The 51,273-nt window shown below is 61.6% G+C and carries 42 protein-coding genes and 1 pseudogene; 9 read left to right on the top strand and 34 right to left on the bottom strand.

Going from position 1 to position 51,273, the window contains the following annotated elements; all coding sequences use genetic code 11:
• The first annotated feature begins 35 nt into the window (after positions 1-35).
• The gene (locus ACYCTF_RS04900; protein ID WP_461284583.1) at positions 36-1,211 is read left to right on the top strand and encodes an acetate/propionate family kinase; all 1,176 of its coding nucleotides are present in this window, start codon (positions 36-38) and stop codon (positions 1,209-1,211) included.
• A 19-nt stretch (positions 1,212-1,230) separates the two neighbouring features.
• Here the strand turns inward: ACYCTF_RS04900 and ACYCTF_RS04895 are convergent, their stop codons facing one another.
• Complete coding sequence (locus ACYCTF_RS04895) at positions 1,231-3,615, bottom strand: phosphoketolase family protein (protein ID WP_461283933.1); 2,385 nt, start codon at positions 3,613-3,615, stop codon at positions 1,231-1,233.
• 831 nt (positions 3,616-4,446) lie between these two features.
• On the opposite strand from ACYCTF_RS04895, the gene ACYCTF_RS04890 reads away from it, so the two are divergent.
• The 6 genes from ACYCTF_RS04890 to ACYCTF_RS04865 all read left to right on the top strand — a co-directional run bounded on the left by ACYCTF_RS04890 (position 4,447) and on the right by ACYCTF_RS04865 (position 10,249).
• Positions 4,447-5,877 carry a hypothetical protein gene (locus tag ACYCTF_RS04890; protein ID WP_461283929.1) on the top strand — a complete coding sequence of 477 codons (1,431 nt, stop codon included), beginning with the start codon at positions 4,447-4,449 and terminating at the stop codon, positions 5,875-5,877.
• On the top strand, positions 5,874-6,527 hold the full coding sequence (locus tag ACYCTF_RS04885; RefSeq protein WP_461283928.1) for a VWA domain-containing protein: 654 nt from the start codon (positions 5,874-5,876) through the stop codon (positions 6,525-6,527). Before ACYCTF_RS04890 ends, ACYCTF_RS04885 begins: the two co-directional genes overlap by 4 nt.
• 420 nt (positions 6,528-6,947) lie before the next feature.
• Positions 6,948-7,970 carry a helix-turn-helix transcriptional regulator gene (locus ACYCTF_RS04880; protein ID WP_461283927.1) on the top strand — a complete coding sequence of 341 codons (1,023 nt, stop codon included), beginning with the start codon at positions 6,948-6,950 and terminating at the stop codon, positions 7,968-7,970.
• 340 nt (positions 7,971-8,310) lie between these two features.
• Positions 8,311-8,745 carry a hypothetical protein gene (locus tag ACYCTF_RS04875; RefSeq protein ID WP_461283926.1) on the top strand — a complete coding sequence of 145 codons (435 nt, stop codon included), beginning with the start codon at positions 8,311-8,313 and terminating at the stop codon, positions 8,743-8,745.
• A gap of 272 nt (positions 8,746-9,017) precedes the next feature.
• The gene (locus tag ACYCTF_RS04870; protein WP_461283925.1) at positions 9,018-9,536 is read left to right on the top strand and encodes a C39 family peptidase; all 519 of its coding nucleotides are present in this window, start codon (positions 9,018-9,020) and stop codon (positions 9,534-9,536) included.
• A 122-nt stretch (positions 9,537-9,658) separates the two neighbouring features.
• Entirely contained in the window at positions 9,659-10,249 is a 591-nt protein-coding gene (locus tag ACYCTF_RS04865; protein ID WP_461284582.1) for an outer membrane beta-barrel protein, read from the top strand.
• Between the two features lie 363 nt (positions 10,250-10,612).
• Here ACYCTF_RS04865 and pgsA read toward each other — a convergent pair whose 3' ends face one another.
• The 25 genes and pseudogenes from pgsA to alaC all read right to left on the bottom strand — a co-directional run bounded on the left by pgsA (position 10,613) and on the right by alaC (position 42,047).
• The gene (gene pgsA, locus ACYCTF_RS04860) at positions 10,613-11,200 is read right to left on the bottom strand and encodes a CDP-diacylglycerol--glycerol-3-phosphate 3-phosphatidyltransferase (protein ID WP_461283932.1); all 588 of its coding nucleotides are present in this window, start codon (positions 11,198-11,200) and stop codon (positions 10,613-10,615) included.
• Positions 11,197-12,999 (bottom strand): excinuclease ABC subunit UvrC, encoded by a 1,803-nt coding sequence (gene uvrC, locus ACYCTF_RS04855; protein ID WP_461283923.1) that lies wholly within the window; start codon positions 12,997-12,999, stop codon positions 11,197-11,199. Before uvrC ends, pgsA begins: the two co-directional genes overlap by 4 nt.
• Complete coding sequence (locus tag ACYCTF_RS04850) at positions 12,996-13,667, bottom strand: uracil-DNA glycosylase (RefSeq protein WP_461283922.1); 672 nt, start codon at positions 13,665-13,667, stop codon at positions 12,996-12,998. Before ACYCTF_RS04850 ends, uvrC begins: the two co-directional genes overlap by 4 nt.
• Positions 13,664-14,695: a beta-N-acetylhexosaminidase gene (gene nagZ, locus ACYCTF_RS04845; protein WP_461283921.1), complete on the bottom strand. Its 1,032-nt coding sequence runs from the start codon at positions 14,693-14,695 to the stop codon at positions 13,664-13,666. The genes ACYCTF_RS04850 and nagZ overlap by 4 nt, the downstream gene beginning before the upstream one ends.
• 9 nt (positions 14,696-14,704) lie before the next feature.
• A complete protein-coding gene (locus ACYCTF_RS04840) occupies positions 14,705-15,190 on the bottom strand; it encodes a L,D-transpeptidase family protein (RefSeq protein WP_461283920.1) in 486 nt (161 codons plus the stop codon).
• Positions 15,191-16,510 (bottom strand): 23S rRNA (uracil(1939)-C(5))-methyltransferase RlmD, encoded by a 1,320-nt coding sequence (rlmD, locus tag ACYCTF_RS04835; RefSeq protein ID WP_461283919.1) that lies wholly within the window; start codon positions 16,508-16,510, stop codon positions 15,191-15,193. It lies immediately after the preceding gene.
• Positions 16,507-17,283 carry a 3'-5' exonuclease gene (locus tag ACYCTF_RS04830; protein WP_461284581.1) on the bottom strand — a complete coding sequence of 259 codons (777 nt, stop codon included), beginning with the start codon at positions 17,281-17,283 and terminating at the stop codon, positions 16,507-16,509. Before ACYCTF_RS04830 ends, rlmD begins: the two co-directional genes overlap by 4 nt.
• Positions 17,280-18,173, bottom strand: a complete 894-nt coding sequence (gene cysM / locus ACYCTF_RS04825; RefSeq protein WP_461283917.1) for a cysteine synthase CysM — start codon at positions 18,171-18,173, stop codon at positions 17,280-17,282. The genes ACYCTF_RS04830 and cysM overlap by 4 nt, the downstream gene beginning before the upstream one ends.
• 126 nt (positions 18,174-18,299) lie before the next feature.
• Positions 18,300-19,766, bottom strand: a complete 1,467-nt coding sequence (gene recJ, locus ACYCTF_RS04820) for a single-stranded-DNA-specific exonuclease RecJ (protein ID WP_461283931.1) — start codon at positions 19,764-19,766, stop codon at positions 18,300-18,302.
• 395 nt (positions 19,767-20,161) lie between these two features.
• Entirely contained in the window at positions 20,162-20,785 is a 624-nt protein-coding gene (locus ACYCTF_RS04815; RefSeq protein ID WP_461283916.1) for a DUF4396 domain-containing protein, read from the bottom strand.
• Positions 20,786-21,523: 738 nt separating this feature from the next.
• Positions 21,524-24,655 carry an efflux RND transporter permease subunit gene (locus ACYCTF_RS04810; RefSeq protein ID WP_461283915.1) on the bottom strand — a complete coding sequence of 1,044 codons (3,132 nt, stop codon included), beginning with the start codon at positions 24,653-24,655 and terminating at the stop codon, positions 21,524-21,526.
• Complete coding sequence (locus tag ACYCTF_RS04805) at positions 24,655-25,557, bottom strand: efflux RND transporter periplasmic adaptor subunit (RefSeq protein ID WP_461283914.1); 903 nt, start codon at positions 25,555-25,557, stop codon at positions 24,655-24,657. Before ACYCTF_RS04805 ends, ACYCTF_RS04810 begins: the two co-directional genes overlap by 1 nt.
• Entirely contained in the window at positions 25,554-26,816 is a 1,263-nt protein-coding gene (locus ACYCTF_RS04800; protein ID WP_461283913.1) for a TolC family protein, read from the bottom strand. Before ACYCTF_RS04800 ends, ACYCTF_RS04805 begins: the two co-directional genes overlap by 4 nt.
• A 49-nt stretch (positions 26,817-26,865) precedes the next feature.
• Positions 26,866-27,198, bottom strand: coding sequence for a hypothetical protein (locus ACYCTF_RS04795; RefSeq protein ID WP_461283912.1), 333 nt, complete (start codon positions 27,196-27,198; stop codon positions 26,866-26,868).
• A 257-nt stretch (positions 27,199-27,455) separates the two neighbouring features.
• A pseudogene (locus ACYCTF_RS04790) lies at positions 27,456-28,999 on the bottom strand (IS3 family transposase).
• 454 nt (positions 29,000-29,453) lie between these two features.
• Positions 29,454-30,977: a single-stranded-DNA-specific exonuclease RecJ gene (locus tag ACYCTF_RS04785; protein WP_461284584.1), complete on the bottom strand. Its 1,524-nt coding sequence runs from the start codon at positions 30,975-30,977 to the stop codon at positions 29,454-29,456.
• A 242-nt stretch (positions 30,978-31,219) separates the two neighbouring features.
• Entirely contained in the window at positions 31,220-31,693 is a 474-nt protein-coding gene (locus tag ACYCTF_RS04780; RefSeq protein WP_461283910.1) for a hypothetical protein, read from the bottom strand.
• Complete coding sequence (locus ACYCTF_RS04775) at positions 31,680-33,836, bottom strand: integrase (protein WP_461284580.1); 2,157 nt, start codon at positions 33,834-33,836, stop codon at positions 31,680-31,682. Before ACYCTF_RS04775 ends, ACYCTF_RS04780 begins: the two co-directional genes overlap by 14 nt.
• Before the next feature lie 4 nt (positions 33,837-33,840).
• Positions 33,841-35,820 (bottom strand): hypothetical protein, encoded by a 1,980-nt coding sequence (locus tag ACYCTF_RS04770; RefSeq protein WP_461284579.1) that lies wholly within the window; start codon positions 35,818-35,820, stop codon positions 33,841-33,843.
• A gap of 4 nt (positions 35,821-35,824) precedes the next feature.
• The gene (locus tag ACYCTF_RS04765) at positions 35,825-37,057 is read right to left on the bottom strand and encodes a tyrosine-type recombinase/integrase (RefSeq protein WP_461283720.1); all 1,233 of its coding nucleotides are present in this window, start codon (positions 37,055-37,057) and stop codon (positions 35,825-35,827) included.
• Between the two features lie 166 nt (positions 37,058-37,223).
• The gene (locus ACYCTF_RS04760) at positions 37,224-37,451 is read right to left on the bottom strand and encodes a hypothetical protein (protein ID WP_461283719.1); all 228 of its coding nucleotides are present in this window, start codon (positions 37,449-37,451) and stop codon (positions 37,224-37,226) included.
• On the bottom strand, positions 37,448-38,434 hold the full coding sequence (locus ACYCTF_RS04755) for a hypothetical protein (protein WP_461283718.1): 987 nt from the start codon (positions 38,432-38,434) through the stop codon (positions 37,448-37,450). Before ACYCTF_RS04755 ends, ACYCTF_RS04760 begins: the two co-directional genes overlap by 4 nt.
• 26 nt (positions 38,435-38,460) lie before the next feature.
• Positions 38,461-39,531 carry a threonine synthase gene (thrC, locus tag ACYCTF_RS04750; RefSeq protein WP_461283717.1) on the bottom strand — a complete coding sequence of 357 codons (1,071 nt, stop codon included), beginning with the start codon at positions 39,529-39,531 and terminating at the stop codon, positions 38,461-38,463.
• 9 nt (positions 39,532-39,540) lie between these two features.
• On the bottom strand, positions 39,541-40,851 hold the full coding sequence (locus tag ACYCTF_RS04745; RefSeq protein WP_461284578.1) for a homoserine dehydrogenase: 1,311 nt from the start codon (positions 40,849-40,851) through the stop codon (positions 39,541-39,543).
• Positions 40,848-42,047 carry an alanine transaminase gene (gene alaC, locus ACYCTF_RS04740; RefSeq protein WP_461283715.1) on the bottom strand — a complete coding sequence of 400 codons (1,200 nt, stop codon included), beginning with the start codon at positions 42,045-42,047 and terminating at the stop codon, positions 40,848-40,850. The genes ACYCTF_RS04745 and alaC overlap by 4 nt, the downstream gene beginning before the upstream one ends.
• A gap of 143 nt (positions 42,048-42,190) precedes the next feature.
• On the opposite strand from alaC, the gene ACYCTF_RS04735 reads away from it, so the two are divergent.
• The gene (locus tag ACYCTF_RS04735) at positions 42,191-42,577 is read left to right on the top strand and encodes an Mth938-like domain-containing protein (protein ID WP_461283714.1); all 387 of its coding nucleotides are present in this window, start codon (positions 42,191-42,193) and stop codon (positions 42,575-42,577) included.
• A gap of 15 nt (positions 42,578-42,592) precedes the next feature.
• On the opposite strand, the gene rpoS is transcribed toward ACYCTF_RS04735, so the two are convergent.
• The 8 genes from rpoS to ACYCTF_RS04695 are packed head-to-tail and all read right to left on the bottom strand — an operon-like array spanning position 42,593 to position 48,719.
• A complete protein-coding gene (rpoS, locus tag ACYCTF_RS04730; protein ID WP_461283713.1) occupies positions 42,593-43,579 on the bottom strand; it encodes an RNA polymerase sigma factor RpoS in 987 nt (328 codons plus the stop codon).
• Between the two features lie 24 nt (positions 43,580-43,603).
• Entirely contained in the window at positions 43,604-44,398 is a 795-nt protein-coding gene (locus tag ACYCTF_RS04725) for a peptidoglycan DD-metalloendopeptidase family protein (protein WP_461283712.1), read from the bottom strand.
• Positions 44,399-45,052 carry a protein-L-isoaspartate(D-aspartate) O-methyltransferase gene (locus ACYCTF_RS04720; RefSeq protein WP_461283723.1) on the bottom strand — a complete coding sequence of 218 codons (654 nt, stop codon included), beginning with the start codon at positions 45,050-45,052 and terminating at the stop codon, positions 44,399-44,401.
• A gap of 5 nt (positions 45,053-45,057) precedes the next feature.
• On the bottom strand, positions 45,058-45,810 hold the full coding sequence (gene surE / locus ACYCTF_RS04715; protein ID WP_461284577.1) for a 5'/3'-nucleotidase SurE: 753 nt from the start codon (positions 45,808-45,810) through the stop codon (positions 45,058-45,060).
• Positions 45,811-45,813: 3 nt separating this feature from the next.
• Positions 45,814-46,818: a S49 family peptidase gene (locus ACYCTF_RS04710; RefSeq protein WP_461283710.1), complete on the bottom strand. Its 1,005-nt coding sequence runs from the start codon at positions 46,816-46,818 to the stop codon at positions 45,814-45,816.
• Entirely contained in the window at positions 46,815-47,153 is a 339-nt protein-coding gene (locus tag ACYCTF_RS04705; RefSeq protein WP_461283709.1) for a Rieske (2Fe-2S) protein, read from the bottom strand. The genes ACYCTF_RS04710 and ACYCTF_RS04705 overlap by 4 nt, the downstream gene beginning before the upstream one ends.
• Complete coding sequence (locus ACYCTF_RS04700; protein WP_461283708.1) at positions 47,141-47,791, bottom strand: HAD family hydrolase; 651 nt, start codon at positions 47,789-47,791, stop codon at positions 47,141-47,143. Before ACYCTF_RS04700 ends, ACYCTF_RS04705 begins: the two co-directional genes overlap by 13 nt.
• Positions 47,784-48,719, bottom strand: coding sequence for an RluA family pseudouridine synthase (locus ACYCTF_RS04695; RefSeq protein WP_461283707.1), 936 nt, complete (start codon positions 48,717-48,719; stop codon positions 47,784-47,786). Before ACYCTF_RS04695 ends, ACYCTF_RS04700 begins: the two co-directional genes overlap by 8 nt.
• A 335-nt stretch (positions 48,720-49,054) precedes the next feature.
• On the opposite strand from ACYCTF_RS04695, the gene ACYCTF_RS04690 reads away from it, so the two are divergent.
• Positions 49,055-51,273 (top strand): Rne/Rng family ribonuclease (locus ACYCTF_RS04690; protein WP_461284576.1); only part of this gene is annotated, 2,219 nt, incomplete at its 3' end.

Below are 51,273 nucleotides of genomic sequence, written 5' to 3'. Positions count from 1 at the left end.
GCGCCTCGGCACACACTTAGACGGGAGCCATAGCTATGCCCACACCGGCTTTGATCCTCTGCATCAACAGCGGATCCTCGTCTCTGAAGTTTGCGCTCTATGTCATGGACAATCCAAGGGAAGAAGTTCTTGCTCGCGGCGCAGTGGAAAACCTCGGTGGGCCTGAGTGTCATATTGACTTCCAGATGGGCGCGGAGACCGTACGCACACAGACCGACAAGGCCTTAGATCACCACGCTGCTATCGGCGCCATGTTCGAGCTGCTCGCCTCGTATCGGATCGAGACACCGCAGGCGGTCGGTCACCGGCTGGTCTCCGGAGGACCCCTTCACCTTCGACATGCGCGTATTGATCCACAGTTTCTGCATGATCTGCGCGAGGCCATTCCGTTTGCGCCACTGCACATCCCTGCCGCCATCGATGCCATAGAGTCCGTCGACCACCACTACCCGCAGCTGCTCCAAATCGCCTGCATGGACACGGCCTTCCATGCTGCCCTTCCGGAGGTTGCCGCGCGGCTTGCGCTACCGCGCTATCTATGGGACGAAGGGGTGCGCAAATACGGTTTCCATGGTTTGTCCTATGAATACATCATGAGCGTCTTGCCGCCCTCCGCCCAAAAGGGACGAGTCATCATCGCTCACCTGGGCAACGGTGCGAGTATGGCGGCTGTGGTCGGCGGGAGGCCCGTCGACACAACAATGGGGCTGACGCCCGCCGGTGGTTTCATGATGGGCACCCGCAGCGGCGACCTCGATCCTGGCGTCCTGTTCTATCTCCTTGCCCACATGGGCCACACGCCCAAGACCATCGAGGACCTTATCAACCACCACGCAGGTTTATGCGGCGTATCCGACGGGATTGCCGACATGCAGACCCTGCTCCAAGAGCGCCCCACAAATCCCCACGCTAGCCAGGCGGTCGACATGTTCTGCTATCAGGCACGTAAGACGATTGGCGCCCTGACGGCAGCTATGGACGGCGTCGATACCCTAATCTTTACTGGTGGTATCGGCGAGCACGCGGCACCGGTACGTGCCGCCATTATAGAAGGGCTGACGCATCTTGGCATGCTTCTCGATGCCGACGCCAATATCCGCAACGCGCGTACAATCTCCGCGCCCGGCAGCCCAGTCACAGTAGGCGTCATCTCGACGCATGAAGACCTCATGATCGCCCGCCACAGCCACCAGCTCCTGCAGGATTTTTAAGCACAATCGCCTTGACGCCCTAGAAAGGCCATGTCCAGTTCGCGGTCTCAGCTCTATCTACACCTTCGTCCATCGCGTATTGGAGATGTTCGAGGATATGATCTTTCATGCGCTCCTTCACGTGCGCGCCCGCCGCTATGAGCCGCGGCACCCGATCGATCACATCGATAACAAGGTTGAACCGGTCCACTTGGTTGTTAATCGCGAGTTGCATAGGCGTGTTGATACTACCTTTCTCCTTATAGCCGCGAACGTGAATGTTAACCTCGTTGATTCGCCGGTAGGTGAGCTTGTGAATCAGTTGCGGGTAGCCATGAAAATTAAATATCACCGGCTTATCACGTGTAAACAGGCTATCGAAATCCCGATCGGAAAGGCCATGCTCATGCTCGGTGTTGGGTTGCAGTTTAAAGAGGTCCACCACGTTGACAAAGCGAATGCGCAGATCTGGAAACGCCCCGCGAAGAATCGCCGTGGCGCCCAGCGCTTCGGCAGTAACGACGTCCCCAGCGCTTGCAATCACTACATCCGGCTCTCCCCCAGCATCAGTCGATGCCCACGGCCATATGCCGATACCTTTGGCACAGTGAAGGGCCGCCGCATCTATATCGAGAAACTGCAGGTGGGGCTCTTTATCAGCAACAACAACGTTGACGTAGTCCGTGCTCTCCAGGCACTCGCGAACCACATGCAGAAGGCAGTTGGCGTCGGGCGGCAAATAGATGCGCGTTACGATCGCCTGTTTATTGGTGATGACATCGAGAAAGCCAGGATCCTGGTGTGTAAAGCCATTGTGATCTTGGCGCCATACCGTTGAACTGAGAAGGATATTGAGAGATGACACGGGGGCGCGCCAGTGTACCTCGGTCTTACACTTCTCTAACCACTTGGCATGCTGGTTGACCATCGAATCGATGATATGCGCGAAAGCCTCGTAGGTACTGAAAAAACCATGGCGCCCGGTGAGCAAATAGCCTTCGAGCCAGCCCTCCAGCGTGTGCTCGCTTAGCATCTCCATCACATACCCGTCGGGAGACAACTCGCCGCCATCGGAATCTTCGGGCAGCGTGTCGGCCATCCACACCTTCTTCGAGACCTCATAAATGGCCTGCAGACGATTCGAGGCATTCTCGTCTGGACTGAAGACCCGAAACCGCCCGCGATTGTCGCGCATCACGTCGCGGAGAAATTGCCCGAGCACATAGGTGCTCTCGAGCTGGACGTGGCCCGGATCAGTAACCGGCACGGCATATCCCCGTACATTGGGAAGACTCAATGGTATGCGTAAAAGACCACCGTTCGCATGCGGATTAGCGCTAATGCGGCGGGTGCCCCGGGGTGCTAGCGCTCGCAGCCGCGGCACCAGCCGCCCTTGCGCATCAAATAGGTCTTGGGGCTTATAGCTCCTCATCCACGTCTCGAGAACGGCAAGGTGCTGCGGATTATTGGCGACGTCCAGGATGGGCACTTGGTGTGCGCGCCAGAAGCCCTCGATCTTGTGGCCGTCAAGATCCTTAGGCGCAGTCCAGCCCTTGGGAGTACGCAAGATAATCATCGGCCAGCGGGGTCGCGTAAGCGGCCCCCCGGCGCGTGCCTGCGCTTGAACCGCATGAATCGTGTCTACGCAGGCATCAAGCGTCTGTGCCATCACCTGATGCATGGCTACGGGATCACTGCCCTCGACAAGGTAAGGCGTGTATCCGTAACCGCGGAATAGATCCAGCAGCTCCTCCGTGGAGATTCTCGCAAGAATGGTGGGGTTGGCGATCTTGTAGCCATTAAGATGCAATATTGGCAAAACCGCGCCATCCCGTCCCGAATTGAGGAACTTGTTGCTATGCCACGATGTGGCCATAGCGCCGGTCTCCGCCTCGCCATCACCTATCATGGGGACCACTAGCAGATCGGGGTTGTCAAAGACAGCGCCAAAGGCGTGTGACAGGCTATAGCCGAGTTCGCCGCCTTCATGGATCGATCCCGGCGTCTCTGGCGTGCAATGGCTGCCCACGCCGCCCGGATGGGAAAAAAGCCTAAAAAAGCGCGTCATGCCCTGCTCGTCCAGACTGCGGTCCGGATACACATCGGTGTACGTTTCTTCCAAATAGGCGTTTGCCAAAGTCGCCGGCGCGCCGTGCCCCGGGCCGCTGATGTAGGCGACGTTCAAGTCACGATCGCGGATCAACCGATTAAGATGCACCCACACGAAATTCTGCCCAGGATCGGACCCCCAGTGGCCAAGCAATCGGCGCTTAATATGTTGGGCCTGCAGTGGCGCACGCAACAGGGGATTATCTCGCAGATACAACATGCCTACGCAGAGATAGTTGGCGGCGGCCCAGTAATCATTGATGTCCCTCATTTCATCCGCCGTAAGCGCTGATTTCTTCTTATCCTTTATTTTCAACTCTGTCTTTTTTTCGGCCGCAAGCGTCACGATAACCTCCTTCGATTCGCGTGCGACCACCACATAGAGAGCATCGCACTATCTTCCCTTTAAAGCGTCTGTCTGCTGAGCTAATGAAGTCGATCCTGGGACCCTGCGCCGGGGCTCCCATCGATGCGTCTCTGCGCTCAGCCTCTCTCGGTTACAGCAACACATGTGATTGGCAACGAATACCCATCGCCCTTAACCATGAAGTGTAGGCAAGGCCGCGGCCTCTGCCGAGGCCGTGCGCCTCCGACCTATGTCGCGCCCCACCCCAGGATGCGCCGCCTCATTCAGAGAGGCCGCGGCAGGCAACCGAGGTTCCCCCTTTCCCCTCATAACCTCAAGGCCCACGCGACCCTTGCTGTCGCCTACTCACGCTCCTCAGGCTCCTGTCACTCTGGCGCGCACTCTGGCAGAGACGACTTGGCCACGAACCGCCCCTTCCATCGTTACACCTATAGCGCCATCGTTCTTTTACTTCGCTTCGAGCCCTGCGTCTTTTGGAAAACCACAACTTATGTGGGTGGAGGGGGCCCGAAAACGGCGCCCTCATGAGCCATAACGCGCCCGAAGAACGGCTATTGCGGCTTGCGAGAAGACAGCTAGGTGTCCATCTGCGCCATCCGACCGCAATATGATTATATTTCAGACTTTTATATCACTGCATTCGTCTAGGATCTCCAATATCAATGTTCCGTATATCTTCCGGGACAGCGACTTTGTCAGGCCGCTATGGTCGAGCCTGCTCTTGACCATCTATAAAGGGGGAATTACAAGAGCCCGCCTCTTAAGCGCGAGGGAGACCCAATGTCTATCGTATCCCATTACGGGAACCTGCATCCGTGGATGACAAGTGGCGCCGCCGTCCTCATGCTCGTCTGTCTTTATCTGGCGCGTGGACCCGTAGAGGCCGCGGTAACGCTGTCGACTCGCGCCTTAAGCCGCCCCTTTCGTCTTGGAAGTCGGGCTCTGCGCAAAGCCGCGGCCGAGCTCCGAGAACGGAACAGGATCGTCCTTATGGCCCAAGGGAAGGAAGATGTAGGCCAGCGTATAGAACGCGAATTTGAGCGCGTAGACGCCGTCCTGAAACGAGATCTGCAGGGTTTCCCCGTCCTTCAGCGTAAACTCTTGGACGAGATCACCGTCATCGAAGAGGACTACCAGCAGTCGCGCGAAATCCCTCCCGTGCCTCCGGAATGGGTGCGCGCGGTGACGCCACTCCTCAAGATGAAACCAGGTCCGGATCGCGTCGTGGAAGAGGTCATTGAGAGCCTGAAATCCACAGTCGCAAAGGGCCAGGAACGCGCGCTTGGCGAATACCGCAACGCAGTCTTGGAACGCCATAAAAAGCTGTCCCAAACACTCCCCTTCTGGCGTTCGGTCGACACCACGCTCAAATCCGTCGATAAGCGCCTCGCGCACCTCACAGAGCGCGCTGGCGCCATCGATGCTTACATGGACCGATACGAGCAGATAGTCAAGAAAACGGATACCATCCAGAGCACGCTATCGTCGTCGGCCTTCGTACAGCTATTCGTGTCACTCTTCGTCCTTTGTGTCGCGCTCGGCGGAACTGTGATCAATTTCCATCTGATTGCTTTGCCGATGTCGGAGATGGTGGGCGGGGGAAGTTATATCGGCAGTTTCCGGACTGCCGACGTGGCCGCGCTCGTGATCATTCTGATTGAGGCGACCATGGGGCTTTTCTTCATGGAGTCTTTGCGCATCACGCACCTTTTTCCCCGCATCGCGCACATGCATGAACGCATGCGGCGACGATTCATGGTCGCGGCGCTCAGCCTCCTTCTCATCATGGCCGGTATAGAGGCGGCGCTTGCGCTCCTGCGCGAACAGCTTGCGGTCGATAATGAGGCCCTTGCGGCGTCGCTCACGGCCCACGCCCAGATAAGCGTCCTGTCTATCAATTCATGGATACCCACCGCGGGCCAGATGGTACTAGGTTTCATCCTACCCTTCGCTTTGGCCTTCGTCGCGATCCCGCTCGAGTCCTTCATCTATTCCGCGCGTACCGTGGGTGGCATGGCGCTGGTGGGTCTGTTGCATCTTGGAAGTCTTGCGCTGCATGTGGCCGGGCGCCTTGTGCGCTACCTGGGTGTCGCCGTAAACGCCCTCTATGACATCGTCATCTTTTTGCCGCTCGCGATCGAGAGTACGTGGCACGCTGCCCTGGAGCGCCAGCGCACGGAAACTCTTGCGCACCCGGAGTCGCGCGGATGAAGTACCTCTTGCCGCCCCTGCTTCTGGCCTTGTTCCTGTCGGGATGTGCGGCGGGCCCCCATGGTCGCGCCGTTTACGTGCTAGTCGACACCTCGGGATCCTATATCCAGGCGGTCCCGAAGGCTGCACGCATCATCCGTTACCTCCTGGGGACCTTGGAGCCAGGCGACACCATCGCAGTGGCTCGCATCACGAGCCTCAGTTTCACGAACAAGGATCGAGTGGCCGCGGTGACTCTATCCCGCCGCCCAGCCCAGGCCGATGCCGAAAAACAGGCGATGGCGGCCCGCATATCGGCCTTCGTGAAGGCCATGGCGACGCGCCGCGGCACGCCCTACACCGACATCAGCGGCGCGCTCCTCGAGGCGGCGCATTTCCTGCGAGGCACCCCTGCGGCACGCAAAGAGATCATTGTCGTCTCCGACATGCGTCAAGACCTTCCGCCGGGCGCCGTGCGACATGTGCGCCTGCCCCTGAATGGGGTCTCGGTGTTCGCGGTCAATGTCATAAAATCCCGCGGCGAAAACATGAACCCGGCACGCTATCTCGCGCGGATGCGCACGTGGGATGCACAGGTAGCGAAAGGCGGCGGGCGCTTTGTCATCGTGCATCAATTGAGCCGCCTACCTGCGCTCCTGCGGGCATCTTGACGGGCATAACCCGCGCAACCGATAGGGCGCAAGGCCCCGGGGGGCGATACCGTTCCCGGTATCAGGGCAAAAAGGCTGAAGCGAGCGGGTGGCGCAGGATCGACGGATGGCAAGAACTTGCGTCTTGTGAAAAAGCCTCTCTCCATCCAGGCCGACCGGGAACGCGGATTTCTGCTCCGTCCTATCGCCGGCCGACCGCTCGCTGTCTCGCGCTACGATCCGCAGGTCGGATAGCCTGCCTCCCATAGGCGGGTAACCGCCCCTACGACCACGCTACTGATCCGCCTTCGGAAATTTGACGCCCACTTGACCTTCCCATTTTTCGGTGGGAGAGTATAAGGGCGCCAAGGCGCTTCTTGGTCTTTCGGGCCGCGCTGCCACAGGGATGGTAACGGCACACAGGCTAGGGTCGATAAGGCAATGTCGGGCACTGTCAGGGTATTGTCGGAGCGTGACTATCGCGAGGTCCTGCAGACGATAGATGTGATCTATTCCGCGTCGGATCATAGCTCCATGTTCCGCGCCTTATGTGGCCAGTTACGCAAATTCGTCGGCATCTATAGCGCAATTTTCATTCCCATCGATCCCCGCACGAATGCCCTTCTCTTCGGAAACTATGAGATCTATGACAATAACGAAGAGGCGATGCTCGCCTATCTCACGCACTACGCGCCGCTCGACCCCTACAGCATGAGCGGCTGGCTCCAGAACCGGGTCAACGAGACGGCGCGCAACACCGACCTTGATCCCGACCTGGACCGAACTGAATTCGCGTGCGATTTCTTGATGCCACTTGCATCTGTCTTTTACGTCCTCGGCGGGACCCTGCAGGTTCAGGGCGACCGCCTCGGCATACTCGCCCTCCATCGTCAGCGGCACGACCACAATTTCACCAATCGCGACAAGGCCTTTGTCGATGCCCTGTTTCCGTTGATCGCGCGATTCCTGCACAGTCGCCAGCTCCTGGGCAAGGAGACACTCTTTAGCGAGACCCGTGGCGCTATTTTGGTCGATGAACGCGGACATCCGCGGTACATGAACGATATGGCACGCAACGCCTTGGGGGGCCGGTCGGTTACGCGTATACCAGACCCGGGATTCCGATCGGAGGCTGCGCATTTTCACAATGGGATCGACCGTTATCGCGTTCGCACCCTACCGGTCGGCGGCAAGATCAAGGGGCGTTTCATCATACTCGACCCCGAGAACCCGCGGGATGTGCTGAGCGCGAAGCTCACCGTATTCGGCCTCAGCGTTCGCGAAAGAGAGGTTGCGGGACTGGTGATTCAAGGTCTCTCGAACCGCGACATCGCCCTACGGCTTTTCATAAGCGAACTGACCGTCAAAGACCACTTGAAAAACATCTTCGGCAAGATGCTTATCCGACGTCGAAGTGAGCTGGCCAATAAGATCCTTGGACTGTCCCAAGCCGCACGCGCCTAGCGCAGCCGGCGATAACACGCACCACCGACCCGACGGAACGGCTTCGCCGCTTGGCAGCGCTTAACCGCAAAGCGCCGCGCGGGAGCTAAAGACCCCCACGGCATTCCCCGCCCCACTGGACCGCGTCGCGTTTTGCCGCCCCTTTGACTCGCGCTGCGATCATAACGCACGCCCTCTCTCGCAGGCCCTGTCACGACATGTGCGGGCGCAAACTCCCCCCAAAATCCCCACTTTTGAGGGATGGCTGCAAAACGGTCTTTGGCAATACTTAAATGAAGGATAAAAACGAAAAGATGTCATTGCGGAAATTCTGAACAACTTCAACATAAGGGGGGTCATTATGAAAACAAAAACGCTCGCACTCTTGGGGGTCTTCGGGCTGGCCGGAGTGGCGCCCATGGCGTTCGCGCGCTTCGCGGCCATGCAGGGTAATACGGTCGCGGGCCGTGACCTACAGGCAGCCGTGCCGCTCACGAAAGCCGAGCAGCGGCTTTTGACCGCGGCCTCCACGCAGGTTCCGGGACTCGAGAGAGAGATCGCCGGCTCGCGAACTCAGTGCATGGTCCACCACGGTATGACGTATTGCCATACCTACACGCTTGGTGGAGAAATGGTGGCGGACGGGCTGATGTTCGGAGCTGCGGGCTGGGCGATCGGCTATTTTGCGGCAGGACCGAGCTACCCCCTCTACTGGACCATGTGGACTGTCGGTGGCGCAGCGACTGGCATGCTTCTAGGGGCAAACGACTACTATTCGTTGCCGAAGAAGGCCTGACGGGCCAGTTCTTGGGTACGCCAGCCGCTCACGGGGGCCTATGGCCACGGGGGTGGCGTCGAGGAGCATCGGCCGCACAAGGCCTAGACCCTCCTCACGCCCGCCCCGCGCACCAGCCCCCAGGTACACCTGTCACGCGCACCCGATCGACCCAGGTCTGCCTTACAGGCATCACCGTTCGTGTCGTCATAGCGGCCGCCGCAGCGCTCTCCGGGTGTGCACCACTCAGCCGCCTCCTTGGCCCCCCGCGGGGTCTGTCGCAAGCGGCGGTCGTGCTCAATGTCCCGTTTCACAAGCAGCGCTCGGAGAACGACTGCGGCCTCGCCGCGGCCGCCATGATCACCTCGTATTATCACCTCCCGATCGGGATGCGCGCCGAGAGGGCCCTGGCCAACCAAGCGCACACAACCGGCGGGCTCACGGGGGCGGTGCTCGCCCATGCGCTGCGACACGCCGGATACTTCGTCGCGATCTTTAGCGGAACGCCAGGCCACGGGGTCACTGGCATCGACCACCACATCGATCGTGGCCGGCCTCTCATCGTCATGTTCCGGCATAACAAGGCGCCCGTGGGCCATTACGTGGTGATCGTAGGTTACGACCCCGCCCGGCATCTGTTCGTGATCCTGGATCCCGCGCGAGGCCGTATGGCGGCGACCTCGCACGGTCTCCTCACGCGATGGGATGCCACCGGCAGATTTACCCTGCTTGCGGTACCTGAACGCCAGCTTCAAGATAAACAAAATATACCCCTAATGCCGCCTTCACCCTCTCCGAGCGGTAGACGCTAAATCCCTACTTTCGAGGGATTGAGCAGTGTTGTCCATACGGCATACTCATGCCCATAAACAATCCATAACAAAGCATATGTCAACCATTGTACAAAAAATAAAACGGGAGGATGTCCATGCGTATGGTAACAGGGGTTTTGTGCGCAAGCTTAGCTTGCGCGATCATGCCAGTCTATGCGAGCGGGGGATATTTAGGGGTCGGAGCTGGTATAGGCTCCAGCGTCGATGCAACTACCAACGCGCAGGCCTATGCCGGTCTGTATACCAACGGGACGTACACTAAGAGTCGGCTTGCGTTCAACGTGTTTGCTGGCTACCAGTTCAATAGGTATGTGGCGGCGGAGCTGGAATACATCAACTTCGGCTCTTATTCGCTGACGCGGACGGCGCCTTGGGGCGGCTATACTGAAACTGACACGATCGGCGCGGCTTCGGTGGCGGCTGTCGGCACGTGGCCCATCACTCCCATGTTCTCGGCCTTTGGAAAATTCGGCTTTGCAGCTTCCATGGATAAGGCGACCGAGTACAGCTACAATTCGCGCACGACGACTGCCATCAACATCATGTTTGGAGCCGGCGGCGCAGTCAACCTCACCAAGCATTTCGCCCTACGCCTGGAATACGATCAGTACGACGGTATTGGTAAAAGCGGCTACGAATACACAGCCGGCCCATTCACCCAGGTCGCGGCGAGCGCGCTCTACATGTTCTAGGGTAAAACTCCTCACCAGACCTATCTGGTGTTCATTGGCGGGAGGGCTCGGCATCCTTCCCGCCTTTTTCCCCTACCTACTTCCAAACCGGGACCGATGCGGCTGCCATACGGCCAGAGACCCGGGTGAAGCCAGTGTGCCGTCCATTACCCCTTTTGAAGAGAGGCGCACGGTCGGCGACCGGGTAAGAACGGCCCTGGGTCTCCGGCGCCGCACGACCGACTCTGCGGAGACTACGCCGCGCGCCGACGTCAATCACGGCGACGAGGCGAGCTACCGGGGCCCCGCTGGGCCGACAGACCGGCGACACCACGCTCCGAGGCTCTGACCGTAGGCGGTGTGCGAGCGGAAAACCCGTCCTCTTTAGCGATCCCCGCCCTCCTCCTTCGTGAGTTCCGGCCACGCTGCCTTCATGTAGACACCCATCGACCAAAGCGTAAGAAGGGCTGCCACATAGAGAAGAAGTTCGCCTGCCCGGAACGCCGAGAGACCGAGGACGGGTCGCTCGTAGAGTAAAAGCAAGATGGCCGCCATCTGTACCCCCGTCTTGAATTTGCCAACCAAAGACACGGCCACACTCTTGCGCTTCCCGATCTCGGCCATCCATTCGCGCAGTGCCGACACCGCGATCTCGCGGCCGATAATGACGAGCACCACGACCGAGAAGAGTGGCGCACTAAACAGCGCAGGATGGTGGGCCGGGTTCGCCACGATCATGATCAAAGCGGCGGCCACCATGAGCTTGTCCGCCACGGGGTCGAGAAAGGCCCCGAACGCCGACGACTGATTCCAGCGCCTCGCAAGGTAGCCATCTAACCAGTCGGTAAGGGCCGCCAACAAAAAGAATCCGGCAGTCGCGGCATTCGCCCATGGGACCGACAAAAAATACACCAGCACAAAGACCGGTATGAGTCCTATCCTAAGGAGCGTCAGGATGTTGGGGGCGTTTATGGGCACGGCTCGCCTTTGGGATGAAAGATGTCATAGATACGCCGCGCGAGTTCCTTACTGATCCCGGGCAGCCGCTCCAGGTCGGCAAGTTCAGCCTGCGCCACGAAGCGGGCACCGCCCAGAGCCCTGACCAAAGTCTGGCGGCGCTTGGGGCCCACTCCCGGGATTGTGTCGAGTTCGGACGTGAGCCGCGCCTTACCGCGCCGTCCACGGTGGCCAGTTATGGCGAACCGGTGCGCCTCATCCCGCACCGAGGCCAAAAGCAGCAAAGCCTCGGGCGCGTCGCCGAGCGTAAAGGGGCGCGGGCGCTCCGGCTCGTAGAATTCCTCGTCCCCGAATCGGCGATCCGGGCCTTTTGCGATACCCAGGACACGTCCTAGCCGCCCCAGGCTCTGTAAAGCCTCCTGCGCGCGCGCCACTTGCCCGGCCCCACCGTCGATCAATACGAGGTCGGGCAACGGGGCCTTGGCGTAGCGACGCAGGACTGCCTGGCCGATCGCCGCATAGTCGTCGCCCGCAGCTACGCCTTCGATGTGAAACCGGCGATAATCGCTCTTGATCGGCCCTTCCGGCCCGAAAACCACGCACGACGCCACGGGCAGCTCTCCCTGGGTATGACTGATGTCGAAACATTCTACCCGAGTCGCGCCGAGAAGCCCGAGGGCGGTCGTCATCGCCTGCCAACGCGCGCCATGGCTTGCCCGTTCCGCGAGCCTGCGGCGCAGGGCGTCGGCCGCATTGGTCCGCGCAAGCGCCACCCACTGACGCGGGATCCCGCGCGATGGGACGGCGATCGTCACCGCATGCCCTGAATCAGCGCGCAAGGCCTCGGCCAGTATGTCGCGCCCCGGGATGGAAATCTCGAGATAGATACGCGCAGGCGGCGAGTGTCCGAGATAATACTGGGGCAGAAGGGCCGCCAAGGCCTCCTCGACGGGCATAGCCTCGGGCAGGCGCGGAAAGAGCGTCTTGCTACCAAGCTGGCGGCCACCGCGTATCAGCAGGATCGTGACGGCGAGCACGCCGCCCTCGGCGGCGACTGCCAGGACATCGGCATCGCCTTTGTCGTTATCGACATACTGGCGCTCTTGGGCCGAACTCAAGAGGCTGATACGGTCCCGTAGGCGCGCGGCCAGCTCATAATCGAGACGCTCCGCCGCTTCCGCCATCTGGCGTTTCAGATCGCCGAGCAAGGTCTTGTTACGCCCTTCAAGAAAAAGAAGGGTGTGCTCCACGTCGCGCGCATAGGTCTCCTTAGTCACGAGCCCGACGCAGGGGCCCGAACACCGATGGATCTGGTATTGAAGGCAAGGGCGCGTGCGATTGCGGAATACCGTATCGTCGCATTGACGGACCGGAAAGACGCGCTGCAGGAGACTTAAGGTTTCCCGCACCGCGTTGGCGCTGGGATAGGGTCCGAAATACCGCCCCGGCTCGCGGCGCGCGCCGCGATGAAACCCGAGCCGCGGAAAATCTCCGCCCCCGCCCAAAAAGATAAGAGGATAGCTTTTATCATCTCTTAACAATATGTTATAGCGTGGTCTTAAAGTTTTTATGAGGTTGTTTTCGAGCAGCAACGCCTCGGTCTCGGTATGCGTGACTGTGACCTCAATGTGACGCACCGCCGCCATGAGGGACGCGATCCGCGGGGCCCTGGCCGGGCGCAGATAGCTGCTCACGCGCTTGCGCAGGCTTACGGCCTTGCCGACATAAAGCACAACCCCGTTCTCATCTAACATGCGGTAGACACCGGGACGCTCGCCCAGCCCCTGCACAAGCTCGCGTAGATGATCGCTCATGACACCTCGCGCAAGGCGGCGCTCATGACCGCCATGAACATCTCCTCAGTCAGGCGCTTTGTCTGGGTGTTGTAGCGGCTGCAGTGGTAAGAATCCCAAAGCACTTGGCGACCGATCACATGGCGTGCGCCGTGCGCGAACTTATGGCGCGCAAGCGGCACCGCGAAGCCCCGCAACACCGCCTCGTGGGCGATACGTCCCAAGGCCATGATAACGCTGCCATCCGCTATGCCGGCAAGCTCTGCGTTCAGATAAGGCGCACAGGTTCGGATCTCGTCCGCCGTTGGCCGATTGGCGGGCGGGACGCATTTGACGGCATTGGTGATCCGGCAACCGGCAAGGACCAGACCATCCCCGACCGCCACCGATTGCCGCTTATTAGCAAGCCCCAGGCGATGCAGGGTCTCGTAGAGCAGGATACCCGCGTAGTCCCCGGTAAACGGGCGGCCCGTGGCGTTGGCCCCGTGCAGTCCCGGCGCCAGGCCCACGATAATCAGTCGCGCGCGTTGATCGCCGAACGCAGGCACCGGCCGACAAGAATAGTCGGGGTGGCGCGCCTTGATCTCATCACGGAAGGCGGCAAGGCGCGGACAGCGCCGACAGCGGGAGAGGGACACGCCACGCACCGACTCCTCCGCCAGCGCCCCGCGTGGCGCACGCTTGGTCATGCGCCGCCCGGATGCCAGCGCGCCAAGAGTTCCCGGGCGGCGCGATAGTCGACATTGCAAGAAAGCTCCTCGGCGCTCCATGCGGGGCGGCCATGGAGACGGGTCATACGCGCCTGCGAGAGGGGGTTGCTATAGCCGGCGAGGCTGTCGAGTAGGCCATCCAGCCCCTCTGGATCATTACAAGCCAACACGATGTCACAGCCAGCCGCGAGCGCCTTGTGGGCGCGCGCGCCCAAGTCGCCCGCGCCGTGGGCCCCGACCATACTGAGATCGTCACTGAAGATAACGCCGCTGAAGCGCTGCCCCTTGCGCAATACGTCCTGCAGCCAGATCCGCGAGAAGCCGGCCGGCTCCCGATCGACCTGCGGATACTGCACGTGCGCCGGCATTACGGCAGCGAGCACGGTCGGGCAGAGCCGTGAAAACGGCACGAGATCGGCCGATCGCAGCGCCGAGAGCGGCCGATCGTCAACCGGCAGCTCCTTGTGCGAATCCCCAACAACCCCGCCGTGGCCGGGAAAGTGTTTGCCGCAGGCCGCCATACCCGCGTGCGTCATACCCAGCACATATTGTCGCGCGAGCTCCGCCACCACCAGTGGGTCCTCGGCGAAGGCGCGGTCGCCGATCACGTCACACACTCCGCGCCCGAGGTCCAAGACCGGCGCGAAGCTCATGTCGACACCATGGGCCAGCAACTCGGCAGCCATGACATAGCCCGCCGCATGCGCCACCTTACGCCCCTCCGCGCGGTCCTCAGCATATACCTCCCCTATCCGTCCGCAGGCCGGGAGTTTCGTGAACCCGTCCCGGAAGCGCTGGACGCGCCCGCCTTCGTGGTCGACCGTGATGATGAGCGGCGGGTCGCGCAGAGCTCGGATGTCAGCGTTCAGCGCGCGCAGTTGCGCGGGATTCTCGTAATTACGGGAAAACAGGATGACCCCGCCGATGAGCGGGTGGACAAGCCGTCGGCGTTCGTCCTGCGACAGACGGGTTCCCGCCAAATCCATCATGACCGGACCTAGGGACATAGCGTCTCCTTACGCGATGATGTGCACGCGAGTGCCGGCTGGCACCCGTTCGAAGAGCTCCAGGACGTCGTCATTGCGCATCTTGACGCAGCCGTGCGAAGAGGGCACGCCCATCGGGTCCTCGTCGGGCGCCCCGTGGATATAGATATAGCGCCGCATGGTATCGACATCCCCTAGCCGATTCTGCCCGATAATAAGCCCGCTCAGCCACAGGATACGCGTGAGCACCCAGTCCCTTTGCGGGTGCAACTGCCGCAAGGCCGGACCGTAGATCTCGCCGGTCGGTCTGCGACCCACGAACACCGCCCCGCGCGGGGCGCCCACCCCGATCTTGGCGCGCACGAGGTGCAGGCCACGCGGGGTCTGGTAACTCCCATAGCGCTCCCCCACCCCGTTCTTGGCGGTCGCCACCGCCGTCTCCCACACCGGGCGGGCTCCTTCGCGTTCAAAGAGGCGCAGGTACTGACGCGCGACGTCGACCTCGATGTGAGCCATCTAGGACTCCCTTGTGAGCAAGGCCATCGCTTCAATATGGTGCGTGTGCGGAAACATGTCCACGACCCCGGCGCGCGCCAGGCGATAGCCGCCACACTGGACGAGCCACTGCACATCGCGCGCCAAGGTCGCTGGATTGCACGACACATACACGAGCCGCGGGACCTTGAGCCCGGCCAGCACCTGCACAGCCGCCAGAGCCCCCGTACGCGGCGGGTCGAGCAGGGCTGCATCAAATCGCCGTTCTCCGAGAATGTCCGCAAGCACGGTCCCATCCAGGTCGGCAGTCGCATATTCGATGTTGTCGAGTCCGTTTTGACGGGCGTTGATGCGTCCTTTGTCCACGAGCGTCGCGGCCCCCTCCACCGCGAAGACGGAGGCGGCGCGGCGCGCGATCGGGAGGGTGAAATTGCCGAGACCGCAATAGAGATCCAAGACCCGACTCTCACCGTTCAAGGTGAGCCAATCCACAGCCTGCGCCACCATGGCCTTGTTGGTCTCGCCATTTACTTGTATGAAATCGGTCGGGCCAAAGGCAAGCTCGACGTCGAACGCAGGGAGCGCATAGCTCAAGCGAGCAGGACGCCCGCCGACCCACTGCACCGACTCGGGCCCCGCGGCCTGGGCATACATCGCGAAACCGTGCGCGTCCCCAAAGGCCGCGAGTGCCCGCACGTCCTCATCGGTCAGATCCTGCAGATGGCGAAACACGAGCGCCGCGGCCTCATCACCGGCGGCGAATTCGACCTGCGGTAGGGCCTCAGGACACGACAGACCTTCCATGAGCCTCTTCAGATCGATAAGCCTTTGCCCGATGCGCGCATCGAGCGTATGACAGAGCGACAAGGGTGCGATATAGGAGTGCCGGCGCTCGCGAAATCCGACCAGAAGGCCGCCCTTTTTGTCCACGACCCGCGCCCCGAGCCGCGCCTTGCGGCGATAGCCGAAGATCGGGCCCGCGACCGGGGCCGCCCAATCCGCGCACTCCACGCGGGCGATGTGGGTGAAGGCCTCACGTACCACCCCCTCCTTGGCCGCCAACTGCGCAACGGGGTCGAGATGTTGGAGCCGGCACCCACCGCACACCCCGAAGTGCGCGCAGCGCGGCGTCACGCGCTGCGGCGAGGACACCAGAATCTCCTGCGCTACGCCGGTATCGAAGCGGCGCTTGCGGTTCACGTAACGGAAGCGTACCTCTTCGCCTGGCAGCGCCCCGTCCACGAATACCACCTTACCGTCGCAATGGCCGACACCACAGCCATCATGGTTCAGGGAGGCGATGACGCACATCGCCTCAAGCGGCATACGTCGCGCACTCATGAGCCGCAGGACTCCCAGACACTTACAAAGTCCGCGAGATGGACCTGGCCGGCACCGGCCAGGACGGTCTTCAAGCGCACCTCCTCCGCCTTATGTGCCTCGGGCGTCAGATGCCCCCGCATGAGTTCGAGCCGCAGAAAGACCAGATAGGTGTTCAGAACGTCGGTCTCGCAATAGGCGCGAATCCCTTCGATCTCGCCGCGCAGATAACGGTCCCACACCAGCGCGCCGTCTTGTCCCTGCTTGCCGGGAAATCCGAGAAATATAGCGATATCGTCCAGACGGGCGACCGCGCGCGCCTGATAGCCCGAGAGCACGTCCATGAGATCGGTATGCCGGGCGTGATAGCGACTCAAATAATTATTCCAACGGAATGCCGGATCCCCATCGCCCATTTCCCAATATCGAGTACACGGAATCTTGTGCAAAAGCGCGCGATACTGGAGGACGGGGAGGTCGAATCCGCCCCCATTCCAGGAGACGAGCGTCGGTGAAAAGCGCTCAATCCCCTCAAAAAACCGGCCGAGGATCTCGGCCTCCGAGGACTGCGGATCGCCGAGCGACCACACGCGACATTCGTCGTTACGGCGCAACAACACCGAGATCGCCACCACCTTGTGCAGATAGTGACGTAGGAACTCCTGCCCGGACTCCTCGCGCCGCTTATGTATCATCACGCGCGCCACGTCCTCATCGGAGAGATCCAGGCCATAGAGGCGTCGGCCCGCCGCCACATCCGGGATGGTTTCTATGTCGAAGACGAGAACGTTCATGCGGCCGGGAACACGCCCGTGGAAAGATAGCGATCGCCACGGTCACAAACGATGCTGACTATGGTGGCATTTGTCAGATCATGTGCCAGCGCAAGCGCCGCAGCCACCGCACCGCCCGAGGATATCCCGCAAAAGACCCCCTCTTCGCGCGCCAGACGCCGCGTGATCTCCTCGGCCTCCTTTTGATCGACGTCGATCACCCGATCGACGCGTTGCGCGTCGTAGATCTTGGGAAGGTAGGCCGCGGGCCAGCGCCGAATGCCAGGAATCGATGAACCCGCCGTTGGTTGCACGCCGACGATTACGATCCCCGGGTTGCGCTCCTTTAGATAGCGCGATGTGCCCATGATGGTCCCTGTGGTCCCCATAGCGCTCACGAAATGGGTAACGGTTCCCTCGGTATCGCGCCAGATCTCGGGGCCCGTGGTGCGGTAGTGGGCATCGGGATTGTCGGGATTCGAAAACTGATCGAGTATGCGCCCCTCGCCGCGCGCCTCCATGGCGCGCGCGGTATCGATTGCACCTTCCATGCTACCTGTCCGCGAAGTGAGGATCAGGCGCGCCCCGAAGGCGCGCATGAGTCCCTGGCGCTCGACGCTCATGTTTTCCGGCATGACCAAGATCATGCGATAGCCTTTGACGGCCGCGGCCATGGCCAGAGCGATGCCGGTATTTCCGCTGGTCGCCTCGATCAAGGTGTCGCCCGGATGGATGGTCCCGCGCTGTTCCGCCGCCTCGATCATATTGAGCGCCGGCCGATCCTTGACCGAGCCTGCCGGATTATTGCCTTCGAGCTTCAAGAGCAGCCGGTTCCCGCGCTCGGTGCCCAGGCGCTGCAGGGCGACCAGCGGCGTGTTCCCGACGCATTCGGCAAGGGTTTTGATGTTCACGCGAAATCCTATTGTAGCCTGTCTTTGAAGGTCACCGCTCGCGTCCGCCCCGGGGCGCCCGCGGCTGCTGCGACCGCAGGCGCGCGGCCTGTCCGAGCCTGTGGTCGCCCGAGAAGTGTAACCCAGTTACGGGTCCTGCAACACGGCGGACCAATCCTCGATATACAGGCAGAGCACCTCACGGGCCTGGAAGTCGTCCACCCCCAGCCGATAACGCGCGGATATGAGGCTGCCTGCCGTAGGCAGGTCCGTGCAGCGGAACGCCAGCGCCTTCAAGGGCTCAGCGCGGCCTGTGACCGACAGCGCGAGACGCAGGTGCGCGTCTTTCAGGATCGCGGCGCTCACGACCTCAAACTGGCCCTCGAAAAGCGGCTCGGGAAAGCCGTTGCCCCAGGGTCCGCCCTCACGCACCGCCTGCGCAAGCGCAAGCGTCAGCTCCGCCGCCGTAAGGACGCCGTCCGTGCGCCCGTCGACGAAGGGCCCGCGTCCGATGCGTCGCTCAACTTCCTCGGCGAAGGCACGGGCGAATCGAGCGTAATCGGCGCGGCTTATGGTCAGTCCCGCGGCGGCGGCATGTCCGCCGAACTGGAGAATGAGATCAGGGAAACGCTCGCCGACCGCCGCCAGGGTATCGCGCAGATTGAGGGTCGGCACGCTGCGCCCCGAACCGCGCAAGAGATCGTCCTCCGCCGGCGCGAAAACAACCACTGGCCGTTTGTACTTGTCCTTCAGGCGTCCGGCGAGGATGCCCACGATCCCCGGATGCCAATGGGGTTCCATGAGACAGAGGCCGGCCTCGAGCGCATCGGTCTCCACCGCGCCCGCAAGCTGCTCCAGGGCCTCGGCCTGCATCTGCGCCTCTCGTTCGCGACGCTCGCGGTTCAAGGCGTCGAGTTCCTGGGCAATCGCCAAGGCCTCTTTTCTGTCGTCCGTGAGCAGACACCGCACACCCACGCTCATGTCGGAGAGCCGCCCGGCGGCGTTCAGCCGGGGGCCCACCTGAAAACCGAGATCCTGCGCGTAGATTTTCCCGGCTCGTTTACCGCTCACGAGCAGCAGGGCCTCCACGCCGGCACAGGCGCGTCCAGCGTTCATGCGCCGCAGACCTTCGCGCACCAGGATGCGATTGTTGGCGTCGAGCGGCACGCAATCGGCCACCGTGCCTAGCGCGACCAGATCGAGAAGGTCCCCAAGCCCGACCTGGGCCGCGCCGAGACGCCGACGCAAGGCGATCAGGAGATAAAGCACCACCCCCACACCCGCAAGCGCCTTGCTCGGAAAGACGTCCCCCGGCTGATTCGGATTGACGATAGCGGCGGCCTCCGGCAGCACCGGGCCCGGCAGATGGTGGTCGGTGACGATCAGACGCAAGCCCAAGGCCTTCGCGGCCTGTGCACCTTCGAGGCTATTGATCCCATTGTCGACCGTCATGATCCAGCGGGGTTCAAGGGCCGCGGCGCGCGCCACGATCGCAGGACTCAATCCATAGCCTTCGCGGGAGCGGTCCGGGATCAGATAATGGACATCGCGCGCACCGAGCCTGCGCAAGCCGCGCACGGCCAACGCGGTCCCGGTCGCCCCATCGGCATCAATACGAACACGATTCGTTCTCTAGTACGTAGTTTGTTGCTGTACTAATGGGCTCTGGCATAGGCAATCACTGTCCTATGTGTTCATGAACACCTGAAAGGGATATGGACCAGACTCCAAAACGGTTATGTCCGTAAACTGCTGTAAATAGCTGACGAGCTCAGGCGGTTTGTGCCACCGCCCCGATCCGGGTAATTGGCGTTATCGAGACGTAATTTAACCGGGAGATCAAGGCAGTGGCAGATTATGAGGTTAACGTAGGTCGGGATGTATGTTGACACGGCTGCTGAATGAGCCAGAAGGTCTGGCGAGGCTCGTGGAGGTGGTCTTGAATCAAGCCGTGCAGTGGCAACGCATCGGGCTTCTTTGCCAACAACGCCCATTTGTCGCTGATGTGCTTACATAGCATGCTTGATGCCCTTTCGGACAAGCCACCAGTTGGCTGGGTAGGCTGTGATAAAGCCCACCACCATACCGATCTGCATCATAAACCAGAATACAGGATTGTCGGGTTGTGGCGCGTGAACGAATAGGATCTTTTGTACGACCGCCATCCAGCCAAACAGCCCAATTTCGAAGGCGATCAGTGACAGGGTGTCGGCCTTGATGGCGCGGATCAAGGCGCGTTTCCGGTCTGTCTCGCCCATCTCGCGTATGGGCAGATACTGAAAAAAGACGCCAAGTACATAGGCCGCTGCGAAATCCAGTAGGTAGGAGGTGAAAAGGGAAGATCCGGCAATCACCATTCCGGACAGAAATATCAGGTAGTCAGAAATGATATCGCCCAGCGTGCACCCACCGCCACAATGTGTCACGGACACGAAGACACCTTGCCACAAGGATTTTTTGGAATGTTTATTCGATGTCTTGTGGTCGCCGGCTGTTGTCGCCCGACCGAATTTCCAGTAAGCCCACCAGGCTAGTGGCCCCATGTAAAGCCCTGTCACAGGCCATGTCACTTCCATGATCGTCATACGCTGACGGTGACCGTTCAGGATGTCGACCAGGATGGCGACCGCCACGATCAGTCCTGACGCGACTGAAAGCCAAGCGCACGCAACAAGCCGGAGTGATCGAGTTTCAGGCATAAAGATTCCTTCCGCGTAGAAAGCTTGCGTCTAAAGCTGCAGAAGCCGGCCCAGCATATAGCGAAGGCGCATCCCGGCGATTCTATGAATGCGCTGAGACTTACGTCAAGGGGCGTTGGGTGGCCTCTCAAGAGACATCGGGGACAGGAAGCCCAGGACGAAGTTCGTTGTATAGTGCGCACCATATCCGCTGTGCTGTATTGAAGTGAGAGCAGGAAAGTGAGGCGTACGAGATTGGTTCATGGACCTAGCGCGGGAGCTAGCCGATTCAAAAAATAGAGCTGGTCGAGCAGGCTCGGCACCCTCGATAATCGTTGCTTAAAATGGGGATCAGTAAAGACTGACGTTGCGACGCAGAAGGCATGAATAATGTTTCAAGACGGCATAACGTCGGCACCCCGGTTGCGGAAACCTTCCCAACAGGGGCTTGCTAGCCGTCGGCTCCGGCGGCGGCACCTTGACCCTAGTCGGCGAACGGGGGGGCGCGGGTCGCCCGACTCGGATCGCTCATAATGGGAGTTGTGTTTTTGATCTCGCCGCTCACAAGTAGAATAGGCAGGGGTTTCCCATTGGCCAAATGGTCGCGGTGCGATCCGTCTGTAGGGGTGCGCATCGCCCCGGTGTCCCTCCCATCCCGGGGCGGAGCCATTTTGACCTTGATAGGTTTGCGCGTCATTGCTCGGCGGCCCGCATGCGAGTCTGGTCACGCCGGCGCAGGGCGCGGTAGACGCTCGGAATGACGATGAGGTTAAGCAGCGTCGAGGTGACGAGACCGCCAAGCACGACATAGGCGAGCGGGCGCTCGAGCTCCTTGCCGACCGGCGATCCCCACAGGAGTGGCAACAACGCCAGGGCGGGCGTGATCGCGGTCATGAGGATGGGTACCAGTCGGTTGAGCGTGCCTTCCCTTACCACCTCATCTAGAGTGCGCCCCTCGATTTCGAGATCCTTGTAGTGGCTTATGAGGATGATCCCGTTACGCGCGGTGATGCCAAAGAGCGCGATGAATCCGATCATGGCGGCGGTACTGAGCGTAGATCCCGTCAAAAGCAGCGCCGCCACCCCCCCGACCATGGCCAACGGCAGATTGACGAGCACGAGCAAGGCGTCGCGCAGCGAGCCGAAGGCCTTCTGGAGGAGCAGCGCCGAGACGATGATCGCGAGGAGGCCGAGCCGCCACAGCGTGGTGTTGGCTCGTTGTTGGCTGCGGAAGGTGCCGCCGTAGCGCACGAAATAGGTCCGCGGCAGAGGGACTGTCCCTACGCGTTTTTTGACCTCGCGGACGACCGTGGACAGGGCTCTTCCGGTCACATCGAAGGTAAGCAGCAGGACGCGGTGCCCGTGCGCTCGCCGGATCTCGAAGGGCACTGGGTGTACCCGGATCGAGGCCAGTTCGGCGAGCGGTACGATGGCATGCGCGCCGAGCGCCGGCGCGCGCATGGGCAGGCTGCGCAGGGTGCGTGCCGAACGTCTGGCGCCATGGGCTACGCGCAGCGTGATCGCAAACCGCCGCTGTCCATGCAGGACGTGACCCATAGACGTGTCGTTCAGGTAGAGATTGACGTCGCGCAGCAGTCGTCCCGCGGACACGCCGTAGTGCGCGTCGCGTCCGCGCCGCGGCGTGACCACAATCTGGGGGACACGAATTTGCTGCTCGAGATGCAGGTCGACAACACCGGGTATGGGCGCGATCGCCCGACTGGCGGCCTTGCCGATCTGGTAGAGGCGGCGCAGGCGCGGTCCGTAGATCTTCACGGCCACGTCCGCCGGCACGCCCGATTCCACATCGTCGATGCGATGGGCGATGAATTCGCCGAGATTGAAGGCGACCCCGGGGATGGTGGCGAGCTTCTTACGGATCTCGCCCAGCAGGACGTGCGGCGATTGCGGGCCGCGATGAAAGTCGATGCGCAGATCGAACTCGGAGTTGTTCGGGGTAAGCGCTCCGGGCGTGAGCGTCCCGGCGCCCGCGCGCTGATCGACGGATACGACTTCTGGGAAGGCCGCGAGGTCCCGTCGCACGACGGCGCCCAGACGCATCGATTCGCGCCAGGGAGTTCCGGGCAGGGCAGTCATGACTAGGATGTAATTCCCTTCATGGAAAGGCGGTAAAAATGAGCGTCCGAGGTGCGCGAAGCCCGCGCCGGCCGCTACTACCGCCACGAGCGCGAGAATCACGATGGTGCGCGTCCGCGGCAGGATACGCTCCAGGAGGCGCAGGTAATGGCGCTTAAGGAAGCGGACAAGGCCTGTTTCGCGCTCGGCGCCGGACGCCCTTTCGCCGTGGCCGCTAAAGAGCAGAGAACACAGGGCCGGGATCAGGGTTACGGACACGACCAGCGAGGCGAGCATGGTGGCCAGGTAGGATATGCCAAGCGGTGAAAAGATGCGTCCCGGGATGCCGTGCATGAAAAAGACCGGTAGGAAGACCAAAATGACGATAGCAGTCGCGTAGACAATGGAATTCAGTACCTCGCGGATGGCGTGAAGAATGACAGTGTCGGTTCCGAGCACCGCTTCGCCGATCCGGCTGTGGCGGGCGATGCGTAGGCGGCGGACAATGTTTTCCACGGTGATGATACCGTTGTCGACGACCTCCCCTATGGCCACGGCAAGCCCACCAAGCGTCATGGCGTTTACGCCGGCATGAAAGAAGTAGAGGATCAGGGCCCCGAGCGCGAACGAGGCCGGCAGGGCGACGAAGGTCGCCAGCGAGGCGCGCCAGTTCGCCAGGAACACGAGCAGCACGAGAATGACGATGAGCGCACCCTGCCACAAGGCCGTCCAGAGGTTGTGGGTGGCGGCCTTGATGAAAGTCGATTGCCGGAAGATGTGGGTATTGAGGGTCACGCCCGGCGGCAGCGCCCGACGAACCGCCCGCAGGGTGTGCAGTACGTGGCGAGTGGTCGTGATGGTGCTCGCGCCGTAGGCCTTGTAGACGGTCCCCACCACCGCGGGCGCCTGGCCCAGGGCGGCGGCGCCCAGCCGTATGGCGTGCCAGCGACGGATCCGGGCGACCTGGGCCAAGGTTATGGGCAGGCCATCGCGGTTGGCGACAAGGGTATGCCGCAGACGCGCAAGCGCATCGCTCTCGTGGAGCCGACCCGCCGCCGACACGATCAATTGCTGACCCGGTGTCTCCACCATGCCGCCGGGAAGGTCGCGGCTCACGCCGCGCACGGCGCGCGCCACCTCGCCTACGCTGACCCGGTAGGCCTGCATCGCGGTGGGATCGAGGTCGATCTGGTATTGCGTGACGGCCCCGCCAATGTCCGCTACGTCGGCCACCCCGCCTACGGAAAGTAGCCGAGGGCGGACCACCCAATCGGCCAGGGTGCGCAGTTCTTGGGCTGGCAGGACCGAGCTTGTGAGTGAGTACTTGACGAGCCATCCGATGGCCGATGTGAGCGGAAAGATCTCCGGCCCGTGGATGCCTGCGGGCAGCCGCGACTGCAGGGCTTGGAGTCGTTCGGCGATCAACTGGCGGTCATGGTAGATGTTGGTGCCAGCGTGAAAGACTACCGTTACGAGCGATACCCCAAGCGTGGTCTTCGAGCGGACCACGCGTATGCCCATCGTGCCGCTGACTGCGGTCTCGATCGGATAGGTGACGAGCGCCTCCATGTCGCGCGGCGCCATGCCGGGCAATGTGGTGCCTATGACCACGCGCGGCGTGGCGAAGGCCGGGAAGACATTTATAGGCATGCTGCGCCAGGCAAGCAGCGCCAAGCCGACGAGGATCATGAAGACTCCGATGACAAGCGCGCGGCTGCGCAGCGAGAGGGCAATCAGGAAATTGAACATTAGCTATCCGCCTTGAGTTTGCCGCCGGTCATCCACAGCGCGAAGAGTTCCCCGTTGCCTTGGGTGACGACGCGCGCGCCGACTTTAAGTCCCGAGGTCCCGCAATAGCCGTGTTCGCGTAGGCCGAGGGTCACGGGGGTGTAACGGAAGCGGCCGTGACCTATTGCCACGAACACCGCATGGCGGCCGTTGACGTCCACCACGGCCTCTGAAGGCACAGCTACGGTCTGCGCGGTCGCGACCGTAATGCGCGCGCGGGCAAAGAGCGCGGGTTTTAGCGTTACCTGCGGATGCGCAAGCGCAATCCAGATCGTCTCCGCGCCGCGTCGCGGGTTGACGCGTGGCGCCACCATGACTACGTGGCCCCGCAGGGGTGTGGTGACGCCGAGCGCCTGGATGCGGGCCTCCTGTCCGCGGTGGACGGCCCCAATGTCCTGCTGGTAGACGTAGGCCTTGAGCCAGAGCCGGTGAGGTTCTATCAGTCGGTAGAGGAGCGTCCCAGGGGCCACGGCCTCGCCCAGGACCGCGGGCCTTGTCGCGACGACCCCATCCATGGGTGCGCGGACGATCACGCTCGGCGGCGGGCTTCCGACCAGCAGGGATTGCACGCGGGCAAGCGCCGCACCGCGCCGCACCCTGTCTCCCACGGTGACGTATAGGGCGGTTACGCGCCCGCGTATGCGCGGGGTGACGACCGCCTCGGCATTCGGGGGCAATGTGAAATCGCCATAGAATGTGCGACGTGCATGAAGTGTGCGCATGCGGGCGTGGACGAGCTTGAGGCCGAGCGCCTGTCTCTTCGCAGACGACAAGTGGACGACAGGCGAGCGCTGGGCCAGGGCCGGAATGGCGGTGAGGGTGAGCGCCAGGACAATGGCCGCAGTAACAGGGGTCTTGATCATGATTTCTCCTTAGGGCCGCCCAGGGCGATACGCAGAGTTGTGCGCGCGTCGGCTACGGCGCTGCGGGTCTTCAGCCAGGCCGCAGTCAGGGTGAGCTGGTCTGTGCATACCGCAAGGGTACTTGCGGTATGCACCTGGCCAAGCCTCAGGCCTTGTAGCGCCAGCGCCGCCGCGTGCCGCGCCTGCTCGCGCAGACGCGCAAGGCGTTGCTCGCGCGCCTGCAGCCGTTGCAGTCTGAAGAGGTCGCGGGTGATGGCGTGGCGGATGCGCCAGCGCAGTGCTCGCAGGCGCGCCTGCGCCTGAACGACCTGCGCCGCAGCCGCAGACCGGTTGCCCTGGTTGCGATTCCAGAACGGCAAGGGCAGCGAGGCGCTCAATTCGACTGAGCGGTCGATGGGTTGGGGAGGGACTCCGCGCAGGACCTGCCGGTCAAGCCCCACGCCAGCGCCTACGGTCATCCATCCGAGTCGCCGCGCGCGTTGATAGCGGTGCACGGATTGCCGGTAGTGGCGATCGATCTCGGCCAACCGCAAATCCGGACGATGGGCTAGGGCCGTGGCCATGGCATCGGCCGCCGTCGGTGGGCGCCAGCGCGAAGGCCCAGGAACGGACCAGGGCTTTTGTGGTTGATAGCCGATGAGAGCCATGAGCGCGGCTTTGGCATCGTGGCGCCGCGTGCGCCAGGTCTCGCGCAATAGCCGCGCCTGGGCGCCGAGGAGTCGAACCCCGCTTGCACCCACGGGAGATATCTGGGCGGCCCGGAGCCGCGCCGCGACAAGACGCATCAACACCTGTTCACTGGTGATCAGGTTTGTGGTCTCAGTCACCGCGCGGGTAGCGCTTTTCCAACGTGTGTAAGCGTGCGCTACAAGCCCGCGAACCCGCCAGACACGGGTCCAGTAGCGGGCGTAGGCCTCACGCACATCCAATCGGCCAACGGCCGCGTGCCGCGCAATGCGCGAAGTCAAAGGGACGGCTTGCGTCAGTAGGACACGGGTGCTGAATTCTCCGGGGCTGCCGACCGGATTGCCAGTGCCCCCGGAGATGTTCAATCGCGGATTAGGCCATAGACGATCCTGTCGGGCCAATCCGCGCGCGATCGCGATACCCTGACGGGCGGCCGCGAGAGACAGGTTATGTTGTATAGCGAGGCTTTCAACCGTCGCGAGACTCAGGGCCTGAGCCGCGATGGGAGCCAAGCCGATTGCCGAGATGAAGGCGAGCGCTGCCGCGCGCGCCAAAGAAAAAGGGATGCGCATAAGGCCTTCTCATGGGATTCAGGGGGCACCGGGCTACGGCGCCGGGAATCTACAAGGTGAAGGCGAGGGCGGGTGGGGCGTTGGGTTGCGCGGGCCTGCGGCGACGTCGCTGCAAGAGCGGCACCGCAGTCGAGGCTGGCCTCGAAAATCTGACCAGGACCATCTCTATCGCGAGGAATACCGCAAGGACCATAGGCAGGGGCGCCGGCGTACCGACGATTTTACTGATGGTCTGCGGCCCTATGGCGTTGTGGACCACAGCGCAGGCCTTGCCGTCATGAGACCGGTGATGACCCTGCGGCGTCATGCACGCCCAGAGCGCCACTAGCCAGAAGACCAGGATCAAGGGGGTTATGACGTTTTTGAGCGAGCGGACTCTCACGCCCCAGATGATCGCAGGCCGGCGCATCGCCCGTCAAGGGTCAGCCTTGTCCAATATGAAATGAGTCTGAAGGAGGGACTGTGTTTCTAATAGGAAATGAGTCTGAAGCCGGATCGAGTTCCGTTCATGATAGGGAGATGCAAACCCTTATGAACCTCGATAACCTGACCTCCATTGATCAGCTGACGGAGTTTTTGTCCGGCACCCAGACGGTGGCCTTTTCGGTGTTTGTCAACATACCTGTCGCACGGAGTCGATTAAGCAGCCTCCTGTTTTGAATCAGGACTTTCGCGTTCCGGATTAAGCCAGACCTCGGTTGGGAGATCCCAGTTGCGGAGGGTCCGTGACCACCGTTCTGGGTGTTGAGAACGGGCCTCTTCATAGACCTGTTTGCGCCGTTCAATGACCTGTAAAGCCTCGCCCGTATGACGTTGGGCGGGGGTCACGAACTGAATACCGCTGTGCTGGTGGTTTTCGTTATACCAGCGGACGAAGCGCAGGACCCAGGCTTGCGCGGCGTGTAAGTCAGCAAAGGGCTGCGTGGGGTAGTCCGGACAGTATTTGGCGGTGCGAAATAAAGCCTCGGCATAAGGATTATCGTCACTCACCCGGGGGCGGCTAAAGGACGGCACGATCCCTAAGCCCTGGAGGGCCGCCAACATCGTCGATCCCTTCATAGCGCCGCCGTTGTCGGAGTGCAGCACGAGGGGTCGTCCTGAGAGGCCCTCAGCAAGACTGGCACGGCGGATCAAGTGACTGGCATGCTCTGCGGACTCAGTCGTGTGGACCTCATGGGCTACAATCTTGCGGCTATACACATCCAGCACCATGTACCAGTAATGGTAGAGACCCTTCACGGCGGAAGGTAACCAGGTTATATCCCAGCACCACACCTGATTGGGGCCTGTGGCCCGGTGACTGGTGGGACGATGGCGACGCACCGGCGCTCGGGCCCGCCCCCGATGGTGTTGCAGGTCGGCGGCCTTCAAGAGGCGGTAGAAGGTGGATTCCGAGGCCACATAGCGCCCTTGATCGGCCAATTTGGGCACAATCTGCGAGGGCGGAAGGCTCGCAAACGCAGGCCTGTTGGCGATCTCTAAGACCTCCGCCCGCTCAGCTTCTGAGAGACAGCGGGATGAGGGCGGACGGAGGGCCGTGGGCCTGCGGTCACCCCGTACGAGATCGGCGCCCTCGGTCCGCCAGCGCTCGACGGTGCGCACGTTTAACCCCAGGAGATGGGCTGCTGGCCTACGCCGGGCGCCGTTCTCTACGGCCTCGTCTATCAAAGCGACAATGTGTTCGCGATCGGGGAGCGAGATCATGCGTCCTCGTCCCCCCAGATCGCCTGCGCTTTTTTTCGGAGGACCAGCAATGCCGCGGCTTCCGCCAGCGCCTTCTCTTTCCGATTCAGTTCGCGCTCGAGTTCATGAATGCGCTTCTTGTCGGTGCGGTTCTCAGGACGCTCTACTAAGGCGCCATTGGCATCCCGGCAGGCGATAGTCCAGGCCGCGATCTGTTCTACAAATAACCCTTTGCGCCGAGCGTATTCCGCACGTTCGGCCTCACTGAGGGTCGCGGTCTCTAAGACCACCGCAAATTTCTCCGCAGACGACCAAGATCGGCTGCGTGTGTCTGTTTTCGGCATCACGACTCCTGGTGTGGCGTTAAGCTCTTTACGCCAACTGCTCAGTGTACTCTTCCCAATACCTGTGTCTCGAGCGAGCGCCGCCAGAGACACCCCGTTGGGGTCCATAAGCTTGCGACAGACGGCCTCTTTTCTTTCTTGCGAGTAAGCGGTCATAGAGTTCTCTTTTTGCCGTCCCCTGTGGTTGGACTTCTAGAAAAAACCGTACGACAACTATGTTGACACAGGGGGCTGGTTGATCCGCCGTCGCAGTGTCGCCGTCTGCAGCCGCCCAGCGCCAGGGTCTGAACGTGAAACCCATGAGAGCGACAAGTTGCATCTCGGTCTCGGTGGTCTGCGCCAGGCGGTAGCGCGGCGTCGTGTTTCTTGACCAGTCGGACCGAAAGCCTCGGCCCCCTCCCCGATACCAACGCTGAAACTCCACCACCATCAGCGTCGTCTGCGCCGCGTCCTCAGCCAGTTCGTGGCAGGTGGCCCAGTTGACTTGCCGTCCGCCGGAAGCAGGCACAGGATTGTGATAGGTTCATCAGTTCGGATGGCAAACGAACTTGGCAGCCGAGCTTGAGCCGACAGGTCAAATAGAATGGATTGCAGGGCCATCAGCACACTCCTATGCGACGACGGCCGCATGCCGGACGCGTAATTGCAGGCGCGTCTCGTCCCGGAAGGTATTGGTATCCAGTTCAAAAGCTACTCGGACCGCCTGCCCCACTTCCACTGGACACACGCCGTCGCGAACCGCACCAAACCAGATGGCGTCGAATCGATCTGGCCCGATGCCCATCGATAACTTCAAGTGGGTTCCGTCGCCGACGGGACGGACACTGAGGATCCGGCCTTCAGCACGAAAGACAGGCCACTCCCATTGCCGGCCGAAGGGCTCTAAGGTGGCCAGTTCTCTGAACAACTCCAAGCTTGGACGCTGGTCGAGTTCGCCATCGGTGAGTATGCGGGGTCCTGGAGTCCATGTCGCTAAAGCGCGGGCCGCGGCCCCATCGAAGGCAGCCGTGAAGCGATTAAGCGCCTCGCGTTTCAACGTGACCCCACCGGCACCTGCATGACCGCCCCACGTGACAAAGTCGCCGGGATGTGATTCGACCATTTCGGCAAGCGCGTTTCGTATGTGGAATCCGGGGACAGTGCGCAGTGAGGCGGTAACATGGTCGCTCCCATGCTTCGGCGAGAAGTAGGCGGCGGGACGTCCATAGGTCTCCACCAATCGGGCAGCACATACGCCATGTACGCCTGGATGTCCTTCCGGATCGAAGACGGTGATTGCCGTGCACCCAGCCATCACCTGCTGTTCAACCAATGGAAGGATACGACGTAACATTTGGGATTGGACCTGCTTGCGCTCGCTGTTGTGCCCCACCAGGATCAGCGCCAAGCGTGTCGCTTCCTTCTCGTCATCGCACATCAACAGGTCGACGGCCCCAAGCGCGCAGTCGAGACGGCCCCGAGCATTGATGATCGGCCCAAAGGTGAACCCCAATGTCGCCGCCGTAATGGGGCCAGAGCAACGAGAGACCGCGTACAAGGCACGCCATGCAGGGCGCGCCTCAGGCGCATTTATTAGTGCGAGGCCACGTGTCAGCACCGCACGGTTATTCGGTGACCGGGCCAGATCGACACAATCCGCTACCGTTCCCAGGGCGACCAAATCGAGGAGGCGGCCAAGTCGCGGCGCATCGGCCGGAAGGTACCCGCAGTCAATGAGCCGTTGCCGTACGGCGCAGCAGAGCAGCCAGGCCACATGAACGCCCGCAACGTAGGGGTCGGCGAATGTCGAATCCGTGCGGACCGGATTGACGCAGGCGATAGCTGCGTGCGGCGGCCCCTGTTCTGGAACTCCATGGTGGTCTGTCACTATCGTCGTCAAACCATGATCGCGCAGCTTCTCAATGCGGGCATGGTCCGAACTTCCCTGATCAGCCGTAATCACGAGTGCAGGACGAGGCGCCGAGTCCAAAATACGCTGGGTTACGCTCTCCGAAACGCCATACCCTTCCCGCAGTCGATGGCCAATATAGCTGTGGATTCGGTGTTCTGGCACACCGAAGTAGTCCCGCAACGCGAACTTCAGTACCGAATGCCCCGAAGCACCATCGCAGTCGAAATCCGACAGCAGAATCACTGGCAACCCGTCCTTTACCGCGCGGGCAACGGCCTCAGCTGCGACACCGATGTCAGGTAGACGGTCCGGCGAGTCAAGCGCGCTCAACGGCGGGCGGACAAGTAATCCGACCCTTCCTGCATCCTCGTCACCCAATCTCCCCGCGATGATTCGCGACTGAAGACGCGTATAGCCCGCAGCCATCGCCTCACGAAGGGTATCTTGGGACAATGGTCTGTCGATAATCCGCACGGGTTCTGGCATCACTCGCCATCCCGGTTGATCAGATGCAACTTGTCGCCCTTCTGTAACAGCTTCTCCCGCCGCTGCGCTTCCTTTCGCCATCTTTCCGCCTCACGCTCAGCTCGTTGACGGGCCAGAAAATGGGCTGCCTGACCACTCAGAGCAGCGCTTAGCTTGCCCTTCAGGTCCGCCACATCTCCCCTGAGGCGGGAGATCACTTCGCTCGCGGTCCTTGGTGTGACAACCACACCAGGCTGCATCAACTGCAGGACCTTCGCCCTTTGTTGCTGATATTGACACTTCGCGTGTGCGATCAAAGTTCGCGAGTGCTTTGCCTCCTTGGCAACCGTCGAGAAATTGATTGCCAGGCGCCCTTCCGCCGCAAGGCGCTTCAACAGCGGATCCTTTGGCCTGTTCTTCTCGAGACGCTCAATTGCCTCCTCGAAATCCCGTTCGATGACCGCCCTCGGCGGCCGTCTTTTAGTGCCCGACATCGGCAATCTCCTGTTCCACGCACAGGTCCAATGGAGCGGTATCGACCCCCAAGCGCTCAAGGAGCTTTTTTGCGACTGCGGCCCGCATCGCTGCCACACGAAACATGCCGCCCTGCCCTCGCGCCTCGGCTTGCCTATGCGCGGCGGCATTGGTGATGTACCGTTCCCGCCAGAACCCGACGTGACGCAAGTCCAGAATGAAGCAATCGCAACCCGCACAGAGTGACGGCTCTCGCGTGGTGAAGTTGGGGAAGGGCACACCAATTGGACGCGTCCCCGCAGCCTTATGACAGCCCATAACCCCAGGGTCCCTTGGGAAGCAATTACCATGCGGGGCAAACCACATGTGCAGGCTGTTATCACGGACAAAGCGCATGACGCGCCTCCAGCCGACTTCCATATCCACACCTTCAACCAACTTACGCACCTCGTCGATCCCCTGCTCAAGCTGGGCGCCCATCTTTCCGGCGACCCTTGTCCGGCCAGTTACCATTTCGTACATCTGCATGGCCGTGAGTTGCGATGCCATGGCATTGATCGGCTCGATCTGGATACGATTGCGCCCCCAATAACCGCCTTCCGTAATAGCCATAGCTACGTGATGGTATTGGCGCTGAACCGCTGGCAGTAGACGCGGATCAATGGACAGCGCGAACTGGGCATAGGTCTTGCGAAACTGGTGTGACCGGATGATACGCCCCTTCGATTTACGCCAGGGAATGAGGTCATTCCGAGCAATTCGGTGTGCAGACTCGTCCGGCAGGTTGGACAGATCCACCCACCGCTCAATAAAATTCTTGATGAAGCGGTTCAGCCGAGAGGTATTGAAGAGGTTGATTTGCATCTCAGTTACGGCAAGATCCACTCCACTCTTAGTAGTAATCAATAGTCGATCCGTTTTGGCAAGTTTCCGTTCATGCGCGAACAGTCTGTCAAGGACCTGCATGGCGTGGACCGGAAGAGGAATTTCGTCGCTACCCATCGGCCGCATTCCAAGCAACCAATCTACATCCCGTGGAAGCTCTTCTTCCTTGGTCAGTTCCGATCGAAGTACGAATGCTTCATTGAGCCCCGATGATGTCTCGACGATACGGACCCCATGTGGAAGACCAGTGTCTGGGCAGGCACCTGCACGCAAAGCACATATCTCACTTGCGCGCATTCCAGTCGAGGACTGGATCGTAATACACGCGGCGCCTGCAATAGTGGCGACCAATTGTCGCACGCCCCGCACCGCATACGATTTGCGACCGCTCTTGGCCTCACAGCTCATTAGGGGCTCGTGCCATGACCCAGACTCACCGTCGATGATAGAAAACGCATGGTCACTCAAGGCCGCGTCAACGCGCCCTCGGCGGTCCTGCTGAAGCCGCCATAGTTTTTCGTGGGGGTTTTCTATTGAACGGTAGGCCTTCTCGATCTTTTCACGTAGCCGCAAAACATCTTCCGCAGGCGCCCCCAGAAACCAGGCCGCCTTGTTCATCAGTGGAATGGCCACCTCATCGGGCAAAGGCCGGATCCAACCCCGCGCCTCGGTGATGATCCGCTTCGCAATCGAGTTGGCACCCTTCTCGTCTAGCCAAGGCCGTTCCGGCATCGGCGAGATGCCCGCCTCTTCCAGCGCTTGACGCTGCCGCCAGAGCAGGTCGATGATCTTCAAGGGCATATAAGCTGCCCCTTCCCTAATAACCTCTTCGTCATCAACTTCTACAGCGACAATCGATGGTAGATCATCAATGAACGCGGCCACGAATTCTTTGTTTACATCTTTTGGCCACATCTGCCCGCGTTCAACCATCCATGGCACGACAACTCGAAGCCCTTGTGTCAGCAGAGCGCCATTCCCGGTTTTATATGCCTTAACTTTGTCTCGGGGATCCACAAACAGACCCCAGACAAATCGCCGTAGCCATCCAAGCAATTGAGAATGTTCTGGGTCGAGGAGGTTACGCCCATCAGGCAACTTCATATCCCAAGTCACTTTCGATGCCAAGGGACGCTGGCCAATACTCGCATTATCCAGAGACCAGACAGAATCCCTCCACCGACTCTTAGAGGACACCCAGACCTCGTCCAATTCACATTCGGGGCGGAGATGGAAATGAGCACCGGAATTGACGCGAATGATTTCTGCGGTCAACATATCGTCACTCCACCGTCGGCAAAGTGATATGGAAGCGCATGGCTGCGCTCATGACGTCACCGGGTACATGCTTCAGTAGCGCATCGAGATCAATGAACACGCGGCCATAACGCGCCCGCCAAGCCTCACCACCGATCCGGCCTTGCGCGCCGAAGATCGCCGTACGCAATGACAAGTACAACGCGACAGCTCCAGGGTCATGGATATCGGCGGCCGCCAAAGGGCAAGAGGGGCATCGGCCGTAAGCGGTGCACAACCGATTCTTGCCCTGCATCGGCCATGGCGAATCGTAAGGATCGAAGCAATGAAAGCCGGGCGTGGCGGCGCCACGATCCATGCGCGACGTCAGCCGACGTCGACGCGGATCGATCTTCCCGTCCGATCTGAACCATCGCTCCATGAAAAGCATGGCTTTTCCTAACGACTCCGCCTCCCGCCACCGCGTTCCGTCACTGACGTAATGCGTATCCGTGGTCCGAGCATTTTGGTGTCCCAGGACCTGACTCGACACCACGATGCCCTCGCGGAGGCCAATCTCGTCGCCGATCGTGGCCCTGATCTGGCTGAGCGTAAACGGCGAGAGCCCATAATCCCTGCAGAACTCCATGAGGCCGCGATGCCAGGACGCATCGCTTTTGTTTATTCCCCTGTCATTGCCACCGAGTCCTCGGCCAGCAGGATTCGTTCCCTGAAACCGATTGAAAAGGAACAACCTGTCCTTCAACGGCTCGCTGACGGTCGCGCGCACCAACTTCGTTAAACGCCTGAGAAGGTCTAGCACCGGCTGAATGCGAGCCGCCGAAATCGGGACCACGGGATCTTCGTTTGCCCGCCACTTAGTTCCGCCCAGTCGCACAACGGGCTGCCCGAGAAGCTCTCCAAAGTCGACACCTGACCACTCCAACTCATACAATGTCGTCGGATTCAAAGCAGATTCAATGGCCAGAAAAACAACGAGCGGCACGAGGTCGCGGGCATTTGGATAAAGAACCGCCTTAAGCGTCCAGATCCTATGCGCTTTCCTACCACTTGAGTTAATGTAGCGATATAACTCTGGATTACTTTCTTTTATCACACCCAACTGCGGGAGCCCTTCTGGGTACTTCTGAGCGATGTAGGCGGCGCATGTACCCAGATCGGAAAGATCGCCATTTGTAGCAAGCCTTTCGTGCCCCTCCTGCAACAACCTCTCTGACTTCTCTATCCTTACACGAAGGGCATCAATATCCTTTGTTACCGCATTATCGATTGCTTGCAATGCTTCAAACGACAATCTTTCTCGTGCTGTGGTTCGCTGTTCCACATTGTCCCAAGTGATGCTCGGCCTCGCATCAAAGGCAGCTCGCGCCAAGCGACTGAATTCTGGAACAGACTTCAATGCATCCAGCATAACGACCAATGCCCCAAAAGTCGTCGCCCTAGTTTTCGGATGAATGGGTTCACCGTTCCTCCGATCAATCTTCGTATCAAGCCATTGCTTGAACTGGTTCCATACGGGACGATCAATCTCGTCGAGACCAATGTGTAACAGCCCCCTTTCTCTCAAGAAGGCTACAAATCCAGCCTGCAGCTCGGATCTGCGCCCCACCAGTGTCTTCTGGCGCTTACCGACTCCGTAGACGCGGAAGCCCTCGGCCAGCGGCTTGGCTAGGCGCGGGGCCAGGCCCAGAAACGAAAGGTCTAAAACGCAGGGCTCACGATCCGGACCCGGAAACTCAACCTTGATATCATGAAAGTCCTTGCTAAAATGGAGCGTGGTTTGTTTCAGACGAGTTGCACCCAGATCTACGACGTTGGCGGTCTCTTTTGACCTCCTACGAGCCTGCGCGGCGACGGAGGCAGCCGAGCTTCGCTTACGCTTTACGTCTACGTTTTGCAGAAGAGCGGCATTAAGTTCCGGTGGTTCACCGGATGCGATGGTGACTGACTTTGCCGCCATAGACGCTTTGGCAACTCTGCTTGCAGGAGACCGCTTCTTAGCCATCCCTTTATTCCAATCCGACAAGAGATCTAATGTCCTGCTGACCACGCGGGCCAAAGAGCTGGACAAATTTCAGATAAGTGCGAATAGTCGTTTCCAGCCGCTCATGACCCAGTTGCGCCTGGATCACCTTCCATGGTTCCGAATTCCCATTGCTCGCCTCAATCCAATAGGTGTAAACGGCATAGGTGTGCCGGAGATCATGCACGCAGTGGTGCGCGACCGAAACCTGCGTCCTTACACCGGAGTCCGGATCGATACGCTGTTTCAAACGCATTAGGCCTGCGGAAACACATGCCTCGCCAACTATCGCCTCGAACCGCCGCGGGGTGAAAGGGGATCCTGGGTCGGGCGAACGCGCTCCCGCCAGAAATAAGACGTTCGGTATCTGTCTTCTTTTCTTACGTCCCAATTCCAGCGCTCGAGCCCGCTCGCCTTTCATGTATTGCAGCGTATCTGCAATCAACCAGTTCGGGACGGCGACGTTTCGTGTCACATTACCCTTACCAATGACTTCAACGGCTTGTTGCGAAAAGGGCGAGCTCTCATCAGGATGGTACACAAGGAATTGATACGGGTTGAGCGTCATGATCTCTGAAAGGCGGAGGCCAACTGCCCAACCCCAATCCGCCATAAGTCTATTTCTTGTAGGACGCAGGTCCCCTGCCGCCCTTTCTGCTGCGGAGGGACCAAGCACCGCCAGGAACTTTCTTAATTCTTTGGTCCCGAATGGGCGGATAGCATTTTTTTTCGCTCGTCGAGAAGGAATCAACCGTGACGCGTCAGATAAGGTGTCGGGCGATGCTTCAGAGGCTAGTTTCGCCTTCAAGACATCGGCGCTGCAGATATCACTGAAGTACGCACTGTGTCGCCGGGCATAATCGTAGAAAGCAATGACCGGCTGCATGTAAGCGACGATCGTCCCACTGCCGTAGGCGTCACCCGTCACTGGACTGATAGCCGTGAACAGACCGTCCCGGAAATCAATCAAATCGTCCTGAGATGCCGTTTGCCAATCAACGTTGGCTTCTAAGCACCAGTTGAACCAGAACCCCAATGCGTGGGCAACGTTTTTCCAGGTTCGCGGCGACGACCGGGAACCTGACTGGCAGTATTCGTCGTTAAGAAACGCGGTCGCTTCCTCGAACAGTCGAAGTTCTGGCTCCCAGAACAAACTTGGTTGTCCCACTTTCAGACCCCCGAAGTCCTGAGTGATGTGAACCGCCACGCCGCTGTTCATTACCCAAGCCCTATATCTCAGCCTTAAATGAACATAGTACGCCTTTAACTCGCTATTGCAATGGGATTATTGTTACTACGTGAACAGATTTTTGCGTCCGTACCCTTTATACAACGCAAGCGAACAACGCCCGTGTGAACGAGCAGGTCCACTCAGTTCTGAAGGTTCATATTGCGGCGTCATAGTCGCCTATAACCAGGATACGCTCGTCACGCGCCAAGGCCCCGGCAAGCGCCTCCACGGCGTCTTCCAGCGCCTTCAGTGTCTCGGGTCCGGCCAGGGCCTCGAGGCCTCGCTCGTCCTGCGCCCAGTCCGCGGCGCCGCGCGCTGCATAGACGCGTTCGAGAACCGCGCGCACCGCCAAAGGCTGCTTGGCGAGCACCAAGTCCTTCATCGTGCCTTCTGCCCAAACCATCTTCGCCAGCGCCCAGGCTCCCAGGTATAGAAGGGGCCGCGATCGCCCACCACCACAAGCTGCTTCAGGCGACCCGCGCGTAGTTCACGCGCAAGCGGTTCCCACCAGGTCGCCACCAAGGCCTCCAAAGAGTGGGTCCAGGCCTCGCTGTCGCCATACTGGGCGGGGGCCTGCGCCCTAGGCCACACCGCGAGCGTGGCCATCCCCACATCGAGCGCGGTGGGATCGGCCGGCAAGGGCGCCACGGCCACCTCGACCATGCGGGCCATCCCCTGGATCAGTACATCGTCTGCAAACACGCGGGCGAACGCCGCCCGGGTGGGCTCAGGCGCGTATCCCGGTCCCCAGAGCCACACGCTATTGGCCTCGCCGCGCGCCGCCTCCCCGCCATGACCGCCGGCGAGCCCCTCATGCAAAAGCATCTGCGCCTCGTTCAAGCGCGTCCTCCAGTAGGCCGCGTTGCCCGCAGGCAGAAAAGAATGGATGTCGCGGCCCGCAACCTCGGCCATCTCCGCCACCTGCAGAGGCTCGGGCGCAGCCAGACTGAGATACCAGCGCGTCGGCGCCACGACCTCGAGCACCCCACCGTCGGGCGCGAACACCTGCGCCACCCGCGCGCCCAGGCGCGCAGCGTCCTCGGCCCCGAGCGTCAAGGAATTGTTATCGAGCAGCAGGAGGCGGTGCCGATCGACCACCAGATGGACCGGGTCGCAACGCACCCACCAGCGGTGGTCGGGCGCACGACCTTCCCCTAATCGCGCCAGGGCGGCCAGCCCCGCGGACGCCGGGAGGCCGAAGAGTGCCGCGGCGCGCGGGGCGTAACCCTCGAGGTCCCAGGGGCGCTGCGCCGCCCGCGCGAGCACACGGCTCACCGCCAAAGGCGCGGACTGGGGCGCCTCGACGCGCCCGTCTAGACCTGGGACATAGATCGTGACCGAACCCGATGTCGGCGGCTTAAGCAAGACCTGCGCTCCTGCCGCGACGCGCTCTAGGATGTACGATCGAGAATCACGGCGCGCACCGCTTGCAGGGTCGGAGCGACGGTCACAAGCTCCGTGGGTCCCCCTTGGCGGATAGCCACATCCGGATCTTTGAGGCCGTGGCCCGTGACTGTACAAACCACAGTCGAGCCCTCCTCGATGCGACCCGCGCGCAGATCGCGCAAGGCACCGGCCACCGATACCGCCGAGGCAGGCTCACAGAAAATCCCCTCCTCGCGCGCCAGCAGCTTTTGAGTGGCCAGGATCTCAGGGTCATCGACCGCCCCGAACCAGCCGCCGGTCGCCTCCCGGGCCGACTGCGCCAGCGTCCAGGACTGCGGGTGACCTATGCGGATGGCGGTGGCCACAGTCTCCGGTTCGTCGACCATCTGCCCGCTCACGAAAGGTGCCGACCCGGCCGCCTGGTAGCCCACGAGCTTCGGGACCGCGCAGCGGCCTTCGCGCGCATACTCGCGATAACCGAGCCAATGGGCGCTGATATTGCCGGCATTCCCTACCGGCAGGTAGTGGTACTGGGGCGCGAACCCCAAGGCGTCGACAATCTCGAAGGCCGCCGTCTTCTGCCCCTGCAGGCGGAAGGGGTTCACGGAGTTCACAAGCGTGATCGGCGTCGTTTCCGCAATGTCCTTCACAAGCCGCATGCCAGCATCGAAGTTGCCCTGAATCTGCACGACCACGGCCCCGTGTATCATCGCCTGACTCAGCTTACCGAGCGCGATCTTACCCTCCGGAATCAATACGAAGGCGGTGAGCCCCGCGCGCGCGGCATAGGCGGCCGCCGATGCCGAGGTATTGCCAGTCGAGGCGCAGATGATGGCCTGCGAACCGCCCTCCACGGCCTTGGTCACCGCAAAACACATCCCCCGATCCTTGAACGAGCCAGTCGGGTTCAGTCCTTCGAATTTGACATAGATGGTCGCCTCGCGCCCCACACTGCGGGTCAGCCGGTCGAGACGGATGAGTGGCGTGTCGCCCTCACCCAAGGTGATGATGCGGCTTGCGTCGGCAATGGGCAGCCAATCGCGGTAGCGCGCGATGATGCCGGTGTAACGGGTCATGGAACTCTCCTATGCGAATGACTCGACGCGCAATCGCCGGATCTTGCCGGTGATCGCAGACAGCGCCGCGATGCGGCTGATGGCTTGATCGATTTGTGCCTCGCGCACGCTGTGGGTCAGGAGGATGACGGGCACGGTGTGCGCGCCCGGTTCAGGGGCCTTCTGCAAGATCGCTTCGATGCTGATACCAAGCTCAGCCAGGATGCGTGTCATGTCGGCGAGCACGCCCGGCTTGTCTTCGGCCTCGCAGCGCAGATAGCAGGCGGTCGCGACCTCGGCCATGCCCAGGATCGGTCCATCGGACAAGGCATCGGGCTGGAAGGCGAGATGCGGCACGCGCAATTCGGGGTCTGTAGTGAGCGTCCTGACGACATCAATGATATCGGCCACCACCGCCGATCCGGTCGGCTCGGCGCCGGCACCGGGCCCGTAGAACAGTGTCGAGCCCACGGCATCGCCCGCCACCAGGACGGCGTTCATGACGCCGTCCACGTTGGCGATGAGGCGCTTATGCGGGATCAGGACCGGATGGACGCGCAATTCAATGCCTTCCGCCACGCGCCGCGCAATCCCTAGATGCTTGACGCGATAGCCCAGTTCCGCGGCATAAGCGATGTCCGCAGATTCCAGATTGCGTATGCCCTCCACATGCACCTGCGAGAACGCAAGCGGGATGCCAAAGGCGATGGCCGCCAGGATCGTGAGCTTGTGTGCGGCATCCACGCCGTCCACATCGAAATGCGGGTCGGCCTCGGCATATCCGAGCGCCTGGGCCTGCGCCAAAGCCGTACCGAATTCGGTACCGTTTTCGCGCATCTCAGTGAGGATGTAGTTGCAGGTGCCGTTGATGATGCCCGCCACCCCGCGAATACGATTGCCGGCGAGCCCCTCGCGGATCGCCTTGATGATCGGGATACCGCCTGCCACCGCCGCCTCGAAGGCCACCACCACGCCGCGCGCCCGCGCCGCCGCGAATATCTCGTTGCCGGCGGTGGCGATAAGGGCCTTGTTGGCGGTCACGACATGCTTGCCCTGGGCGATGGCCGCCAGGATGTAGGAGCGCGCGGGCTCGATGCCGCCCATCGTCTCCACCACCACGTCTATGGTCGGATCGTCGAGGATGGCCCGCGCATCGGTGGTGAGACAGCCTTCCGGCAGGACCTGCGCGCGCGGTTTGCGCACGTCGCGCGTCAAGACCTTCACGATCTCGATTTCACGCCCCGCCCGGCGGGCGATCTCTTGGGCATTGCGCGTCAATACCGCGACCGTACCACCGCCTACGACCCCAAAACCCAAAAGACCGACGCGGACCGCCCTCACAAGGCTTCCTTGGCCACGACACCTGCGCGCCGCAGGAGGTCGCGGATGCTGCGCACCGCCTGACGGGTACGATGTTCGTTTTCGATCAGGCCGAAGCGCACGTATCCGTCACCGTACTCCCCAAACCCGATCCCGGGCGAGACTGCCACCTTGGCCTCGAGCAGCAGCTTCTTGGCGAACTCCAACGAGCCCATTTCCCGGAAGGGCTCGGGAATCTTGGCCCATACGAACATAGTGGCCTTCGGCACGTCCACGTCCCAGCCGGCCGCCTTAAGGCCCTCGCAGAGCACGTCGCGACGACTCTGATAGCGGTCGCGGATCTCGCCGACACACGCCTGAGGGCCCTCGAGCGCGAGAATGGCCGCAATCTGTATCGGCGTGAACATCCCGTAGTCCAGATAGGACTTCATGCGCGCAAGGGCCGCCACGAGTTCGCGATTCCCGCACATGAAGCCCACGCGCCAGCCAGGCATGTCGTAGCTCTTGGAAAGCGTGAAAAACTCGACCGCGACCTCCATGGCCCCCGGCACCTGCAGAATGGAGGGGGCCTTATAGCCATCAAACACGATATCGGCATAGGCCAGGTCATGGATCACGTAGATGCCGTGCTCACGCGCCACCGCAATGACCTTCTCGAAGAAGCCTAGGTCCACGCATTGGGCGGTTGGGTTGCTCGGGAAGTTCAGCACCAGCATCTTCGGCTTGGGCCAGCAGTTGCGGATCGCGGTCTCAAGCTCGGCGCAGAAATCGCCCCCGGGCACGAGCGGTACATGGCGGATATCCGCCCCTGCAATCACAAACCCATAAGGGTGAATGGGGTAAGTCGGGTTGGGCACCAAGACCACATCGCCCGGACCTGTGGTTGCAAGCGCCAGGTGCGCAAGACCCTCCTTGGAGCCTATGGTCACAATCGCCTCGCGATCCATGTCGAGCGTGACCCCGTAGCGCGTCTCATACCAGCGGCAAATGGCGCGCCGCAGCCGCGGAATGCCCCGCGACACCGAATAACGATGCGTATCACCCCGTTGCGCGGCTTCGCACAACTTGTCTACGATGTGCTGCGGGGTCGCGTGATCGGGATTACCCATCCCGAAGTCAATGATATCCTCGCCACGGTGTCTCGCCTCGGCTTTCAGATCGTTGACGATGTTGAAGACGTAGGGCGGTAATCTCTTTATACGAGGAAACTGATCCATGCTCCACCTAGGACGCCCGGACGGGCCGACTCCCCGTTCGCCTGGCAAGATGTTGTGAGATGAGCGGCGCGCCAACCACGGCCGTTTGAATCGCGAACATACGGGCGAAAAAGCGCCCTGTCAATGTCGACCGGAGGCTTTCGATGAAGATTCACCTGGATGCAAGCAACGGGCAGTGCGTCGTGCGTGGCTACGAGCCCGGACGCCTGCATATCGACAACGAGGTCTACGAGCACAGCCTCATCCTCATGCCCCAGCGCGTCGTCGCGAACTGGCGGCCGCGGCACTTCGGAGAGCTCGATGTCTCGAGCCTCGCCGAGCTCGCCGCATGGCAGCCGGAGGTCGTCGTCCTGGGAACCGGAAGCACCCTACGCTTTCCGCCCGCCGCGTGGCTCGCGCCGTTTTTCGCCTCGCAGGTGGGTGTCGAGTGCATGGATACCGGTGCCGCCTGTCGGACCTATAATCTGCTCATGAGTGAGGGTCGCTCCGTGGTCGCCGGTCTGCTGCTCGCAGACCCCCCGTCCACCTAGCTCCTCAGGCAACCTCTAAAAAAGAGCATCCATCGAGTAACCGCTCTTCTCGAGCATGCCGCGCAGCCGGCGCAAGGCCTCGACCTGAATCTGGCGCACACGCTCGCGCGTGACCCCGATGTCCGCGCCTACTTGCTCGAGAGTGGAGATGTCGCGCCCATTCAAGCCGAATCGCCGCTCCACCACCTCGCGCTGCTTTTCGTTCAGCTCGGAAAGCCATGCCGCGATCTGGCCATGCAGATCCTCTTCTTGCAGGATCTTCTCCGGATCCACGTTCTTGTCGTCGGCAATGGCATCCAACAGGGAACGGTCCGGGTCCATGTCGAGCGGTGCATCCACCGACGCGATGCGCTCGTTCAGACCCATCATCGCGCGCACGTCCCCGACCGGCTTGTCGAGCATGAGCGCCACCTCTTCGGGCGTGGGCTCATGGTCGAGCTTCTGCGCCAAATGGCGCGCAGCACGCATATAGATGTTAATTTCCTTCAAAATATGAACGGGCAGACGGATGGTTCTCGTCTGGTTCATGATTCCGCGCTCTATGGTCTGCCGAATCCACCATGTGGCATACGTCGAAAAGCGGAAGCCGCGCTCGGGATCAAATTTCTCGACCGCACGTATGAGCCCGAGGTTGCCTTCCTCGATAAGATCGAGGAGCGCCAGACCGCGATTCATATAACGTCGCGCAATCTTCACCACGAGCCGCAAATTGCATTCGATCATGTGGTGCCGCGCAGACACATCGCCTTTCAATGCCTTGCGCGCGTAAAAGACTTCTTGCTCCGCTGTCAAAAGCGGCGAAAAGCCAATTTCACGCAGATAGAGCTGAGTCGCATCCGCTTGCGGCCCCCCACTATCTTCGGTCTCCCGTTCCTGCCCCGCCTCGACTGCAACTTCCGTTTCGACTTCGTCGCCTTCTACAGCGTCGTCCTTTTCCGTTCCCTCAAGAGCCTCCGGCTCAATTGCTTCCACTGCGTTGTCGTCCAGTTCCGGTTCGGCCATGGGCGGTCCCCCTCAATTAGCTCGCTAGTGGTGTTTCTCCGGCAGATAGCGCAGGGGGTCCACCGGGACGCCACGCAGGCGAATCTCGAACTCGAGCTCCACCCGATCGGTCCCGCTGTCCCCCATTGTGGCAATGACCTCACCTTGCCGCACCATCGCGCCCTCCTCGACCTTGATGCGCGCATTGTGGGCATACGCGCTTAGGTACTCATTATTTTCTTTTATGATAATAAGCTTGCCATATCCAGGAAGTCCACTACCGACATAAACGACGCGACCGGCGGCAGAGGCGCGGATCGGTTCCCCGACGTGCCCCACGATGTCGATCCCGCGATTGCCGGGCCGCCCGCTTAAGGGGCCTCGCCCGAAGGTCTCCTTCACGGTCCCGCGCGCGGGCCATATCCAAGTCGGGGCCACTAAGGGTGCGCGAAGCGCCGGGGCCGGCCGCTGATAGATCGGCGCGGCCGCACGAGGCAGGGGTATCGGACGCAGCCGCACGCTGCGGCGATGCGGTGTGCCTCCGAGTTGCCGGCGCGCGACCGGCGGCGGCGCAGATGACTCGCCCCGTGGCGGCCGCAGGCGCAGGAGTTCCCCGGCTTCGATACGGTAGGGTGGCGGAATGCGGTTCCAGCGGGCGAGGGTCCGATAGTCGTGACCCGTCTCGAAGGCGATGCTATAGAGGGTATCGCCCGGAAGCACGCGATAGCTCCCGTGACGCACGGCGAGCGCCGCGCTTTCATCGTAAATGGGCGCGGGAAAGCGCGCCGTGCACCCCGATAGCGCTAAGAGCAGGCAACCGAGCCGCAGCGCGCGCTGCACCTACACGATCCCTCCCGGCAGCAACGGGACGAAATTGACGGGCCCCAGACGTTCAAAAGCCATGGCCGTGCCACGGCGTCTGTATAACAGCAGTTCCTGCACCTCGCCGCCCACCGGGACCACGAGACGCCCCCCTTCCTTCAATTGTCCAAAAAGTGCCGTGGGCACGGCCCGCGCCGCCGCGGTAACGATGATGGCATCGAACGGAGCCTCTTCGGGCCAACCCTCGCAGCCGTCGCCGTGGCGTACGCTGATATTGCCAAGCCGCAAGGCCTGGAAGCGCTGGCGGGCGGCGCGGACAAGCCCTCCCACCCGTTCCACCGTATAGAGGTGTCCGGCAAGCTTCGCAAGCACCGCCGCTTGATAGCCAGACCCCGTTCCAATCTCCAACACCTGCGCGAGCGGACCCGATGCGCGTAACGCCGCCGTCATCCGCGCAACGATGTAGGGCTGCGAAATCGTCTGTCCGTGACCGATCGGCAACGCCGTGTCCTCATAGGCGCGTGTGGCCAAGGCCTCATCCACGAACACGTGGCGCGGGATCGACGCCAGGGCCGCGAGCACCTCCTCGTCCCGTACTCCTTGTTCGCGCAGACGCCCAATAAGCCGATCGCGCGTCCGCGCCGAGGTCATGCCCGCACCTTGGCGCATCATCCCGCTCACAAAATCCCTCCGCACCACGTGCCCAGCATCGCAAGCGCCGCGTGCCGCGTCAGATCGGCGTGCAGAGGCGTCACAGAAACCCGGCCACAGGCGATGGCATGGAAATCTGTGCCCGGTCCCGCATCATCGGCCGCGCCCGGGGGGCCCACCCAATAAATCTGTCGCCCACGCGGATCGCGCGCCGGGATCACGGCCTCGGCCTTGTGGCGATGCCCAAGACGGGTCGCCTCCAGGCCACGGAGATCGGCATAGGCGACATCGGGCACATTGACGTTCAAAATCGTGTCCGCCGGCAGCGTCTCGGCCGTAAGGCACTCAAGCAAGCGCTCAATGATTTGCGCCGCGGTCGCGAAATGGGTGGGATTGGCCGATGCCAACGATACCGCTATGGCCGGCAAGCCCAGAAAGCGCCCTTCCATGGCCGCCGCCACCGTCCCCGAATACAGCACATCATCCCCCAGATTGCCGCCGTGATTGATCCCCGAGATCACGATGTCGGGCTCCTGTTGGAGCAGGCCTGTGATGGCCAGATGTACGCAATCGGTGGGCGTGCCATCGACATAAATGAAGCCATTGGCCGCGCGCTGAGCGCGCAGCGGCCGCAAAAGGGTGAGCGAATTACTCGCGCCGCTGCGATCGCGGTCGGGTGCCACGACCGTGACCTCGGCCGCCCGCCCGAGTTGCGCGGCGAGGCATTCGAGGCCGGTCGCCGTATAACCGTCATCATTACTAAGAAGTATGCGTTTCACGGTTCACTGCAGGCGCGGCATAGGGGATAGCCATTGTTCGACAAAGGCCTGGCTCACACGCGCGCCCAAGCGCTGCGCGAAACGCGTGACAAGACCTTCTTTTGGCGAAAAGTCCACGATATGGGGGGCCTTGAAGACATGCCGCGCCACCTGTCCCACCGTCCCGAACCCGTCGATGAGCCCGAGCTGCCGAGCGCGGTACCCAGTCCATATAAGACCGCTGAAAAGCCCACGGTGCGGCCGCAGGCGTGCGCCACGACCCTTTCTCACGGCGTCAATGAATTGCGTGTGGATCTGCCCCAGCATTTTCTCCGCAAACGCCTTGTGGGCCTTCGTGAGCGGCGAAAACGGATCCAGAAAATCCTTGTTCGCGCCGGCCACCAACAAGCGTCTCGTCACGCCGACCTTGCGCATGATATGCGTGTAGCCAAAGCCGTCCATGAGGACCCCGATCGAGCCCACGAGGCTTGCCGGATTGGCATAAATGCGATCGGCCGCCACCGCTACGTAATAGCAACCCGACGCGCAGAGGTCCTGGACCACCGCATAGACGGGGATGTGTGGATAACGCGCTCGCAGTCGCCAGATCTCGGCGTTGATGTCGCTTGCCTGGACCGGGCTTCCGCCAGGGCTATCGGCATCAAGGATGACCCCTGCGGGGTGCGCCGCGAAGGCACGGCGCAAGGCCTGATCGATGGGGCCCGCGCTCGTCGTCCCGCCCGCCTGAATGGTCCCGTCCAAGCGCACAAGCGCGGTAAACCGACCGGCAAGCCCGCTGGCACGCACATGCGACGCCTCGTAGCTCAGAAAGAGCGCCACGACCAGGGTGACGACCAGCAAGCGAAAGGCCAGCGTCCAACGCCGCTCGCGCCGCTGCGCCGTCAAGGCCGCGAACGCGAGTTTCTCGAGCGTTGAACGCGCCCAATCCTCGCTCAGGCCCATGCGGGCCGCCTGCGCGGCGCCATCGTCGAGCTTGGCATCTTGCTTCTTATCGTTATCGTCGCTCACGGCTGTGCCTCCTCCACTATCACCATGCCTCCCTGTTCCCGGCAGACCAAGGCCTCGAGCGAACGGCCTAGGCAGGGTCCGCTGAGACAACTCCCATCCGCGGGATCATAGCGCGCCCCATGCACGGAACAAACCAAGGCCATCCCTTTATCATCAAAGAAACGCCCTTCCTGCCAATCCAATTCTAGCCTGCGATGCGGACACCGGTTCCTGTAGGCGCGGACGACACCTTTGAAACGTATGACGAAGGCCTCCTCGCCCGGCCCGAGCAGGAATTTCTGTCCTATCCCGCCATCGATGAGGCGATCGCCCGCGCAGACCGCTACAGCAGCCACGCGCACAATTCCGGAAAGGTCTGGACGCACAGGCGGGGCCTGTGAACCCGCAGCTCGTCCAGGTCGTGCACCCCATAACCGACGGCAACGCTATCCATCCCGGCGTTCGCCGCCATCTCGATATCGTAGCTCGTGTCCCCCACCATGAGCGCCTCTTCGGCACCCACCCGGGTTTCCTCGAGAATTTCATGAAGCATACGCGGGTGCGGCTTCGAGCGTGTTTCATCCGCGCAGCGGGTTGCGCAAAAGAGCGTACCCGTACCGCTTGCGGCAAGGGCGGCATCGAGGCCGATTCGGGATTTACCGGTGGCGACCGCCATGCGATAGCCCTGCTGGTGCAAACCTTCAAGCCCCCGAGCTACCCCCGGGAAAAGGGGTGTCGGGGTCTCATTTAGGTGCAGAAAATGTTCACGATAACGCTTCGCAACCGCTTGTCGGCCCTGGTCGTCCGTGTCCGGCAGAAGACGCGCAAGGGCCTCGACCACCCCGAGACCTATGGTTCTACGAATGGCATCATCGGTAAGCATATGGAGCCCGCAATCGCGGGCCGCTGCCTGAAAGCAACGGACGATGCGTTCGGCGGAATCCATGAGCGTGCCGTCCCAGTCAAAAATGAGAAGCTTGTATTCCTTAAGCATCGAGCGACTCCAAAACCCTTGTGAGATCCTTCGGTAACGGTGACTCAACCTCTACAGTGACACCGGTGAGGGGATGCGGAAATGACAGCCGCGCCGCATGCAGGAAGAGCCGCGCAAGCCCACGCTCACGCCACACGGCATTCACCTTGGGATCGCCATAACGCTCATCGCCAGCCACCGGGCATCCGAGGTGAACTGCATGTACGCGCACCTGGTGGGTACGCCCGGTGCCGAGACGCACATCGACCAAGGTCGCCTCCCGAAAGCGTTTGCGCGGCGTAAAGCGCGTCTGTGCGGATTTGCCGGCGGCATGCACCACCACGCGGCGGTCGCCCGTCTCAAGACGCAGGAGCGGGGCGTCCACGGTGCGCGCCCCACCGCTCAGCACCCCCTGCAAAAGGGCCACATAATGCTTACCGAAGCGCCCGCCCCGCAAGGCTTCCTGCAGGGCCCGCAAGGCCGAGCGCCGCTTGGCGACGAGCAGGCATCCGGATGTTGAGCGATCGAGCCTATGCACAAGCTCAAGGCTGCGGGCGGTCGGTCGTAGGGTGCGCAGCGCCTCGATCACCCCGAAAGAAAGCCCAGAGCCCCCGTGAACCGCCATACCCGTAGGCTTGTCCAATACGAGGAGGTGCTCATCCTCGAACAGTACGAGACCGTTAAGCCACGCCAGATCAGGGGCTTGCGGGCGTGGTGCACTGGTCTCGATAGGGGGAATACGCACAACGTCGCCGACTTGCAGGCGATAGTCGGCCTTGCGCCGACCCTTATTGATACGGATCTCACCTTTGCGGACAATCCGATAGATGTGTGCCCTCGGAACGCCCTTAAGGACCGCCAAGAGAAAATTGTCGAGACGCTGTCCGGATCGCTCGTCATCTATCGTGACCAAACGAACCGTTGACGCCGCCTTGTCGTGCGAAGACATCAGGGGGAAGCCAGAGATTGCCGGGGCGCAACCCGGCTGCTATAGTGCGCCATCGTATGCACTTGATAGTAGCAAGCTTTCAAGGCGCATACAAAACGATTTTCGAAGGCTGACCATTTCGGTCGCCTTGCCATAAGGGTTTCGCACCCCTCACCCAACTGGAGAGGTGCTCGGATGTGCGCCCCTTGCCCAGGAGGCGGAAAGTCCACAGCGACGGGTTACAAAGCGGATTCACGCCCGAGTTCGGGCCCCTCTGCGCTGCCCGGACCGCGTGGACTGCTGACCCTTCTTAAGGGCGGGCGGTCGCGCGCCGCAAAGCGGCGGAGTCAGAATTCATGAAGAGAATGCTTTTCAATGCCACCCACTCGGAAGAATTGCGAGTGGCGATCGTCGACGGCCAGAAATTGATCGATCTGGACATAGAATCGGCGAACTATCAACAAAAGAAGGGCAACATCTATAAGGCGCGCGTCACACGCGTCGAACCGAGCCTCGAGGCAGCGTTTGTCGATTACGGCGCCGAGCGTCAAGGTTTTCTCCCCCTGAAGGAAATCTCGCGGACCTACTTCAGCGGCCAGGACAGCAAAAACACCCAAGGGCCGGTGCGCATAAAGGACGTCATCCGGGAAGGTCAGGAGATCGTCGTCCAGATTGAGAAAGAGGAACGCGGCAACAAGGGCGCGGCCCTCACGTCCTTCATCAGCCTTGCTGGACGTTACCTCGTGCTGATGCCGAACAACCCCAAGGGCGGTGGGATATCACGCCGCATCGAAGGCGAAGAGCGCGCGGAACTGCGCGATACCATGGCCCAGCTCAAGCTGCCCGATGATTACTCGGTCATCATCCGTACAGCGGGCATCGGCAAGAGCGTCGAAGAACTGCAGTGGGACCTTGACTACCTTATCCAGCTCTGGGATGCCATCAACCGCGCAAGCCAGGATCAGCCCGCCTCCTTTCTGATCTACCAGGAGAGCAGCCTCGTCATTCGTGCAATCCGGGACTACCTACGCGGCGACATTGGCGAGATTCTGATCGACAACCAGGACATCTACGAGCGCGCCCTGAAGTTCATGCAGCAGGTCATGCCGCATAACGTGGGCAAGCTCAAGCTCTACGAAGACGAGATACCGCTCTTCTCGCGCTATCAGATCGAGCACCAAATCGAATCGGCATTCTCGCGCGAGGTGCATCTCGAATCCGGCGGTGCGGTGGTGTTCGACCACACGGAGGCGCTCGTCACCATCGACGTGAACTCGGCGCGCGCCACGCGCGGCAGCGACATCGAAGAGACCGCGCTCAACACGAATCTCGAGGCGGCCGACGAGATCGCCCGCCAGCTGCGGATCCGCGATCTGGGTGGACTAATCGTCATCGACTTCATCGACATGACCCCGACGCGCAATCAGCGCGCCGTGGAGACACTACTCGCCGAGGCCCTGAAGGCCGACCGCGCGCGCGTCCAGGTGGGGCGCATCTCACGCTTCGGTCTGCTTGAGATGTCCCGCCAGCGTCTGCGGCCCTCGCTCGGCGAGTCCAGCAGTCTGACCTGCCCCCGCTGCGAAGGGACGGGTCATATCCGTAGCGTCCCCTCCTCTGCCCTCCAGATCCTGCGTTTCATCCAGGAGGAGGCCATGAAGGAGAACACCGCAGCCCTGCAGGTCCACCTGCCGCTTGCGACCGCCACCTATCTCTTGAACGAGAAACGCTACGAGATCAGCGGCATGGAGTCGCGCCTCGGCACGCCCATCACTATCGTGCCCTCCATCGATCTCGAAACCCCGCACTACCGTATCAAGCGTCTCAAGGCCGAAGAGATCGAAGCCGAACGCATCGCGCCCAGCTATCTGATCCCGCTCGAAGCGGAGCCGACCGAGCCTGCGCGGCCCGCCCCAAGCCCGATCGCGGAGCGCCCGGTAGTCGGTCAGCTGGCCCCGATCACACCGCCGCGGCCGGAACCCGTGCGTCCTTCTGACTCAGCGCCATCCAATGGCCTGATACGATCCTTCCTGCACCGCCTCTTGGGCAGTTCGCCCGCCGCCAAGGCGGCCGCCCCCCCGGTGAGCGCCCCCGAGGTCGCTCCGCCTGCACCCGTGGCGCGCCCCCCGCGGCGCAATGCCGCCACGCGTCCGCGGTCACCCGCCAAAACGTCTCCCAAGGCCCCTGCCGAGGCGCGTGAACGGCCGCGGGAGACTGCGCCCGAGCGGGTCGCAGAGAAAGGCGAGCGCAATGAGCGACCAGCGGATCGCGGCGAGCGTGGCCCGGAGAAAGGCGAGCGACCAAGCCGTGCACGCGGACATCGGTCACGGCGCGGTGGCCGCGGGCGCCACGGCAGCGAGCGCCCTGAAGGCTCCAACGAAACCCCGGCGCAGCCAGCCGGAGAGCACGGAGCGGACACGAGCCATGAAGCCCGAGGCCCTGTAGACGCCATCCCGACACCCGTCCGCGACACAGCGCATGACCAAGTGCCGCCCATGGGCGCGGACACCCCGCGTCCCGCCGAGACCGCACGTCCCGCCGAGACCGCACGTCCCGCCGAGACCGCACGTCCCGCCGA

Source organism: Acidiferrobacter sp., from assembly GCF_054609335.1.
Note: the sequence above shows the minus strand (reverse complement) of the source record. Positions and strands in the feature narration are given on the sequence as shown.

What these genes read in the sequence shown, in the direction of transcription:
- rpoS (WP_461283713.1), bottom strand. Translation starts at nt 43,579, where the DNA reads ATGGCCGAACCGGAACTGGACGACAACGCAGTGGAAGCAATTGAGCCG.
- ACYCTF_RS04875 (WP_461283926.1), top strand. Translation starts at nt 8,311, where the DNA reads ATGAAAACAAAAACGCTCGCACTCTTGGGGGTCTTCGGGCTGGCCGGA.
- ACYCTF_RS04885 (WP_461283928.1), top strand. Translation starts at nt 5,874, where the DNA reads ATGAAGTACCTCTTGCCGCCCCTGCTTCTGGCCTTGTTCCTGTCGGGA.
- uvrC (WP_461283923.1), bottom strand. Translation starts at nt 12,999, where the DNA reads ATGAGCGATCATCTACGCGAGCTTGTGCAGGGGCTGGGCGAGCGTCCC.
- ACYCTF_RS04890 (WP_461283929.1), top strand. Translation starts at nt 4,447, where the DNA reads ATGTCTATCGTATCCCATTACGGGAACCTGCATCCGTGGATGACAAGT.
- ACYCTF_RS04830 (WP_461284581.1), bottom strand. Translation starts at nt 17,283, where the DNA reads ATGAACGTTCTCGTCTTCGACATAGAAACCATCCCGGATGTGGCGGCG.
- thrC (WP_461283717.1), bottom strand. Translation starts at nt 39,531, where the DNA reads ATGACCCGTTACACCGGCATCATCGCGCGCTACCGCGATTGGCTGCCC.
- rlmD (WP_461283919.1), bottom strand. Translation starts at nt 16,510, where the DNA reads ATGAGTGCGCGACGTATGCCGCTTGAGGCGATGTGCGTCATCGCCTCC.
- ACYCTF_RS04850 (WP_461283922.1), bottom strand. Translation starts at nt 13,667, where the DNA reads ATGACCAAGCGTGCGCCACGCGGGGCGCTGGCGGAGGAGTCGGTGCGT.
- alaC (WP_461283715.1), bottom strand. Translation starts at nt 42,047, where the DNA reads ATGGATCAGTTTCCTCGTATAAAGAGATTACCGCCCTACGTCTTCAAC.
- ACYCTF_RS04880 (WP_461283927.1), top strand. Translation starts at nt 6,948, where the DNA reads ATGTCGGGCACTGTCAGGGTATTGTCGGAGCGTGACTATCGCGAGGTC.
- ACYCTF_RS04840 (WP_461283920.1), bottom strand. Translation starts at nt 15,190, where the DNA reads ATGGCTCACATCGAGGTCGACGTCGCGCGTCAGTACCTGCGCCTCTTT.
- ACYCTF_RS04810 (WP_461283915.1), bottom strand. Translation starts at nt 24,655, where the DNA reads ATGTTCAATTTCCTGATTGCCCTCTCGCTGCGCAGCCGCGCGCTTGTC.
- ACYCTF_RS04900 (WP_461284583.1), top strand. Translation starts at nt 36, where the DNA reads ATGCCCACACCGGCTTTGATCCTCTGCATCAACAGCGGATCCTCGTCT.
- ACYCTF_RS04800 (WP_461283913.1), bottom strand. Translation starts at nt 26,816, where the DNA reads ATGCGCATCCCTTTTTCTTTGGCGCGCGCGGCAGCGCTCGCCTTCATC.
- ACYCTF_RS04720 (WP_461283723.1), bottom strand. Translation starts at nt 45,052, where the DNA reads ATGATGCGCCAAGGTGCGGGCATGACCTCGGCGCGGACGCGCGATCGG.
- ACYCTF_RS04775 (WP_461284580.1), bottom strand. Translation starts at nt 33,836, where the DNA reads ATGTTGACCGCAGAAATCATTCGCGTCAATTCCGGTGCTCATTTCCAT.
- ACYCTF_RS04865 (WP_461284582.1), top strand. Translation starts at nt 9,659, where the DNA reads ATGGTAACAGGGGTTTTGTGCGCAAGCTTAGCTTGCGCGATCATGCCA.
- ACYCTF_RS04735 (WP_461283714.1), top strand. Translation starts at nt 42,191, where the DNA reads ATGAAGATTCACCTGGATGCAAGCAACGGGCAGTGCGTCGTGCGTGGC.
- ACYCTF_RS04770 (WP_461284579.1), bottom strand. Translation starts at nt 35,820, where the DNA reads ATGGCTAAGAAGCGGTCTCCTGCAAGCAGAGTTGCCAAAGCGTCTATG.
- ACYCTF_RS04765 (WP_461283720.1), bottom strand. Translation starts at nt 37,057, where the DNA reads ATGAACAGCGGCGTGGCGGTTCACATCACTCAGGACTTCGGGGGTCTG.
- ACYCTF_RS04805 (WP_461283914.1), bottom strand. Translation starts at nt 25,557, where the DNA reads ATGATCAAGACCCCTGTTACTGCGGCCATTGTCCTGGCGCTCACCCTC.
- ACYCTF_RS04695 (WP_461283707.1), bottom strand. Translation starts at nt 48,719, where the DNA reads ATGTCTTCGCACGACAAGGCGGCGTCAACGGTTCGTTTGGTCACGATA.
- ACYCTF_RS04780 (WP_461283910.1), bottom strand. Translation starts at nt 31,693, where the DNA reads ATGTCGGGCACTAAAAGACGGCCGCCGAGGGCGGTCATCGAACGGGAT.
- ACYCTF_RS04700 (WP_461283708.1), bottom strand. Translation starts at nt 47,791, where the DNA reads ATGCTTAAGGAATACAAGCTTCTCATTTTTGACTGGGACGGCACGCTC.
- ACYCTF_RS04760 (WP_461283719.1), bottom strand. Translation starts at nt 37,451, where the DNA reads ATGAAGGACTTGGTGCTCGCCAAGCAGCCTTTGGCGGTGCGCGCGGTT.
- nagZ (WP_461283921.1), bottom strand. Translation starts at nt 14,695, where the DNA reads ATGTCCCTAGGTCCGGTCATGATGGATTTGGCGGGAACCCGTCTGTCG.